This is a genomic window from Diaphorobacter oryzae DSM 22780, from assembly GCF_059568935.1.
The window spans coordinates 57,672-102,078 of the sequence record NZ_JCANUL010000014.1; the positions used below are offsets into that span (position 1 = coordinate 57,672).

General features: G+C 67.9%; 39 protein-coding genes and 1 tRNA gene (1 of these 40 running past the window's edge). 20 read left to right on the plus strand and 20 right to left on the minus strand.

Annotated elements, in window-relative coordinates; genetic code table 11:
- Window positions 1-1,335: the 3' portion of an alkaline phosphatase D family protein gene (locus BP68_RS17310; RefSeq protein WP_496374062.1), read on the plus strand. The gene continues 420 nt to the left of window position 1, outside the view; only the last 1,335 of its 1,755 coding nucleotides appear in the window; the start codon falls outside the window, past its left edge; it ends in the stop codon at window positions 1,333-1,335.
- Window positions 1,336-1,436: 101 nt separating this feature from the next.
- Here BP68_RS17310 and BP68_RS17315 read toward each other — a convergent pair whose 3' ends face one another.
- From BP68_RS17315 to dusB, 6 genes are all read right to left on the minus strand, one after another.
- A complete protein-coding gene (locus BP68_RS17315; protein WP_496374064.1) occupies window positions 1,437-1,883 on the minus strand; it encodes a c-type cytochrome in 447 nt (148 codons plus the stop codon).
- Window positions 1,884-1,909: 26 nt separating this feature from the next.
- Window positions 1,910-3,259, minus strand: a complete 1,350-nt coding sequence (locus tag BP68_RS17320) for a DUF6056 family protein (protein WP_496374066.1) — start codon at window positions 3,257-3,259, stop codon at window positions 1,910-1,912.
- Window positions 3,260-3,286: 27 nt separating this feature from the next.
- Complete coding sequence (locus tag BP68_RS17325; protein ID WP_496374068.1) at window positions 3,287-3,724, minus strand: hypothetical protein; 438 nt, start codon at window positions 3,722-3,724, stop codon at window positions 3,287-3,289.
- Window positions 3,725-3,811: 87 nt separating this feature from the next.
- Window positions 3,812-5,413 carry a bifunctional phosphoribosylaminoimidazolecarboxamide formyltransferase/IMP cyclohydrolase gene (purH, locus tag BP68_RS17330; protein ID WP_496374070.1) on the minus strand — a complete coding sequence of 534 codons (1,602 nt, stop codon included), beginning with the start codon at window positions 5,411-5,413 and terminating at the stop codon, window positions 3,812-3,814.
- An 81-nt stretch (window positions 5,414-5,494) separates the two neighbouring features.
- Entirely contained in the window at window positions 5,495-5,728 is a 234-nt protein-coding gene (locus tag BP68_RS17335) for a Fis family transcriptional regulator (protein WP_496374072.1), read from the minus strand.
- Window positions 5,709-6,764, minus strand: a complete 1,056-nt coding sequence (dusB, locus tag BP68_RS17340; protein WP_496374074.1) for a tRNA dihydrouridine synthase DusB — start codon at window positions 6,762-6,764, stop codon at window positions 5,709-5,711. Before dusB ends, BP68_RS17335 begins: the two co-directional genes overlap by 20 nt.
- A 157-nt stretch (window positions 6,765-6,921) precedes the next feature.
- Between dusB and BP68_RS17345 the strand changes: the two genes are divergently transcribed.
- On the plus strand, window positions 6,922-7,446 hold the full coding sequence (locus BP68_RS17345) for a YqaA family protein (RefSeq protein ID WP_496374141.1): 525 nt from the start codon (window positions 6,922-6,924) through the stop codon (window positions 7,444-7,446).
- A gap of 112 nt (window positions 7,447-7,558) precedes the next feature.
- On the plus strand, window positions 7,559-8,539 hold the full coding sequence (locus BP68_RS17350) for a Bug family tripartite tricarboxylate transporter substrate binding protein (RefSeq protein WP_496374076.1): 981 nt from the start codon (window positions 7,559-7,561) through the stop codon (window positions 8,537-8,539).
- A gap of 77 nt (window positions 8,540-8,616) precedes the next feature.
- Here the strand turns inward: BP68_RS17350 and BP68_RS17355 are convergent, their stop codons facing one another.
- Together BP68_RS17355 and BP68_RS17360 are read right to left on the minus strand one after the other, a co-directional pair.
- A complete protein-coding gene (locus BP68_RS17355; RefSeq protein WP_496374078.1) occupies window positions 8,617-9,846 on the minus strand; it encodes an isochorismate synthase in 1,230 nt (409 codons plus the stop codon).
- A gap of 126 nt (window positions 9,847-9,972) precedes the next feature.
- Complete coding sequence (locus BP68_RS17360) at window positions 9,973-10,947, minus strand: LysR family transcriptional regulator (protein WP_496374080.1); 975 nt, start codon at window positions 10,945-10,947, stop codon at window positions 9,973-9,975.
- A gap of 200 nt (window positions 10,948-11,147) precedes the next feature.
- Between BP68_RS17360 and BP68_RS17365 the strand changes: the two genes are divergently transcribed.
- A complete protein-coding gene (locus BP68_RS17365) occupies window positions 11,148-12,161 on the plus strand; it encodes a tripartite tricarboxylate transporter substrate binding protein BugE (RefSeq protein WP_496374082.1) in 1,014 nt (337 codons plus the stop codon).
- A gap of 25 nt (window positions 12,162-12,186) precedes the next feature.
- Window positions 12,187-13,608 carry a M20 family metallopeptidase gene (locus BP68_RS17370; protein WP_496374084.1) on the plus strand — a complete coding sequence of 474 codons (1,422 nt, stop codon included), beginning with the start codon at window positions 12,187-12,189 and terminating at the stop codon, window positions 13,606-13,608.
- 197 nt (window positions 13,609-13,805) lie between these two features.
- On the opposite strand, the gene BP68_RS17375 is transcribed toward BP68_RS17370, so the two are convergent.
- The 3 genes from BP68_RS17375 to BP68_RS17385 form a co-directional block, all read right to left on the minus strand.
- A complete protein-coding gene (locus BP68_RS17375) occupies window positions 13,806-14,309 on the minus strand; it encodes a GNAT family N-acetyltransferase (RefSeq protein ID WP_496374086.1) in 504 nt (167 codons plus the stop codon).
- Window positions 14,310-14,371: 62 nt separating this feature from the next.
- Window positions 14,372-15,466, minus strand: a complete 1,095-nt coding sequence (gene ychF / locus BP68_RS17380; RefSeq protein WP_496374088.1) for a redox-regulated ATPase YchF — start codon at window positions 15,464-15,466, stop codon at window positions 14,372-14,374.
- 48 nt (window positions 15,467-15,514) lie between these two features.
- Complete coding sequence (locus BP68_RS17385; RefSeq protein WP_496374090.1) at window positions 15,515-16,384, minus strand: MOSC domain-containing protein; 870 nt, start codon at window positions 16,382-16,384, stop codon at window positions 15,515-15,517.
- Window positions 16,385-16,474: 90 nt separating this feature from the next.
- Between BP68_RS17385 and BP68_RS17390 the strand changes: the two genes are divergently transcribed.
- From BP68_RS17390 to miaB, 7 genes are all read left to right on the plus strand, one after another.
- Window positions 16,475-17,614, plus strand: coding sequence for an FAD-dependent monooxygenase (locus BP68_RS17390; protein ID WP_496374092.1), 1,140 nt, complete (start codon window positions 16,475-16,477; stop codon window positions 17,612-17,614).
- Between the two features lie 61 nt (window positions 17,615-17,675).
- Window positions 17,676-18,392, plus strand: a complete 717-nt coding sequence (locus BP68_RS17395) for a DsbC family protein (RefSeq protein ID WP_496374094.1) — start codon at window positions 17,676-17,678, stop codon at window positions 18,390-18,392.
- Between the two features lie 156 nt (window positions 18,393-18,548).
- Complete coding sequence (locus tag BP68_RS17400; protein ID WP_496374096.1) at window positions 18,549-20,330, plus strand: M61 family metallopeptidase; 1,782 nt, start codon at window positions 18,549-18,551, stop codon at window positions 20,328-20,330.
- A 65-nt stretch (window positions 20,331-20,395) separates the two neighbouring features.
- The gene (locus tag BP68_RS17405; RefSeq protein WP_496374098.1) at window positions 20,396-21,175 is read left to right on the plus strand and encodes an enoyl-CoA hydratase; all 780 of its coding nucleotides are present in this window, start codon (window positions 20,396-20,398) and stop codon (window positions 21,173-21,175) included.
- A 25-nt stretch (window positions 21,176-21,200) separates the two neighbouring features.
- Window positions 21,201-21,277: transfer RNA gene (locus BP68_RS17410), tRNA-Met, on the plus strand.
- A 102-nt stretch (window positions 21,278-21,379) separates the two neighbouring features.
- Window positions 21,380-21,829 carry a hypothetical protein gene (locus BP68_RS17415; protein WP_496374100.1) on the plus strand — a complete coding sequence of 150 codons (450 nt, stop codon included), beginning with the start codon at window positions 21,380-21,382 and terminating at the stop codon, window positions 21,827-21,829.
- 115 nt (window positions 21,830-21,944) lie between these two features.
- On the plus strand, window positions 21,945-23,285 hold the full coding sequence (gene miaB / locus BP68_RS17420) for a tRNA (N6-isopentenyl adenosine(37)-C2)-methylthiotransferase MiaB (protein WP_496374102.1): 1,341 nt from the start codon (window positions 21,945-21,947) through the stop codon (window positions 23,283-23,285).
- A 9-nt stretch (window positions 23,286-23,294) separates the two neighbouring features.
- Here miaB and BP68_RS17425 read toward each other — a convergent pair whose 3' ends face one another.
- From BP68_RS17425 to BP68_RS17460, 8 genes are read right to left on the minus strand one after another with little or no spacing between them, the layout of a single operon-like run.
- Window positions 23,295-24,749, minus strand: coding sequence for an N-acyl-D-amino-acid deacylase family protein (locus tag BP68_RS17425; RefSeq protein WP_496374104.1), 1,455 nt, complete (start codon window positions 24,747-24,749; stop codon window positions 23,295-23,297).
- A gap of 1 nt (window position 24,750) precedes the next feature.
- Entirely contained in the window at window positions 24,751-25,680 is a 930-nt protein-coding gene (locus BP68_RS17430) for a MurR/RpiR family transcriptional regulator (protein WP_496374106.1), read from the minus strand.
- 3 nt (window positions 25,681-25,683) lie between these two features.
- Window positions 25,684-26,982: an amino acid deaminase gene (locus BP68_RS17435; protein ID WP_496374108.1), complete on the minus strand. Its 1,299-nt coding sequence runs from the start codon at window positions 26,980-26,982 to the stop codon at window positions 25,684-25,686.
- A gap of 12 nt (window positions 26,983-26,994) precedes the next feature.
- A complete protein-coding gene (locus tag BP68_RS17440) occupies window positions 26,995-27,960 on the minus strand; it encodes an ABC transporter ATP-binding protein (protein WP_496374110.1) in 966 nt (321 codons plus the stop codon).
- On the minus strand, window positions 27,957-28,994 hold the full coding sequence (locus BP68_RS17445) for an ABC transporter ATP-binding protein (protein WP_496374112.1): 1,038 nt from the start codon (window positions 28,992-28,994) through the stop codon (window positions 27,957-27,959). Before BP68_RS17445 ends, BP68_RS17440 begins: the two co-directional genes overlap by 4 nt.
- Window positions 28,991-29,836 (minus strand): ABC transporter permease, encoded by an 846-nt coding sequence (locus BP68_RS17450; protein WP_496374114.1) that lies wholly within the window; start codon window positions 29,834-29,836, stop codon window positions 28,991-28,993. The genes BP68_RS17445 and BP68_RS17450 overlap by 4 nt, the downstream gene beginning before the upstream one ends.
- The gene (locus BP68_RS17455) at window positions 29,833-30,783 is read right to left on the minus strand and encodes an ABC transporter permease (RefSeq protein WP_496374116.1); all 951 of its coding nucleotides are present in this window, start codon (window positions 30,781-30,783) and stop codon (window positions 29,833-29,835) included. The genes BP68_RS17450 and BP68_RS17455 overlap by 4 nt, the downstream gene beginning before the upstream one ends.
- 23 nt (window positions 30,784-30,806) lie before the next feature.
- Window positions 30,807-32,396 (minus strand): ABC transporter substrate-binding protein, encoded by a 1,590-nt coding sequence (locus BP68_RS17460; RefSeq protein ID WP_496374118.1) that lies wholly within the window; start codon window positions 32,394-32,396, stop codon window positions 30,807-30,809.
- 114 nt (window positions 32,397-32,510) lie between these two features.
- On the opposite strand from BP68_RS17460, the gene BP68_RS17465 reads away from it, so the two are divergent.
- Window positions 32,511-32,903 carry a RidA family protein gene (locus BP68_RS17465; RefSeq protein ID WP_496374121.1) on the plus strand — a complete coding sequence of 131 codons (393 nt, stop codon included), beginning with the start codon at window positions 32,511-32,513 and terminating at the stop codon, window positions 32,901-32,903.
- Between the two features lie 260 nt (window positions 32,904-33,163).
- Here BP68_RS17465 and ffh read toward each other — a convergent pair whose 3' ends face one another.
- On the minus strand, window positions 33,164-34,540 hold the full coding sequence (ffh, locus tag BP68_RS17470; RefSeq protein WP_496374123.1) for a signal recognition particle protein: 1,377 nt from the start codon (window positions 34,538-34,540) through the stop codon (window positions 33,164-33,166).
- A 91-nt stretch (window positions 34,541-34,631) separates the two neighbouring features.
- Here ffh and BP68_RS17475 point away from each other — a divergent pair, with 91 nt between their 5' ends.
- The 7 genes from BP68_RS17475 (at window position 34,632) to BP68_RS17505 (ending at window position 44,098) form a co-directional block, all read left to right on the plus strand.
- Complete coding sequence (locus tag BP68_RS17475; protein WP_496374125.1) at window positions 34,632-35,432, plus strand: cytochrome C assembly family protein; 801 nt, start codon at window positions 34,632-34,634, stop codon at window positions 35,430-35,432.
- Window positions 35,429-35,656: a PP0621 family protein gene (locus tag BP68_RS17480; RefSeq protein ID WP_496374127.1), complete on the plus strand. Its 228-nt coding sequence runs from the start codon at window positions 35,429-35,431 to the stop codon at window positions 35,654-35,656. Before BP68_RS17475 ends, BP68_RS17480 begins: the two co-directional genes overlap by 4 nt.
- A 16-nt stretch (window positions 35,657-35,672) precedes the next feature.
- Entirely contained in the window at window positions 35,673-37,376 is a 1,704-nt protein-coding gene (locus BP68_RS17485) for a sensor histidine kinase (RefSeq protein ID WP_496374129.1), read from the plus strand.
- Between the two features lie 17 nt (window positions 37,377-37,393).
- Window positions 37,394-38,899, plus strand: coding sequence for a sigma-54-dependent transcriptional regulator (locus BP68_RS17490; protein WP_496374131.1), 1,506 nt, complete (start codon window positions 37,394-37,396; stop codon window positions 38,897-38,899).
- A complete protein-coding gene (gene ampD / locus BP68_RS17495) occupies window positions 38,883-39,554 on the plus strand; it encodes a 1,6-anhydro-N-acetylmuramyl-L-alanine amidase AmpD (protein ID WP_496374133.1) in 672 nt (223 codons plus the stop codon). Before BP68_RS17490 ends, ampD begins: the two co-directional genes overlap by 17 nt.
- 306 nt (window positions 39,555-39,860) lie before the next feature.
- Window positions 39,861-42,779 carry a ribonucleoside-diphosphate reductase subunit alpha gene (locus BP68_RS17500; protein WP_496374135.1) on the plus strand — a complete coding sequence of 973 codons (2,919 nt, stop codon included), beginning with the start codon at window positions 39,861-39,863 and terminating at the stop codon, window positions 42,777-42,779.
- Between the two features lie 137 nt (window positions 42,780-42,916).
- Window positions 42,917-44,098 carry a ribonucleotide-diphosphate reductase subunit beta gene (locus tag BP68_RS17505; RefSeq protein WP_496374137.1) on the plus strand — a complete coding sequence of 394 codons (1,182 nt, stop codon included), beginning with the start codon at window positions 42,917-42,919 and terminating at the stop codon, window positions 44,096-44,098.
- The last annotated feature ends 309 nt before the right edge of the window (window positions 44,099-44,407 follow it).

Below are 44,407 nucleotides of genomic sequence, written 5' to 3' on the forward strand. Positions count from 1 at the left end.
TTCGAGACCCGCTCGCCCGCGGCGCGCACCCGCACGCTGCCCACGGGCAGCGTGGCCCAGGTGAAGCTGGCCGTGTTCTCGTGCGCCAACTACCCGGCCGGCTACTTCAACGTGTATGCCGATGCCGCCCGCCGCAGCGACCTGGACGCCACCGTGCACCTGGGCGACTACCTCTACGAATACGGCCGCGGCGGCTATGCCTCGGGCAACGCCGAACAGCTCGGCCGCCTGTCGCAGCCGGCGGGCGAGATCCTCACGCTGCAGGACTACCGCACGCGCCACGCCCAGTACCGCGGCGATGCCGACCTGCAGGCCCTGCATGCCGCCGCCCCCATGATCGCCGTGTGGGACGACCACGAGATCGCCAACGATGCCTGGGCCGGTGGCGCCGAGAACCACCAGAGCGCCACCGAGGGCGCCTTCGCCGCGCGCAAGGCCGCCGCGCTGCAGGCCTACCACGAGTGGATGCCCACCCGCAACGCGCAGCCGGACAGCATCTACCGCAGCTTCGCCTTCGGCAACCTGCTGGCCCTGCACATGCTGGACACGCGCGTGGTGGGCCGCGACGAACCGATCGACTACGCCGCCTTCTTCAAGCCCGAGGGCTTCGACGCCGCCGGCTTCACCGCCGCCGTGGGCAGCCCCACGCGCCAGCTGCTGGGCACGGCCCAGACGCAGTGGCTGCAGCAGCAGATGGCCGCCTCCGGCGCCACCTGGCAGGTGCTGGGCCAGCAGGTGCTGATGGGCCGCATGAACATCCCCGCGCCCATCCTCATGGAGACACTGCGCCCCGGCAGCGGCGTGACCGTCTCGCGCTATGCGGCCATCGTCGCCAAGGCACGCACGGCGCCCGCCACGCTCACGCCCGAGGAGCAGGCCATCCTGGCCCAGCCCTCCATCCCCTACAACCTGGACGCCTGGGACGGCTACCAGGCCGCGCGCGAAACCGTGCTGGGCATGGCCCGTGCCCTGCGCAAGAACCTGGTGGTGCTGGCCGGCGACACGCACAACGCCTGGGCCAGCGAGCTGCAGGACATGCACGGCAACGCCGTGGGCGTGGAGTTCGCCACCTCATCGGTCAGCTCGCCCGGCTTCGAGGAGTACCTGCCGGGCGAAGACCCGGCCACACTGTCGGCCGCGCTGCTGCAGCTGGTGGAGCCGCTCAAGTACTGCGACACCTCGCGCCGCGGCTACATGGTGGTGACGGCCACCGCCGCCGAATGCCGTGCGCAGTGGGTGTACGTGAACACCATCGCCAGCCGCCAGTTCACGGCCCGCGCCGACGCCGCGCTGGCCGTCAAGGCCGGCGCGCCAGGGGTGCTGGTGCAGGGCTGATGGCGTTGTCTGGCGCAGCGCCAGGCGTTTCGAGTGTTTTTGGCCTCCAGCGCCCGTCCACAAAGCGCCAGCAGCTATCTTTTATGCAGTGACTGCGGCCATCACTCGGACTGCACGGCCGGCGGTACGGCCAGCAGCCACTGCGCCATCTGCAGCGACTGTGCCTCGGTGATCTGCGGATGGCGCGGCATGATCGTGCGACCCCAGGTACCCACGCTGCCCTCGCGGATCTTGCGCGCCAGGTACTCGGGCGCATCGGCGCGGCCCGCATAGCGCGCCGCGATCTGCGCGAACGGCGGGCCCACGTAATACCGCTCCACCCCGTGGCAGCGCATGCAGTCCGCCCCCTCCACCAGGGCCTTGCCGGCCGCCAATTCCGGGCGGGCCTGCTGCACAGCGTCCAGCGCCACCGTGGCCGCGCCGGGCTGCAGGATGCGCCAGCCCACATTGAGCACGCCCAGCACCACCAGCGCCATGAAGACCACGATGGCCCAGCCGAGCCAGCGGGGGCGCGGCGGGGGCGCGTCGTCGTCCACTCCTGGTTCCATGTCACCACCTCTGCGCATCACGCTTCCTAGTACTTCAGCAAATGCTTGACGGTCGTCCAGACGGCCACCAAGACCAGCCCCCAGACCGCCACCAACAGGCGCCGCCGCATCACTTCGGTAGGCATATCGGCAAACACCAATGCCGTCAGCATGAGCATGAGCATGTCCTGAAAAAAGAACACGCGCGGCCCCGAGGCATACAAGGTGGGAGACATGCCTATCACGGCCCCAGACGCAACCGCCGCAGCGAACACCACGACCACACCGAGCCGGGAACCGTAGCGCGCCCGAACACCCGCGTTGTAGAGGCTGGCCGCCATGCAGAGCGTGCCGCACATCACAAGAAAGAAGTGGACGTAGAACGCGGGGTCCAGTGCCGTTGCAAAGTTCCCCAGGCCATGGGCCGCATACCCGCCGCCGCCCGGGGGCGTTTGATAGCCCCACATCCGTACCAGGAAGTGTTCCTCACCGCTCACGGACTCCGCCAGCGGCACCAGCATCCGTGGCGCAAACTGCACCACCACCGGAACGATCGCCAACGCACGTACCGTCCATGAGGTCGAGCGCCGGAGCACCAGCAATGCCAGCAGCAGCACCAGCAGACAGCCCAGAAGATTCCGTTTGTGGAAGATGTGGCCGAACGCCAAATCCAGGCCGGCGATCACTCGCTCCCCCACGGTCCAATCCGCATATTCGGGGAACCAATAGCGGGTGACCACTTCGTAGCGCGACTGCGTGCCGGGCGCCAGCAGCACCACCAGGAAGGCCAGCAGCACGACAAGCATCAAAAGCCCATGGCCCCAGCGCAATTGGCGATCGCGATACAGCCGATACGCCAGGAGAAACTGAAAGCCCAGCATCAGCAAGCCCATCTGCTCCTGGGAGCCTGCATACAGGGCAGCCGGCACGCACCACACGAAGCTGCGCACCCGCGATGGCGTCTCCAGAAACGGCATCAGCACCACCAGCCCCGCCGCAAAAGGCCACAGGTAGTTGAACGACCCGGTCATCCACCAGACGCTGTCGCGCAGGACTTCACGGTGAACCAGGAACAGCCCGCAACAGATGAAGGCCAGCAGCTGCGGTTGACCCTCGCCACGCACATAGCGCGCCATGAACCGCACCACGACCAGCAGGCATGCCAGCGTCAGCAAGCGCCAGATCCACACCTGCTGGAGCAGAACGAGCGTCACCGCATCAATCAATGTCCTGCCGGACCAGGTCCGATACCGCTCCGAGAGGTAGTCCGCAAGCGACCGGTCCTTCATGGCCTGCAGGTACATGGCGTCATCGCCCCAGGACAGCGGCCCGCGGGTGGCCAGGATTCCCAGCAACGCCAATGCAAAAGCCAGAAGGATGCGATTGGCCGGGGACACTGCGCCCCAGGAGAATGACTGCCGCACCTACGCCCCCGGGAGTGAGGTGTGTGTGTCGATCAGTACACGCTCACCGCCACGCCGCACCGACAGCAGCACGCGCCACGGTCCCGGCGCCACATGGGTCTCTTTCGCCACCGCGTGGAACCCGCTGAATGCCATATTTCGCTCCCCGCCCAGTGCGGCATTGATATCCGGACGCGGCACCATGTTGGCACGCAGCTCCATGAACTGGCCGGGGTCGGCCCCCTGCAGCACGATGCGCGGATGAAGCCAGAAGCTGTCATTCTGCGGCTCTGCAACCCAGCCCGTCACATGGTAGACGCCGCTCTCCAAGCGGGCGGAATCGATGCCCCATTGAAGGCCTTCCACCATATGCACGGGTTCCGGCAGGGGTTTGCGGTGCACCGCTGGCTGCTGCTTGAACGCATACAAGCCCACGCAGGCCAGCGCGGGCAGCAGCACGCAGGCCGTCCATTGCGCGGCCGGAGACAGCCACCACGCAGACCTGTCGCGCTTTGCCCCTGCGATGCTTGTGGATCGCACGACCGATCAATGGCGGAAGTGGCGCACGCCCGTGAACACCATGGCCACGCCGCGCTCGTTGGCCGCGTCGATGACCTCCTGGTCGCGCATGGAGCCGCCGGGCTGGGCCACGCAGGTGGCGCCCGCATCAACCACCACGTCGAGGCCGTCGCGGAAGGGGAAGAAGGCGTCGCTGGCGACCACGGTGTTCTGCAGGCTCAGGCCCGCGGCCTGGGCCTTGATGCTGGCGATGCGCGCCGAGTCCAGGCGGCTCATCTGGCCCGCGCCCACGCCCATGGTCATGCCGCCCTTGCAGAACACAATGGCGTTGCTCTTGACGTACTTGGCGACCTTCCAGGCGAACATCAGGTCCTGCATCTCTTCCTGGGTGGGCTGCTTGACGGTGACCACCTTCACGTCGGGCAGCTGCAGCTCATGGTTGTCGGCGGTCTGCAGCAGCAGGCCCGAGCCCACGCGCTTGGCGTCCATCAGGTTGCGGCCCTGGGCCCAGGCGGTGGTGCCGCCGGCGACCGGCAGGGCGATCTTCATCAGGCGCACGTTGGCCTTGGCCTTGAACACCTCTAGCGCCTCGGGCGTGAAGTCGGGGGCCATCAGCACCTCGACGAACTGCTTGCTGACCTGCTGGGCGGCCGCGCCGTCCACCGGGCGGTTGAAGGCGATGATGCCGCCGAAGGCGCTGGTCGGGTCGGTCTGGAAGGCCTTGCTGTAGGCCTCCAGCGCGCTCGTGCCCACGGCCACGCCGCAGGGGTTGGCGTGCTTGACGATCACGCAGGCCGGCAGTTTGAAGCTCTTGACGCATTCCCAGGCGGCGTCGGCGTCGGCGATGTTGTTGTACGAAAGCTCCTTGCCCTGCAGCTGCACGCCGGTGACGATGGAGCCGGGCGCGGGTTGCAGGTCGCGGTACAGCGCGGCCTGCTGGTGGCTGTTCTCGCCGTAGCGCAGGTCCTGGATCTTGGTGAAGATGCCGTTGCTCTGGCCCGGGAACAGGTTGCGCTCGGGCACGTACTCCTCGGAGAGCTTCTCGGCCTCGAACTGCACGGAAGACAGGTAGTCGCTGATGGCGCCGTCGTACTGCGCGATGCGGTTGAACGCCGCCACCGACAGCGCAAAGCGCAGCTTGTCGCTCAGTTGGCCGGCGGCCTTCAGCTCGCCCAGCACGGCCTCGTACTGGTCGGCGGACGTGACCACGCCCACGTCCTTCCAGTTCTTGGCGGCGCTGCGCACCATGGCCGGGCCGCCGATGTCGATGTTCTCGATGGCGTCGGCCAGCGTGCAGCCGGCCTTGGCCACCGTGGCTTCGAACGGGTACAGGTTCACCACCAGCAGGTCGATGGTGTCGATGCCGTGCTCCTTCAGGGCCGCCATGTGGGCGGGCAGGTCGCGGCGCGCCAGCAGGCCGCCGTGCACCTTGGGGTGCAGGGTCTTCACGCGGCCGTCGAGCATCTCGGGGAACTGCGTGACCTCGGCCACCTCGGTGACGGGCAGGCCGCTATCGGCCAGCAGCTTGGCGGTGCCGCCGGTGGACAGCAGGCGGATGCCCAGGGCGTGCAGCGCGCGGGCGAATTCGACGATGCCGGTCTTGTCGGAGACGGAGAGGAGTGCGTTCATGGCGGTTGTGATGGTTTGAATTGAAATTCGGCCCTGGCGCTTATGTATCAAGCGCCAAATACTATGTTTTTAGGAGCATCGTCAGAGCAGCTTGTGCTCCACGAGCTTCTTGCGCAGCGTGTTGCGGTTCAGTCCCAGCCATTCGGCCGCGCGGGACTGGTTGTTGTCGGCGTGGCTCATCACCACTTCCAGCAGCGGCTTTTCCACCAGGCGCACGACCATGTCGTACACGCCATCCGGGGTCTCGCCGTCCAGGTCGCGAAAGTAGCCCTGCAGGCTCTCGCGCACGCTCTGTTCAATACTGTTCCTGCTCATGCATCGGTTCCCTCGATTCCGGGCCTGCGTCGTCGCACGCGGGCGCCAGCCGGTCCATTCGCGCACCCAGGGCGTCGAAATAGTCGGCCACGGCCTGCCATTGCACCGCGCAGTCCTCCATGGTGTTGATATGTTGTCTCAGCGCCTCGCCGCCCGGCAGCGCGCGCACGTACCAGGCGATGTGCTTGCGCGCGCTGCGCACGCCGCTGGCCTCGCCATACAGGCCGTAGTGGTCCTGCAGGTGGTCCAGCAGCAGGCGCCGCACCTCGGCCACCAGCGGCGGCGCCAGGTGCTCGCCCGTGGCGAGGTAGTGGCCGATCTCGCGGAAGATCCACGGCCGGCCCTGCGCCGCGCGGCCGATCATGATCGCGTCGGCCCCCGTGTGCGCGAACACCTCCCGCGCCTTCTCGGGCGAGGTGATGTCGCCATTGGCCACCACGGGCACGCGCACCGCGGCCTTCACGGCCGCAATGGTGTCGTACTCGGCCTGGCCCTTGTACCCCTGCTCGCGCGTGCGGCCATGCACCGTGAGCATCTGGATGCCCACGCCCTCGAACGCACGCGCCAGCTGCACGGCGTTCCGGTGCTGCTGGCACCAGCCCGTGCGCATCTTGAGCGTGACCGGCACGCCCCGCGGCGCGCAGGCGGCCACCACGGCCTCGGCGATCTCCACGGCCAGCGCCTCGTTCTGCATCAGGGCGGAGCCGGCCCATTTGTTGCAGACCTTCTTGGCCGGGCAGCCCATGTTGATGTCGATGATCTCGGCGCCGCGGTCGATGTTGTAGACCGCGGCCTCGGCCATCATGGCCGCATCGGTGCCGGCGATCTGCACCGCGATCGGGCCGGGCTCCCCCTCATGGTTGGCGCGGCGCGAGGTCTTGAGGCTGTTCCACAGGTCCTTGCGCGACGTCACCATCTCGCTCACCGCGTAGCCCGCGCCCAGCTGCTTGCACAGCTGGCGGAAGGGGCGGTCCGTCACGCCCGCCATGGGGGCGACGAACAGGCGATTCGCCAATGGAATATGGCCGATCTGCATGGACGGTACTGGTGCGCGAGGGGGGAGGGGCGAAGGGGCGGATTCTACCTGCCCAAAATTTCAGCAAATGAAAAGACTGCACTGCGACTGCGCATGTTCACCGCCGGCAAGCCGGGCAACACACGCCCTACACTCCTAGCCCGCTATGGAAATCTGGATTCAACAGCTGCTGGATCTGCTGGCCTTGCCGCAGTTCGGCCTCAGCACGGTGTTCGTCGTGGCCTTCGTCTCGGCCACGCTGCTGCCGCTGGGCTCCGAACCGGCCGTGTTCGGCCTGGTCAAGCTCAACCCCGAACTGTTCTGGCCCGCCGTGCTCGTGGCCACGGCAGGCAACACGCTGGGCGGCGCCGTCAGCTGGTGGATGGGCCTGGGCGCGCACCAGGCCTGGGACGCCGCCCGCAGGCGCCGCCGCGCGGGCCAGGCGGTGGAGGCCGCCGGCAAGCCCCCACGCGAACTCACCCGCATCGAGCGCCGCGTGCGCGTGTGGCTGCGCCGCTGGGGCGCCAAGACCTGTTTGCTGAGCTGGCTGCCCGTCGTCGGCGACCCACTGTGCGCCGTGGCCGGCTGGCTGCGGCTGCCCTTCTGGCCCTGCCTGCTGTACATGGCCATCGGCAAGCTCTTTCGCTACACCACCATGACCGGCGGCCTGCTGTATCTGGTGCCGGGCGACTGGAAGCCCTGACCCCGCGAGACCCCCTCACCCAGCGCCCCGCCGGCCATGGATGCACGGCAAAGGCTGTTGATACACTCGATCGGCCCCTCTTTTCTTTGAACTTTGAGAGAGATCCTTGGAGATGAAAAAAATAGTCCAGACCAGCCTGGCTGCCATGTTGTCGGTGGGCCTGCTGGCCAGCGTCCATGCCCAGGGCAGCGATTGGCCCGCCAAGCAACCCCTGACGCTGATCGTGCCGTTTGGCCCAGGCTCCAGCCCCGACACCATGGCCCGCGCCGTGGCCGAGGAGGCCGGCAAGACCCTCAAGCAGAGCATCGTGGTGCAGAACAAGCCCGGCGCCAGCGGTAACCTGGGGACCGATTACATCGCGAAGTCCAAGCCCGACGGCTACACCTTTGGCGTCTCCATCACCGGCCCCCTGGTGAACAACACGGTCATCTACAAGAGCCTGCCCTACAACCCGGTGACGGACCTCACGCCGCTCACGCTGGGCGTGCACCAGTACAACGTGCTGGTGGTTCCCGCCCATTCGTCCGTCCGATCGCTCGCCGACCTGGTGGCGGAGATGAAGAAGCCCGGCGCCAAGCTGAACTTCCCCAGCACCGGCGCCGGCACCGTGTCCCACCTGGCCGTGGAACTGCTGCTGGACCGCGTGGGCGGCAAGGCCCTTCATGTGCCCTACAAGTCCTCGCCCGACGCCGTGACCTCCCTGCTGGGCGGCGACACGCAGTTTGCCGCGCTGCCCCCCGTGGCCGTGATGCCCATGGTGCAGGACGGCCGCCTGCGCGCCATCGCGGCCGTGGCCGCCAAGCGCCTGAGCTTCCTGCCCGACACGCCCACCGTGGCCGAGCTGGGCTACCCCGGCGTGGAAGGCTCGGGCTGGATCGGCTTCGTGGCGCCGGCGGGCATTCCCGCCGAGGTCAAGACCAAGCTGAACGCGGCGCTGACCAAGGCCCTGGCATCGCCCGAGGTCACCCAGCGCCTGAAGACCATGCACATGGAGGCCGCGCCCATGTCCGCCGAGGCCTTCGGCCAGTACATGGCCGAAGAGCTGCAGCGCTGGTCGCCCCTCATCAAGCGCCTGAAACTGAACGAGAACTGAGCGCTCGGCGCACAAGACAAAGGCCTGCCCGGCGACTGCCGGCAGGCCTTTTTTCTATAGTGAATCCCTGTCCGTGCTTACGCGATGGCGCGCATGAAGGTTTCCATCTTGGTGGCGGTCTCGCGGATCTCGCTGTCCGGATCGGAGCCGGCCACGGTGCCCGCCCCCGCATACAGGCGCAGGCGGCGGTCGCCATCGTATTGGGCGCAGCGCAGCGTCAGCGCCCATTCGCCGTCGCCATCCTCGCGCTGCCAGCCCACCAGGCCGGCAAAGTACTCGCGGTCAAAAGGCTCCAACGCCTGGATATGCCCGAAGGCCGTCGCCGTGGGGAAGCCGCAGATGGCCGGCGTGGGGTGCAGGGCGCAGGCCAGCTCCAGCGCCGTCATCGCAGTGTTCTTGAGGCGGCCGGTGATGAAGGTGGACAGGTGCCACAGCGCATCCGTGCCGATGACCGAAGGGCCCTCGGGGACCTCCAGGTCGTCGCAATGCTCGCGCAGGATGCGCACGATGTCGCTGACCACGTAGCCGTGTTCGCGCAGGTCTTTTTCGGACACCGCCAGCCCTTCGCGGCGGGCCTTGTCGATCTCCGGATCCGCATGGCGCGGAATGGACCCCGCCAACGGATTGATGAACACCTTGTCGCCCTCGCGCCGCACCAGCAGCTCGGGGCTGGCGCCCAGCATGATGGCCGCGGGCGCGTCCGTGGCGCCCTCCGTCCAGGCCGGCACAGCGAAGGTGTAGCCGTGGGCGTTGCGGCGCAGCAGGTCGCGCAGCACCTGGGCGTAGTCGATGGGCGCGTCGAGTTCCACGTCCATCGCGCGCGACAGCACGATCTTGCTCACGCCGCCCTCGGCATACAGCCCCAGCGCCTTGCGCACCATGTCGCCATAGACCTCGGGGGCCGGCACGGGCTGGCGCGCCACCACCGCCGGCCTCTCGCCCGCCACAGGTGCGGATGACGCAGCCGCGTCACGCGCGGGCACGGGCGCAGCGCGCAGCTGCGCGGGGATGGTGAAACTGGCCTTGCGCGCCGTATCGAAAGGCACCAGGCCGAACATCACCGGTGCGGCAATCCCGGCCTCGCCGGCCCGCGCAAACAGCCGCCGAATGCCCTCGGCGCTCACGGCCTCATGGCTGCACACGGCGCCCTGCAATCCATAGGAACGCTGCTGCAGCGCGGGCGAGGCAAAGAAGATCTCGCCGTTGCGCATGTCCTCGAGCATCCAGTCCTGCGTCGTGCCGTCCGGGGTGGGGGAGGCCTGGGCCTCCGAGGAGCGCGCCGGTGCGCCCTGTTGTTGCGTTGTCATCCCTGTAACTTTCATCTGCGCGCGTTGCGCTCACCAACAATCGAAGGCAGAGAAAATAGCAGAAGCACGGTGCCAGCGAACGGCATCCCGCGAGAGCCCCCGCAGCCGCCGCGGCACCCACAACGGCTACGGCAACGCCGAGCCATGATCGCGCCACAGCCTCAGCATTTCCAGCAGCAGCGCAGGCGCGGCCTCGCGGCGGTACACGGCGCCGAGATCGGCCAGCGCATAGGCCGCCCGGTCGACCCGCACATCCAGAACACAGACGCCGCTGGCCGGACGCGCATGGCTCAGACCGGGCACGATGCTGCGCGGCACCAGGGCCACGGCATGGGGATGGCTGAGCAGCCCCTCCAGCACCGGCAGCGACACTGTGGACACGGGAAACCATTGCGCCTGCGGCAGCTGTGCCAGTACCTCGCGCTCAAAAAGGTCGCGCACGGCGATGCTGGACGTGGGAAGCACCCAGCGGGCATCGCTCAGCGCGGCCAGAGGCACCTGGCGGTCCCCTGCCAAGGGATGGGTGCCGGCCGCAATGAACACCGCCTCGTCGGACAGCAGCGGCTCGAAGACAAAGCCCTCGGACAGCAGCGCGGGCCGGCGGCAGAACACGGCGTCCAGACCGCCGCTGATCAGCAGCGACAGCAGCCGGTCGCCCACCCCCTCCTGCACATCCACATGCACCTGCGGCCGCTGCGCGTAGAACTGCGCCAGCAGCGGCGCAAGAATCGAATGCGCGGCCGCCGGAATGGCGCCCAGCCGCAGCGCGGCGGAGGCACCCATCCGGATCGCGGCCAGCGTCTCCGACACGTCCTCCAGCTCGCGCATCACGCTGCGCACCACATCGATGAGCGCCTGGCCCGCCTGGGTGGGGCGAATGCCGCGGGAATGGCGTTCGAACAGCCGCATGTCCAGCACGCGCTCCAGTTCCGCCAGCGCCTGCGTGGCCGCGGACTGGCTCATGTCCAGGTGGGCGGCCGCCTTGCCGATGGAGCAGCCCTGCTGCAGCGCCAGGAGCAGCTGCAGCTGGCGCAGGCGCACATGCTTGGTCAGCCGCGAGAACAGGACCCGGCCTTCCGGGAAGCTAGTGAATTCACGCATGGGGCACTCACGGTACATCGTTCATTGTCGACTGGACGGGGGCAGTCATCGGATCTGCTTATATCTCGCCCCAAAAACGGCGCCCCCGGCATTGGCATTGTTTCTATAGTCGCCGCACATGCAATGCGTGCATGAGATGCACCGCCTCACGCATACCCCACCGCTTCGCGCTTCGGCGCTTGAACCCAAGGATGCCCACCATGCGCACCACCCGCCCCATCGCCCGACGCCTGAGCCTCAAGGCCCTGGCCATTGCCACCCTGACCGCAGGCGCCGCCCTGGCGCTGCCCCATGGTGCGCAGGCCGCCGACGCCTACCCCAACAAGCCCATCAAGCTGGTCGTGCCCTTTGCGGCCGGCGGATCCACCGACATCGTGGCCCGCGTGGTGGCCGAAGGCATGCGCAAGACGCTGGGCCAGTCCATCGTGGTGGACAACAAGGCCGGCGCGGGCGGGCTGATCGGCACCGAAGCCGTGGCCCAGGCCGCACCGGACGGCTACACCATCGGCATGGCCACGGTCAGCACCATGACCATCAACCCGTCGCTCTTCACCCGCGCCGAAGGCCTGGTCGCCAAGCTCACCCCCGTGGCCAATCTGGTCACCATGCCCTCGGTGTACCTGGTGCACCCCAGCCTGGGCGTGAACAGCTTCGACGCCTTCCTGGCAAAGCTCAAGGCGCAGCCCAAGCAGATCAGCGGCGCCGTGCCCGGCCTGGGCACGCTGGGCCATCTGATGCTGGCGTCGTTCAACGAGACCCTGAAGACCGACATCCAGATCGTGCCCTACCGCGGCAACGGCCCCGCCCTCAACGACGCACTGGCCGGCATGGTGCAGGTCATGCCCGACCAACTGCCCTCGTCCCTGGCGCACATCAAGAGCGGCAAGCTCATTCCCGTGGTGCTGGCCGCCGACAGCCGCTCTCCTGAACTGCCCGACGTCCCCACCTTCAAGGAGCTGGGCTACAACGACCTCAACCAGTTGGGCATCAGCTGGTTCGGCATCGTCGCGCCCAAGAACACGCCCGCCCCCATCGTCCAGCAATTGCAGGCGGCGGCGGTGAAGGCGGTGCATCTGCCCGAGGTGCAAAAGCGCCTCAAGGCCCTGGGTGCGGCCCCCTCCGACATGGACCCAAGCCAGTTCGCGGCCCAGATCACGGCCCAGACGCAGCGCCACAAGGTCCTGCTGGACAAGGCCGGCGTGAAGCCCGAGTAAGCCAAGCCACTTCCAAGCATTGCCGATGAACAGCATCCTGCAAGACTTCTTCACGCGCGAGACACCGCGCATGACCGCGCTGGCCGACCGGATCTGGTCGCTGGCCGAACTGCGCTATGCGGAAACCGCCTCGGCCCAGCTGCACATGGATGCGCTGGCCAGCGCCGGCTTTCGCATCACGCGCGATGTGGCCGGCATCCCCACGGCCTTCCTGGCCGAGTGGGGCGACGAGGGCCCCGTGATCGCCTTCCTGGGCGAGTACGACGCGCTCTCAGGCCTCAACCAGCAAAGCGGCGCCCTGGTCTGCACGCCCTCGGTGGACAGCCCCGGCCTGGCCGGCCATGGCTGCGGCCACCACCTGCTGGGCACCTCGGCCCACTTCGCGGCCATTGCGCTGCAGGCCCACCTGCAAGGCACGGGCGAGAAGGCCCGCGTGCGCTACTACGGCTGTCCGGCCGAGGAGGGCGGCTCGGGCAAGACCTTCATGGCGCGGGCGGGCGTGTTCGACGACGTGGACGCCGCGCTCACCTGGCACCCGGCCAGCTTCACGGGCGTGTTCAGCCAGAGCACGCTGGCCAACGTCCAGGCCAAGTTCATCTTCCACGGCAAGGCCTCGCACGCCGCGCACTCGCCCCACCTGGGGCGCAGCGCGCTCGACGCGGTGGAACTCATGAACGTGGGCGTGAACTACCTGCGCGAGCACATGCCGTCGGACGCCCGCGTGCACTACGCGGTGACCGACTCGGGCGGGCTCTCGCCCAACGTGGTGCAGGCCCGCGCCGAGGTGCTCTACCTGATCCGCGCCGCGCAGAACCACGAGGCCGCCGAGCTGTACGAGCGCGTGCAGAACGTGGCCCACGGCGCCGCGCTGATGACCGACTGCCGGGTCGAGATCGTCTTCGACAAGGCCTGCTCCAACCTGCTGCAGAACACCACGCTCAACCAGGTGCTGTACGCCAAACTGCAGGCCGAGGGCGCGCTGGCGGTGGACGCCGGCGTGCAGGGCAAGGCCGCGGGCTTCCAGGCCACGCTCAGCCCGAACGACATTGACGCGGTCAGCCGCCCGCTGGCCAGCGTGCTGCGCGGCAAGGTCCCCGCGGTGTTCGAGGGCGTCGCCCCCTACGATCCCGCGGCCAGCGAGACCATGTTCGGCTCGACCGACGTGGCCGACGTGAGCTGGATCACCCCCACGGTCCAGGCCTGGGTGGCCTGCTACGCCTTCGGCACACCGCTGCATTCGTGGCAGATGGTGTCCCAGGGTCAGTCGGCCCTGGCCCACGCCGGCATGGTGCGCGCCGCACGGGTGCTCACGGCGACGGCCATCGAGCTGGTGCGGCAACCCGGGCTGATCGCCCAGGCCAAGGCGGAGCTGCTGGAGCGCCGGCAGGGCCAGCCCTACACCTGCCCGATCCCGGCCGAGGTGCCGCTGCCCTTTCTGCGCCCATAGGCACACGGCGTCCACCATGACGCCGTGCGAAATCACTTCAAATTTGATAGCTGCTAGCGCTTATACACAGGGCGCCAGAGCCGCTTTTGGCTTGAATCCTCAAGCCGCAGGCTGGTGACGCGGTCGCCAGGCGCCTCCCAGCGGGTACCGTCGCCGGCACCCCACTTGCGCCAGGCCGGTTCCTGCTTTCGCGCGCCCTATGCCGGAGCCGTACCGCACCCGGCCAAGGCCCCGGCGCGTTGCCAGCAGTAGGTCCAGAGGCCGTCCTCGATGCCCAGCGCCTCCAGCCGCCGCCAGCCCTGCGCCTCGAAAAAGGCCTGCGCCTGCGGGTTGTCGTCGGCCACGTAGGCACGCCAGTGCGGGCGTGCTTTCAGGGCAGGCAGCGCGCACAGCGCCTGCCAGGCGCGCCGCCCCCAGCCCTGGCCGCGGCGCCGGGGATCGACGGCGAAATCGGTGATCACCCAGCAACCCACCTCCGGGTCGGGCGTGAGCCCGACGACGGCCAGCAGCACGCCATCGGCCAGTACCGCCCATTCCTCGCCATTGGTGTCGGCCAGCACATCCGCCAGCCACTCGTCATCCATGGGGCCCAGATGCCGGTCCAGCAGCGGGTCCGCGTACCAGCGCCGGTAGGCGGCAAAGTCCCCTGCCTGAAAGCGCCGCACCTCCATCACGGCGTGCGGCGACGGCTTTACCCCCATGTCTGGACTCCTGTCTGCAATTCGATGCGGCTGCCGGCAGGCTGCGGAACCAGCCCCGGTGGTCAGACGTTGAACAGGAAGTTCATCACATCGCCATCCTTGACGATGTATTCCTTGCCTTCCGCGCGCATCTTGCCCGCGTCCTTGGCGCCCTGCTCGCCCTTGTACTGGATGAAGTCGTCGAAGGCGATGGTCTGCGCACGGATGAAGCCGCGCTCGAAGTCGCCGTGGATCACGCCGGCCGCCTGCGGCGCGGTGTCGCCCACATGGATGGTCCAGGCGCGCACCTCCTTCACACCCGCGGTGAAATAGGTCTGCAGGCCCAGCAGCTTGAAGCCCGCGCGGATCAGGCGGTTCAGGCCGGGTTCGCTCTGGCCCATCTCGGCGAGGAACATGTCGCGGTCTTCGTCGCTCATCTCGGCCATTTCGGCTTCCATCTTGGCGCAGATGGCGACCACGGGCGCATTCTGGGCTGCGGCGTATTCCTTCAGGCGGTCGAGCAGCGGGTTGTTCTCGAAGCCATCCTCGCTCACATTGCCCACGAACATGGCCGGCTTGGCCGTGATCAGGCAGAAGGGCTTGAGCAGCGGCGCGTCTTCCTTGCTCACCGGCACGGTGCGCGCGGGCTTGCCCTCGTTCAGCGCCGCCTGGATGGGCGTGAGCAGCTGCACGAGCTTGGCGGCTTCCTTGTCGTTGCCCGACTTGGCGGCCTTGCTGTAGCGGTTGAGCGCCTTCTCGACGGTGCCGAGGTCGGCCAGGCACAGCTCGGTCTGGATGACCTCGATGTCCGAGATCGGATCGACCCGGCCCGCCACGTGGATCACGTTCGGGTCCTCGAAGCAGCGCACCACGTTGACGATGGCGTCGGTCTCGCGGATATGGGCCAGGAACTGGTTGCCCAGGCCCTCGCCCTTGGAGGCGCCCGCCACCAGGCCCGCGATGTCCACGAACTCGACGATGGCCGGCACGATGCGCTCGGGGTTGATGATGCCGGCCAGCTCATTCAGGCGCGGATCGGGCACCTCCACCACGCCCGTGTTGGGCTCGATGGTGCAAAAGGGGTAGTTTTCGGCGGCGATGCCGGCCTTGGTGAGGGCGTTGAAGAGGGTGGACTTGCCCACGTTGGGCAGGCCCACGATGCCGCATTTCAGGCTCATGGCAGGGCTCTCGTAAGTTCGGAAGACAAACCCGCCATTCTACGAGGCTCAGTCGAACCGCAGGTTGGCGGCCACGGGCTGGCCCACGCGCAGCAGCAGCCCCGCCCCCTCGCGCACGATGGCGTTCATGCCGAACGTGATGGCGCCGCCCATGCGCGCGTCCTGGCGGTAGCGGCGCAGCGCGTCGCCCACGGCCGGATGGCTTTCGGCGGTGGCGGGGTCGATGTCGGGAATGGGGCAGCGCGTGCAGGGCTTTACGTGCTGCAGCCGCACCTCGCCACTGGCGGTGTGGATAAAGAGGTCGTCGATGCGGTCCTCGTCATGCGCCTCCACGCCGGCGATCACCAGGTTGGGCCGGAAGCGCTCCATGCCCACGGCCGCATCGCCCGCGGCCAGCAGGCGCTCGTTGAGCCCGTCGAGCGAGGCCTGGCTGGCCACGAGAATGGGAAAGCCGTCGGCGAACTGTGTGGGCGCCTCGACGCCGCCGGTCCACTTCAGGCTGGACAGGCGCCGGTGGTCGGGGTCAAAGCGCACCAGGCGACAGGGCCGCCCCAGGAAGTCCGAGAACCACTGCGCCGCCAGCGCCCCCATGTCCCAGGCGGGCACGGTGTCGCTCCACACCTGCACCGTGGCCGGCTGCTCGACGCGGTCCAGCGCCACATGCAGCGCCAGCATGCCCGGCGCGCACAGCACCATGTCGTCGCCGCGCAGCTGGGGGCGGATCAGCGCCATGCGGGGCAGCTCGCGCTGCGACAGAAAGACGCCCTGCGCGTCCACGACCATCCAGGCGCGGTCGAGATCCAGGCCGGTCTCGGTCAGCAGCGCCTGCTGCACCTCGATGCCGGCGCACGACTTGACGGGATGGATGAACAGCCGGGCCACGGTGCCGGCCAGATCGTGGTCTGGGCGAAAGCTCACGCAAAACTCCAAAATTGCAGGGGAATGGGCCCGGCGATTGTGCCGCCAGCCCGGGCCGGCGCCCCGCACCGCGCCTCCTACAATCCCCGCATGGCGCAGACTTTTGACGTATGTATCCGCGGTGCGGGCGTGGTGGGACGCACCTTGGCTCTCTTGCTGGCCCGCGAACGGCTGCGCGTGGCGCTGGTCCAGCCGCCGCCCGGCGCCGCCGCGGCGGCCGATGTGCGCGCCTATGCGCTCAACACCGCCAGCCGCGCGCTGCTGGAGTCCGTGCGCGGCTGGCCCGACGCGCAGCACGCCACGGCGGTGCAGCAGATGCAGGTGCATGCCGACCAGGACGGCATGGTGCATTTCGACGCCGCCCAGCAGGGCCGCGATGCACTGGCCTGGATCGTGGACGTACCCGCGCTGGAGGCCCGCCTGGCGGACGCCGTGCGCTTTCAGCCGCTGGTGGAACAGGTCGCGCAGCCCGTGGCCGCGCCGCTCACCGTGGTCTGCGAGGGCCGCGCCAGCCGCACGCGCGAGGAGTTCGGCGCGGAATTCGACATCACCCCCTACGCCCAGCACGCCATCGCCACGCGCCTGGTCTGCGAGCGGCCGCACGGCCAGGTGGCGCGCCAGTGGTTTCTGGCCGACGGCGGCATCCTGGCTTTTTTGCCGCTGGACGGCGCGCAGGGGAACTCCGTGGCCGTTGTCTGGTCTGTTCCGCAGGAGCAGGCAGCGCAATGGCTGCAGGCCGACGAGGCAGACTTCACGCAGCGCCTGCAGGAAGCCAGCCGCCACGCCCTCGGCACCCTGAGCCTCAGCGGCCCGCGGGCCAGCTGGCCGCTGCAGCAGGCACGGGCGCACCACTGGTGCGGCGCCCTGCCGGGGCAGTCCGCGCAGTCGGCGGCCCGCAGCTGGGTGCTGGCCGGCGACGCGGCGCACAACGTGCATCCGCTGGCGGGCCAGGGCCTGAACCTGGGGCTGGGCGATGCGCGCGCGCTGGCGCGCGTGCTGCACGAGCGCCCCGCCTGGCGCGGCGTTGCCGACCTGCGCCTGCTGCGCCGCTACGAGCGCGAGCGCAAGGCGGCGCTGCTGCCCATGGGCCTGGCCATGGACGGCCTGCAACAGCTTTTCACGCGGCGCGAGAGCGCGCTGCAGGCCCTGCGCAACTGGGGGCTGAAGGGGTTTGAACGCAGCGGGCCACTCAAAGCATGGGTGGCTCGCCAGGCCATGGGGGCCGAGTGATGCCGCGCACCTGCGGCGCACGCCACGAACGCATATTTTGATGAAGGAACGGAAGACCGCAATGAAACTCCTCCCCACCCTGCTGGCTGCAGCCACCCTGTGCCTGGGCATGAATGCATCGGCGCAGGACGCCACGATCCGCAAGGCCCTGGCCGAGCGCATCCCGCAGCTGCAGCAGATCGACGAGGTGCGCCCCACGCCGATGAAGGGTCTGTACGAGGTGCGCATCGGCACCGACCTGTTCTACACCGACGCCCAGGGCAACTACCTGATCCAGGGCGAGCTGATCGACACCAAGGCGCGGCGCAACCTGACCGAGGACCGCATCAACAAGCTGACGGCCGTGGACTACCAGTCCCTGCCGCTGCAGGATGCGTTCACCACCGTGCGCGGCAAGGGCGAGCGCAAGCTGGTCGTGTTCGCGGACCCGAACTGCGGCTACTGCAAGCGCTTCGAGAAGGACCTGCAGAACGTGGACAACGTGACGGTGTACACCTTCCTCTACCCCATCCTGAGCCCCGACTCGGCCGAGAAGTCGCGCAACATCTGGTGCGCCAAGGACCGTTCCGCCACCTGGGACGACCTCATGCTGCGCGACAAGACGCCGGCCGCGGCCAGCTGCGACACGGCCGCGCTGCAGCGCAACCTGGCGTTCGGGCGCAAGCACAAGATCACCGGCACGCCCACGCTGATCTTCTCGGACGGCTCGCGCGTGCCCGGCGCCATCGGCGCGCAGGACGTGGAAAAGCGCCTCGCCGAGATCGCTAGCAGCAAGTAAGCGCCGCATGCGGCCGCCTGCCGACGGCATGGCGGCCGCTTCCAATACAGGAGCTGCTCACGCTTGACGACTCTCGGTTTTGGGCACTTTTCATGTCATAACCTATAGGTAGCAAGCGCAAGCAGCTCTCAAATTGATACCGCTATTTCTGCCCCCATGCCCTCTGCCCCCGCCGCCACGCCCCCCGTCCACTACCGCATCGACCCCGCGCAGGCCCACGCCCATCTCTACCGCGTGACGCTCACCGTGGCCGCGCCCGCGGCGCTGCAGGAGCTGTCGCTGCCCGTGTGGATTCCGGGCAGCTACCTGGTGCGCGAGTTTTCCAAGAACCTGCAGTCGCTGCAGGCCCGCCAGGACGGCGCCGAGGTGCCGCTGGAGCAGCTGGACAAGCACCGCTGGCGCGCGCAGTGCCGCGCCGGCCTGCCGCTGGTGCTGAGCTACGCGGTAGCGGCCTACGACACGTCGGTGCGCACGGCCTGGCTGGACGCCACGCGGGGCTTCTTCAACGGCACCAGCCTGTGCCTGCGCGTGCACGGCCAGGAGGCCACGGCCCACGGCCTGGAGATCGTGCAGCCGCCGGCCATGGCCGGCTGGTCGCTGGCCACGGGGCTGGAGCCCGCGGCGGTGGATGCCACGGGCTTCGGCACCTACCGCGCGCGCAACTACGACGAGCTGGTGGACTGCCCCGTGGAGATAGGCCCGTTCTGGAGCACCGAGTTCACCGCCGGCGGCGTGCCGCACCGGCTGGTGGTGGCGGGCGCCGCGCCCTCGTTCGACGGCGAGCGCCTGGCGCGCGACACGCAGCGCATCTGCGAGGAAATCATCCGCTTCTGGCATGGCGACGGCGCGCCGCCCATGGCCCGCTACGTGTTCATGCTCAACGCGGTGCACGAGGGCTACGGCGGGCTGGAGCATCGCAACTCCACGGCCCTGATCTGCAGCCGCCGCGACCTGCCGCGCCTGGGCCAAAGCGCCAAGGAGATCCAGGCCTGCGAGGGCTACACCACGCTGCTCGGCCTGGTGAGCCATGAGTACTTCCACACCTGGAACGTCAAGCGCCTGCGCCCGGCCGACTTCACGCGCTACGACTACGCGCAGGAGAACTACACACAGCTGCTGTGGTTCTTCGAGGGCTTCACCAGCTACTACGATGACCTGCTGCTGCGCCGCGCGGGCCTGATCGACCACGCGACCTACCTGCGGTTGCTGACCAAGACCACCAACCAGGTGCTGCAGACCCCGGGGCGCCATGTGCAATCGGTGGCGCAGGCCAGCTTCGACGCCTGGGTCAAGTACTACCGCCAGGACGAGAACACCCCCAACAGCACGGTGAGCTACTACACCAAGGGCGCGCTCGTCGCCCTGTGCCTGGACCTGGCGCTGCGCCGCGAAGGCCGAACCACGCTGGACGAGACCATGCGCGCACTGTGGCAGCGCACCGGCGGCGGCCCCATGGCCGAGGCCGACGTGCTCGCGGTGCTGCAGCAGCTGTCGGGCCGCGACTGGTCCGGCGAGATCGCGCAATGGGTGCACGGCACGCACGACCTGCCGCTGGCCGAACTGCTGGCCGCCCACGGCATCACCGTGCAGGCCGACCCCGCACCGATCGCCCAGCGCCTGGGCCTGCGCGTGAACGAGAACCACGGCGTGCAGATCAAGACCGTGCTGCGCGGCGGAGCGGCCGAGGCGGCCGGCTTCATGGCCGGCGACGAATGGCTGGCCCTGGAAACCCCGGGCCAGGCCTGGCGCCTGCACAGGCTCGACGACGTGCCGCTGTACGCCGCCGCCGCCACCGAAATCACCGCCCTGGTGGCCCGCGATCGGCGCCTGCTGCGCCTGGCGCTCACGCTACCGGACGCTGGCGCGGCGGCGGACACGGTGCGCCTGGACGTGCAGGACGCAGCCATCGCGCAGCGCTGGCTCGGCGCCGCCGGCTAGCGGCGCGCCTGCCCGGGCCTTGGGTATAGTCACATGATTCGATTCACTACATACCGGAGATAACCTTGGCCTACGAATGCATCGAAGTCCGCACCGAAGCGGACAAGGTCGGCATCATCACGCTGAACCGCCCCAAGCAACTCAACGCGCTGAACGACCAGCTCATGAACGAGCTAGGCGCTGCCCTGCAGGCCTTCGATTCCGACGAGAAGATCGGCTGCGTCATCCTCACCGGCAGCGAGCGTGCCTTTGCTGCGGGCGCCGACATCGGCGCCATGGCCAAGTACAGCTTCGCCGACGCCTACAAGGGCGACTACATCACGCGCAACTGGGAGCAGATCCGCTCCATCCGCAAGCCCGTGATCGCCGCCGTGAGCGGCTTCGCCCTGGGCGGCGGCTGCGAGCTGGCCATGATGTGCGACTTCATCATCGCCGCCGACAACGCCCGCTTCGGCCAGCCCGAAATCAAGCTGGGCGTGATCCCCGGCGCGGGCGGCACCCAGCGCCTGCCGCGCGCCGTGGGCAAGTCCAAGGCCATGGACATGGCCCTGACCGGCCGCATGATGGACGCCACCGAAGCCGAACGCGCGGGCCTGGTGAGCCGTGTCGTGCCCTTCGAGAAACTCATGGACGAGGCCCTGGGCGCCGCGCTCATCATCAGCGGCTTCTCGCAGATCGCCGTGATGGCTGCCAAGGAGTCGGTGAACCGCGCCTTCGAGGGCACGCTGGCCGACGGCGTGATGTTCGAGCGCCGCCTGTTCCACGCCCTGTTCGCCACGCAGGACCAGAAGGAAGGCATGGACGCCTTCGTGAACAAGCGCACGCCGAATTTCACCCACCTCTAAAAAATAGCTATAATCGCGTTCTCTTGGTCGTATAGCTCAGTTGGTTAGAGCGCAGCATTCATAATGCTGATGTCGAAGGTTCAAGTCCCTCTACGACCACCAGACACAACCCGCAGCGCCCCAGGTGCTGCGGGTTTTTTCTTGGGCAGCTTGGCGGCAACCGCCAGCCACTAGAATTTTCGTTTCAGCCCCTGGATGTACACCATGAACCGCTGCAACACCATTTCCCCCTCCTCCCTGCCACGACGCGGCGGCTGGCTGGCCTCCGTCGCCTGCGCCGCGCTGCTGGGTGCCGCTCTGGTGCCGGCCATCGCCCAGGTGCCCGGCGGCATGGGCCAGAACCGCAACTTTCCGCAGGCCGCACTGCGCGGCACGCTGACCGTCCAGGACGGCGCCATGGCCACGCTGAACGGCCAGCCCATCCGCATGGCACCGGGCATGCGCCTGTTCAGCCCACAGAACGCGCTCGTCATGCGGCACACCGTGCAGGGACAGCCGCTCAAGGTGAACTACGTCATCGAGACCAGCACGGGCATGCTGCTCACGGCCTGGATCCTGACGCAGGCCGAGGCCGACCGCCCCCGCCAGGGCAGCGACACCACGACCTCCAACATCCGCACCGAAGTGGAAACCAAGCCAGCCCTGCTGCGCTGAGGGCCGTGCGCGCCAGCGCGCGGATGCGCCCGGCGCCCGCACGCCGGCCCAGCCATCGAATTGACTCCCCGCACCGCGCTGGCCGCGGTGCCTTGCCATTTGCGAGACACAAGCCATGTCCAAGAAAGTTTTCATCAAGACCTTCGGCTGCCAGATGAACGAGTACGACTCGGACAAGATGGCCGACGTGCTGGGCGCCGCCCAGGGCTACGAGCCGACCGACGACCCCGAGGCCGCCGACCTGATCCTGTTCAACACCTGCTCGGTGCGCGAGAAGGCGCAGGAGAAGGTGTTCTCCGACCTGGGCCGCATCAAGCACCTCAAGAAGAAGGGCGTACTCATCGGCGTGGGGGGTTGCGTGGCCAGCCAGGAGGGCGCGGAAATCATCAAGCGCGCGCCCTATGTGGACGTGGTCTTCGGCCCGCAGACGCTGCACCGCCTGCCCGAGCTGCTGAGCGCCCGCGCGGCCAAGGACAAGCCCCAGGTGGACATCAGCTTTCCCGAGATCGAGAAGTTCGACCACCTGCCGCCCGCGCGCGTGGAGGGCGCCAGCGCCTTCGTGTCCATCATGGAAGGCTGCAGCAAGTACTGCAGCTACTGCGTGGTTCCCTACACGCGCGGCGAGGAAGTCAGCCGCCCGTTCGAGGACGTGCTGGTGGAAGCCGCGGGCCTGGCCGACCAGGGCGTGCGTGAGGTAACGCTGCTGGGCCAGAACGTGAACGCCTACCTGGGTGCCATGGGCGACACGGCGGAGAAGGCCGACTTTGCCCTGCTGCTGGAATACGTGGCCGAGATCCCCGGCATCGAGCGCATCCGCTTCACCACCAGCCACCCCAACGAGTTCACGCCGCGCCTGATCGAGGCCTACGCCAAGCTCCCGCAACTGGTCAGCCACCTGCATCTGCCGGTGCAGCACGGCAGCGACAAAATCCTGATGGCCATGAAGCGCGGCTACACGGCCATGGAATACAAGAGCACGGTGCGCAAGCTGCGCGCCATCCGCCCCGACATGGCCATGAGCAGCGACTTCATCGTGGGCTTCCCCGGCGAAACCGAGGACGACTTCCAGAAGATGATGAAGCTGATCCACGATGTGCGCTTCGACAACAGCTTCAGCTTCATCTTCAGCCCGCGCCCCGGCACGCCGGCAGCCAACCTGCACGACGACACGCCGCACGAGGTGAAGCTGCGCCGCCTGCAGGAGCTGCAGGCCGTGATCAACCAGAACATTCTGGACATCAGCCAGGAGCGCGTAGGCACCGTGCAGCGCCTGCTGGTGGAGGGCGTGTCCAAACGCGACGGCAGCGAACTCATGGGCCGCACCGAGTGCAACCGCGTGGTCAACTTCCCCGGCCAGGAGCGGCTGATCGGCCAGATGATCGACGTACGGATCACCGAAGCCCGCACCTACACGCTGCGCGGCGAGGTACTCACGCGCGAGGCCGCAGGCATCTGACCGCCTGCGCTACGCCGCGCGGCGCACGAAGCGGCCTGCGCGTGCGCCCGTACCCCGGCCTTCGGCCGTGTAGCTCAGCACCCCGTTGACCCACACGCGTTCGATCCCTTCGCTGAACTGCGCCGGGCTTTCATAGCTCGCCCGGTCGCGCACACGCACGGGGTCGAACACCACCACGTCGGCATGGTGGCCCGCGCACAGCACGCCGCGCCCGGCAATGCGAAAGCGCGCCGCAGACAGCCCCGTCATCTTGTGCACGGCCTCTTCCAGGCGCAGCACCCCCTTCTCGCGCCAGTAGCAGGCCAGCACGCGCGGGAACGCCCCCCACAGGCGCGGGTGCGGCCGCTCGTCGTGCGGCAGGCCGTCCGAGCCGATCATGGCCTGCGGGTGCGCGATGACGCGCTCCACATCCTCCTCGCACATCTGGAAGTAACAGGCACCGCCAGGCTGCAGGCGGTCGCATGCCTCGCGCTCGCCCACGTCCCACTCCTTCGCGATGTCCTTGAGGTAGCGCCCCACCATCTCGGGGTGCGGCTGGCTGCCGGTGATGAGGATGTCGATCACGCCGTCCACAAGATCGGTGCGCAGCACCGTGGACCCCGCGGTGTAGGGATACACGTCCAGGCTGATCGGCTGCCCGCGGCCCAGCGCGTCGATCAGCGGCAGCGTCTCGCGCGTACGGCCCCAGTTGGCCGCGCCCGCGCACTTGTGGTGCGAGAGCACGAGCGGCAGACCGGCCTGGCGTGCGGTCCGGGCAGCCTCCTGCAGCGCGGGCAGGATGCCCGCAAGCTCATCGCGGATGTGCGTGGCGTACACCCCGCCATGCCGCGCCGCAGCCGTGGCCAGCGCCACCAGTTCGTCGAGGTCGGCCGCGTAGGCCTCCTTGTAGAACACGCCCGAGGACAGCCCCAGCGCGCCGGCCTCCATGGCCTCGCGCACGCTGTCCGCCATGGCCTCGCGTTCGGCGGGCGTGGCGGCGCGGTCCAGCCGCTCCATGTGGCGCATGCGCAGCGCCGTGTGGCCCACGAGCGCGGCCACGTTCACGCCAGGGCATGCAGCGTCCACGGCGCGGGCATAGGCAGCCACGTCAGCGTGCCGGAACTGACGCCGCCCGAGCAGCGACAGCGGCGCCTGCGGCGCATCGGTCACCACGGGGGCGAGCGAGATGCCGCAATTGCCGACGATCACGGTGGTCACGCCCTGCGACAGTTTGGGCAGCATGTCCGGCGCCTCGATCACCGCCGCATCGTCGTGCGTGTGCACGTCGATGAAGCCCGGCGCCACCACCTTGCCCGTGCAGTCAACCTCCTCGATGCCGCCACTGCGCCAGGGCGCGAGCTGCTCCGCACCAAGGGCTGGGGCGATCGCGGCAATGCGCCCCTCGGCTAGCAACACCTCGCCAGCCCAGGCGGGCTGGTCCGTACCGTCCACGATGCGCCCACCGCGCAACCAAGTCGCCGCCATGTCAGCCTCTCCGCGCCGAAGGTGGCGCACTGCGGTCCATCACGCCCTCGTACTCGGCGCTGTCGAAGCCATGCTTGTGGAGCAGCTGCTTGAACTGCTGCAGCCCGCGCGTGGCCACGGGGCCCAGCTTCTGTGCGAGGCGCACGGTCAAAATCTCGATGACCACGAGATGGGCCAGATACGCCTCGGTGCCCACGCGCATCACGGCGTCCTGCGGCACCGAGACGGCCAGGAGCAGGTCGGCCGTCTCGGCCAGCGGCGTATCGGGCTGCGTGAGGGCCACCACGGTAGCGCCCTGCGAGCGCGCAAAGCGCGCCGCCTCGATGGTGTAGGGCATGCGGCCCACGTGCGAGATCACGAAGGCCACGCCGTCGGGTCCCAGCGTGCTCGCCGAAACGAGCTGCTGGTGTGCGTCAAAGATGGCGTTGGCCGGGCGCCCCAAGCGAAACAGCCGGCTCTGCAGTTCGCTGGCCATGAAGGTTGAGGCCGCACCCACAGAGTAGCAGTCGATGCGGTGCGCCTGCGCAAGGCACGTGGCCACGCGGTCGATCATGTCCACGTCGATGCGTCGGCCCAGGTCGGCCAGCGAGGAAACGGCCGCATGCACGATCTTGCTCGCCACGTCCTGCACCGAATCCTCGGCCAGCACGCTGCGGTGGATGTAGGAGCCCGAGACGGCCAGGTCCTGCGCGAGCGCGAGCATGAACTCGCGCACCGAGTCATGGCCAAAGCTGCGGCAGGTGCGCACGACAGTCGGCATCGAAACGCCAGCCTGCTGCGCAAGCTGTTCCACCGTGGCGGCCACGGCCGCGCGCGGATCCTCCAGCACACAGCGCACCACACGGCGCTGCGCCTCGGGCAATTGGTCCAGGCGCTCGCGCATCTGCTGCAGCAAGCCCGGCGCGGAAGAAGACATCGCAAGTTCCGCCATGGCTCAGAAGTGTGTGTGGATGGCACCCGTGACGGTGCCATCGTCCTCGACCACGGGCATCCAGCGCCACTTGTCGAACGTGGTGCAGGGGTGCGATATGCCCAGCTCCACGCGGTCGCCGACGCGCGGCTGCGTGTCTTCGGAGGCCGCGGCATCGAAGCGCAGGTAGGCGTGGTGGTCGTTGAGCGCGCTGATGCTCCAGCCCAAGGGGGCACTCTGCGCCTGGCGCGCGCCGCGCCGCGCCAGGGCCACGGGCGTGGGCATCTCAAGGTCGTAGGAAATGTCGCGCCGGCCGCAGGTCAGCAAGGCCAGGCCGGGCTCGGGCACCGACTGCACCATGGCCCACACGGTCAGCGCGGGGCGCAGCGAGGCGTCGAGCCCCTCGCGCCGCTCCACCAGCTTGAGAAAGCGCATGTAGTTGCCGTGGTCGTGCGTGACATAGCAGCCCGAGCGCAGCACGCCGCGCACGGGGCGCGACAGGCCCTGCGTCTGCAGCAGCGGCACCACCAGATCGAACACTGCCGAGCCGCCGGCCGTGAGCAAAATGTCCTCGTCTCCCGGATCCCACAGGCCCTCGACGTCACAGGCGCGGGCAGCCTCGGTCACGCGGCGCACCAGCGCCGTGACCTCGCGCGCGTCGTGCTCGCTGTCACAGCGCGCAACCCCGCCCTCGTAGCATTCGATGCCGCCCAATTGCACGGCGCGCGACGCGGCAATGGCGCGGGCCAGCTCCAGCGCCTCCTCCAGGCGGCGGCAGCCCGTGCGCTGGCCAGGAATCCCCATCTCCAACAGCACATCGAACACCCGCGCGCTTGCGCGCCGCGCCGTCCAGTCCTCAATGAGTGCGAGCTGCGCGCGCGAATCGACCAGGAACCACAGCCGCAGATCGGCGTGCCGCGCCAGCAGTGCGTCGAGCGCGTCGAGGTCGCTGTCACAGACCACCTGGTTGGCGATGATGACGCGCCGCGCCCCGGCACCCACGCCCATACTGGCCTGGAAGGTCGTGGCGAACGTAAGCCCCCAGGCCCCGTGGGCGAGCTGCTGCGCGAACAGCTCGGGCGCCAGAGTGGTCTTGCCGTGCGGCGCCAGCAGAACGCCCTTGCGCCGCGCGAAGTCCTGCATCCAGGCCAGGTTGTGCGCCAGTGCCGAGCGGCGCAGCACGGCCAGAGGCAGCGGCAGGTCGTCGGCCAGCACGTTCCAGCCGCGCTGGGCGATCTCACTCGCGCGGCATGGCGTAGCCATGAGGGGAAAGCCCTTGCAGGAGGCGTCGAGCAAGGGGTCGGAAAGACTGTGGGTTGTCATGGTGTGGAGATATCAGTCATCACGCCAGCAGGCGGTTAGACGGCCGGGAGCGACCTCGCGCAGCGCCATGTCGGTGCTTGCGCAGGCGGCCTCCGCCCGGGGGCAGCGGGTGCGGAACACGCAGCCCGACGGCGGATGCGCCGGGCTGGGCAGATCGCCCTGCAGCAGCGGAATGCTACGCCGCCGGGCGGGATCGGGAATGGGCGCGGCATCCAGCAGCGCGCACGTGTAGGGGTGCAAGGGCCTGGCGTAGAGCGCCTCGGTGGGGGCGATCTCCATCACGCGGCCCAGGTAGAGCACCACCACGCGGTCGCACAGGTATTCCACCACGTCGAGGTCATGCGAGATGAACAGCAGCGTGAGGCCGAGCTGTTCCTTGAGTTCGCCCAGCAGGTTCACCACCTGGGCCTGGATGGACACGTCGAGCGCCGACAGCGGCTCGTCGGCCACGATGAAGCGTGGCTGCACGGCCAGGGCCCGCGCGATGCCGATGCGCTGGCGCTGACCGCCCGAGAACTCGTGCGGGAAGCGTTCGGCGTGCTCGGGCCGCAGCCCCACCTGCGCCAGCAGTTCATGGATGCGCGGCAGCCGCGCCGCGCCGCGCGCGAGGCCGTGGGTGTCCAGCGCCTCGCCGATCACGTCGCGGATGCGCATGCGCGGATTCAGGCTTGCATAGGGGTCCTGGAAGATGATCTGGATCTGCGAGCGCAGCGGCCGCAGACGCGCGGACGACAGCGTCGCCAGGTCTTGCACGCCCTGCGCGCCGTGGTAGAGCATCCGGCCCTCGGTCGGCTCGACAAGGCGCGTGAGCAGCCGGCCGATGGTGCTCTTGCCCGAGCCGGATTCGCCGACCAGGCCCAGGGTCTCGCCCATGCGCACGGAAAAGCTCACGCCGTCCACCGCGCGCACGGGGTGCGGCCCATGGCCGAAATGCTTGCGCAGTCCTTGCACCTCCAGCAGGTTCTCGATCGCGCTCATGCCCAGGCCTCCTCGCCAACATGGATGCAGCGCGCCTGGCGCTGCGCGCCAGTGTCGGCCAGCGCCGGCATGCGCTCGTCACAGGCAGGGGTGTGGCGGTCGCAGCGCGGCCCGAAGGCACAGCCCGGCGGCGGCGCGAGCGGGCTCGCCACCTGCCCAGGAATGGCGGCCAACCTCAGCCTGGTGCCCGGGCCAGCCCAGCGCCGCGCGATGCCCGGCAGGCAGGCCAGCAGGCCGCGTGTATAGGGATGCTGCGGATTCGCGAACAGTGCGTGCACGGGCGCGGACTCGACGATGCGGCCCGCATACATCACGGCCACGGCGTCGGCGTACTGCGCCACCACGCCGAGGTTGTGCGTGACGAACAGCAGGCTCATGCCCGTCTCCTTCTGCAGGCGCCCCATGAGCGCGAGGATCTGCGCCTGGATGGTCACGTCCAGCGCCGTCGTGGGTTCGTCGGCGATCAGCAGCGTGGGGCTGCAGGCCATGGCCAGCGCGATCATCACACGCTGGCGCATGCCGCCCGAGAGCTGGTGCGGATACTCATCCACGCGCTGCGCGGCAGCCGGAATCTCGACGAGCTCTAACATGCGCCGCGCATGGGCGCGCGCCGCCGCGCGGTCCAGCCCCAGGTGCAGGCGCGCGCTCTCGGCGATCTGCTCGCCCACGGTGAGCACGGGGTTCAGGCTGGTCATGGGCTCCTGGAACACCATGGCGATCTCGTTGCCGCGCAACGCGCGCTTGGCCGGCTCGGGCAGGGCCAGCAGGTCCACGCGCCCGCCATCGCGCCGCACGAACCAGGCCTGGCCGCCCACCTGCGCCTGCGAGGTGCGCGCATGCAGGCCCATGAGCGACAGGCTGGTGACCGATTTGCCAGAGCCCGACTCGCCCACGAGTGCCAGCGTCTCGCCGGGCCGGATCGCGAAGGACACGTCGGCCACGCTCTGGATGCGCCCCGCGTCGGTGGCAAACGAAGTGGACAGCCCCTGCACCTGCAGCCGGGGCGCGGTGGATTGCGATGGAATGCTCGTCATGCGGCCTTCTTGAGCTTGGGGTCGAGCAGATCGCGCACGCCGTCGCCCAGCATCTGCAGCGACAGGGCCGTGAACACGATGGCAAGCCCGGGATAGAGGATGGTCCAGAACGCCCGGTCGGACGACTCGAGGCTGCCCGCGATCATGGTGCCCCAGGTAGGAATGTCGGGCGGCACGCCTACGCCCAGGAAGGACAGCCCCGCCTCGGCCAGGATGGCATAGGCGAAGATGAACGTGACCTGCACCAGCACGGGCGACACCAGGTTGGGCAGGATATGGCGCCACAGAATGCGCGGCGTGCCCACGCCGAGCGCACGCGCAGCGTCCACGAACAGCAGTTCGCGCAGCACCAGCGTGGCCGCGCGCACCACGCGGGCCACGCGCGGCGTGTAGACGATCACGAGCGCGAGCGTCACGTTCCACAGCGAGGCGCCGAGAATGGACACGAGTGCAATGCCGAGCAGGATGTCGGGAAAGGACATCATCGCGTCCACGCAGCGCATGACGGGCGCGTCGAGCCGACGGAAGAACCCCGCGAGCATGCCCAGCAGCGTGCCCAGCAGCACCGCCCCGGCGGCCGTGCACAAGCCGATCAGCAACGAATAGCGCGCGCCGTGCACGATGCGCAGCATCACGTCGCGGCCCAGCTCGTCGGTACCCGCCCAGTGCGTGGGCGAAGGGGCGCGCAGTCGCTCGCTCACCGAGATCGCATTGGGGTCGGTATCCGACACCCAAGGGAACACCAGGGCCACGAGCACCACGCCCGCCAGCACCAGCGCCGCCGCCAGCACCACCTTGCGCGCGAACAGCCGCGCGGCCACATTGCGCCAGCGCGCCATCATTTCGCCTCCAGACGGATGCGCGGGTCGACCACGGTGTAGAGCAGGTCGATCGCGAGGTTGATGAACACATACACGGCCGCTATCACCAGCAGCGTGCCCTGGATCACGGGGTAGTCGCGCCGCAGCACGGCACGCACCACGAGGTTGCCCACGCCGGGCAGGTTGAACACGGTTTCGGTCACGACGGTGCCACCAATCATGAGCGCCAGCGTGAGCCCCAGCACCGTGACGATGGGCACGAGCGCGTTGCGCAGCACATGCTTGACCATGACCGTGCCCTCGGCCAGCCCCTTGGCCCGTGCCGTGCGCACGTAGTCCTCGCCCAGGATGTCGAGCATGGACGCGCGCGTGAAGCGGATGATGAGCGCCGAGTTGAGCACGCCCAGCACAAGCGCGGGCAGCAGCAGGTGCGTGAGCCGCTCGCCGAACGGCGAATCGGGATTGCCATAGCCCGATGCGGGGAACCAGCCCAGCTTGACGGCGAAGACCTGGATCAGGATGAGCCCGAACCAGAAGCTCGGCACGCTCGCGCCCAGCATGGCCACGCTGGACAGCGCCTGGTCGCCCGGGCTGCCGCGCCAGATGGCGGCCGCCATGCCGCAGGGCACGCCGATCAGCGCGGCGATGCCCACGGCGAACAGCGCAAGCATCAGCGTGGGCTCGGCGCGCTCGAGCAGCGCCTGGGCCACGGGCCGCTGCAGGAAGATCGACTGCCCCAGGTTGCCCTGCAGCAGTTCGCCCACCCAGAGCGCGAACTGCGTGGGTAACGGTTTGTCGAGGCCGTACTGCACGCGCGCCTGGGCAATGTCCTCGGCCATGGCCTGGTCGCCCAGCAGCAGCGCCACCGGGTCACCCGAGGCCAGCCGCGTGAGCGCAAACACGAGCACCGCGACGATGGCGAGCACGACCAGGGCGCCGCCCAGGCGGCCCGCAAGGAATCTCAGCATGGAATACCCCTAGCGCCGATGAATCACTTGGCCAGGCCGGTGTTCCAGAAGAACGGCCAGATCGACGGCGTGTAGCCCTGCAGCTTGGCGGAGCGCGCCGAGAGGCTGTTGAACTTGCCCACCTCGATGAAGGGCACCTCGTCGTACACGAGCTGCTGCACGCGGCCCCACAGCGGCCCGCGCTTGGCCAGGTTGGTCTCCTGGTTGAAGGCCGTGAGCGCGGCCTTCTTGGCGGGCGTGTCCCACCAGCCAGGTGCGCCGTCGCCCAGCTGCGGCGGCGACAGCATGGGCTCAGGGAACAGGCCCGAGTGCGTGAAATACAGGTCCCAGAGCTTGGGGTCGTTGCGGCGCTGCACCAGCGTGGCCCAGTCCACCACCTGCAGCTCGGTCTTGAAGCCGGCCTTCTTGAGCTGCTCGGCCGTCACCAGCGCCATGTTGTAGTGGAACTCGTACTGGCGGCTGGCCATGATGCGCACGGGCTGGCCGTTGTAGCCCGCCTTGGCAGCCTGGTCCTTGGCCGCCTGGGGGTTGCGCTCGTTGTACTGCTTGGCGCCCGCGTCGGCGTAGTACGGCGTGCCCTTGGGGAAGAAGTTGGGCTCCACGGCGAAGAAGCGGTTGTCGCCGAAGCCCGCCGCCATCAGCTCGCCCTGGCCCACGGCCGTCTGCAGCGCGCGGCGCAGCGCGGGGTTGGCCAGCACGCCCTCCTTGGTATTGAGCACGATGTAGGGGAAGCCGAAGTTCTGGGTCACGATCGGCACCACGGCCGGCGCGCCCTTCTCCACGCGGCCCGCGGCCTCGACGGGTAGCAGGTCGGCGTAGTGGAACTGGCCCGACAGCGCGCCCTCGACGCGCGTGTTGGCATTGGGCACGGGCACGAAGCGCAGCTCGTCGAGCAGCGCCTCGCGCTTGCCCGCGTAGCCGCTCGCGGGCTCCTTGCGCGCGCTGTAGCCGTCGTGGCGCACGAGCACGGTGAACTGGTCGGGGCGGCGCTCCTTGAGCTTGTAGGGGCCGGTGCCGATGAATTCCTTGAGCTGCGGCGCCAGGCTTTCCTTGGCCATGATGGCCGCCATGCCCGTGGGCAGCGCCAACTGTGCCAGCAGCGGCGCGTAGGGGGCCTTGAGCTTGATCTCCACGGCCAGCGGCCCGCGCGCCGCGAGCGCCTCCACCTCCTTGGCGACCGACTTGCCGCGCGGCGACAGGTCCATCCAGCGGCGCAGCGAGGCCACCACGTCCTCGGCATCGAGGTCGCGGCCGTTGTGCAGCTTCACGCCCTTGCGCAGCGCGATGGTGTAGACCAGGCCGTCCTTGGACACCGTGGGCAGCGCTTCCGCCAGCATTGGCGCGAGGGCCCACTGCGCGTCGAAAGTGTAGAGCGGCTCGTACACATGCTGCATGATCGTGCCGACGAGATCGGCCGTGGACACCATGGGGTCCAGCCCCTGCGGCTCCCCGATCATCGCGAGATTGGCCGCACCGCCAGCGGGCGCGGCCTGTGCCGCCCCCAGGCCCCACACCAGGGCCACCGATGCCGTCGCCAGCCCCAGCACCCCGCGGCGGGCCATGCGGGCCGCCCCTGACCGCAGCAGCGATGGACGATTGGATTGTGATTGCATCGTAGCCCCTGTGAGTAATAAAATTACATTTCAGATCGTATTTCAAGCAGAAAAGCGGTAATTACGGGGTTTACCCTGCCTTATTGAGTAAAAACATTACACAAGGAGCACGCCATGTCGCTGGTAGAAATGCTGGGCCAACCCCCTCTGGCCTCGGACCGCCAGGCCCGTCCCCTGTCCCCCGCCACCCGCGCCGGGGACTTCGTCTTCGTTTCGGGCCAGGTGCCGACCAACGACCAGGGCGAGGTCATCGTTGGCGGCATTGAGGCGCAGACGCGCCAGGTCTTCCAGCGCCTCGAAGCCGCGCTCGCGCTGGCCGACTGCACGTTGCAGGACGTGGCCAAGGTCAGCGTCTGGCTGGCCGACGCGCGCGACTTCGGCAGCTTCAACCGCGTCTACATGGAGTGCTTTGGCACGCACCGCCCCGCGCGCTCGACGGTGCAGTCACTACTCATGGTGGACGCCAAGGTCGAGATCGACGTCACGGCCTACAAGCCGCGCGGCTGAGCAGGTCCGCCCTGAGCGGCGGCAAAGCCTGGGCCCCAACCACGCCGGGCGAGGCCCGGGTCAAGCGCAACCAGCCCCGCCCCGGCGAGCCGCAGAACCTGCAGAGCTTCGGCGGTGGCGCCCTGCTCGCGCCGTGGCAGCTTGAAGACGGGGACATGCGACGCGCCCGGGGCACGGTCGTGGCGCTTGTCCAGTCACGAATTAGCTATTATTTTTGTAGCTACTTGCGCTTGCCAGCAAAGCGCCAGCGGCCTATTTGATTAAAAAGGCAGCTTGGGCATGCCGCCGCCCATGCCCTTCATGCCGCCCATCTTCTTCATGAGCTTCATGAGGCCGCCGCCCTTCATCTTCTTCATCATGCCCTGCATCTGCTCGAACTCGTTGAGCAGGCGGTTCACCTCCTGCACCTGCACGCCAGCGCCCTGGGCGATGCGCTTCTTGCGCGTGGCCTTGATGAGTTCGGGCTTGCGGCGCTCCAGCGCCGTCATGCTGCAGATGATGCCTTCCTTGCGACGGATGTCGCGCTCGGCCTTGTCCATGTCCACCTGACCGGCCTTGGCCGTGAGCTGCGCGGGCAGCTTGTCCATGAGGCTGGACAGGCCGCCCATCTGCTTCATCTGCTGCAGTTGCCCCAGGAAGTCGTTGAGGTCGAAGCCGTCACCGCTCTTGACCTTGGCGGCGAGCTTTTGCGCTGCCTCCATGTCCACGCCGGCCGTGACCTGTTCGACCAGGGCCACGATATCGCCCATGCCCAGAATGCGGCCAGCATGGCGCTCGGCGTCGAACACCTCCAGGCCGTCGATTTTCTCGGACACGCCGGCGAACTTGATGGGCGCCCCCGTAACCTGCCGCACCGACAGCGCCGCGCCGCCGCGCGAGTCGCCGTCCAGTTTGGTCAGCACGATGCCCGTGAGCGGCAGCGCCTCCTTGAAGGCCTTGGCCGTGTTCACGGCGTCCTGGCCCTGCATGGCGTCGACGACGAACAGGGTTTCGACGGGGTTCAGCACCGCGTGCAGGTCCTTGATTTCCTGCATCAGCACTTCATCGATGGCCAGGCGGCCGGCCGTGTCCACCAGCAGCACGTCGAAGAAATGCTTGCGGGCGTAGTCCAGCGCCGCCAGGGCGATGTCGCGCGGCTTCTGGTCGGGCGTGCTCGGGAACCACTCGGCGCCCGCCTGCTTGGTGACGGTCTTGAGCTGCTCGATGGCGGCGGGGCGGTACACGTCGCCCGACACGGTCAGCACCTTCTTCTTGCGCTTTTCTATCAGGTGCTTGGCCAGCTTGGCCGTGGTGGTGGTCTTGCCCGCGCCCTGCAGGCCGGCCATCAGGATGATGGCCGGCGGCTGGGCGTTCAGGTTGATGTCCACCACACCCTCGCCCATGGTGGCGGCCAGTTCCCTGTTGACGATGGACACCAGCGTCTGCCCGGGCTTGAGCGAGCCCAGCACCTCCTGGCCCAGGGCCTTGTCCTTGACGCGGGCGATAAAGTCGCGCACGACGGGCAGGGCCACGTCGGCCTCCAGCAGGGCCATGCGCACCTCGCGCAGCATGTCCTGCACGTTGGATTCGGTGATGCGGGCCTGGCCGCGCATCTCCTTGACGAGACGGGTGAGTTTTTCTGTGAGTGCGGAGGCCATTGCCAAGTGCTCCTGATGCGTCGGCGCAGGCATGCCGCCGGCCGATGATCCTGCCCCGGCGACCGGGGGCGAAAGGCTAAACTGCCAACCCATGATTTTACCCAGTGCTTCCCCGCTAGGCTGGCTGTTGGCCCTGGCAACCGCCGCCGCCTATGCGCTTGCCGCGGCCGTGGCATCCCGCGGCAAGGCCGCGGACCGCAGCCACCTGGCCATGGCCCCCGCCTGGGCACTGCACGCCTGCGCCCTGGCCTGGGGCCTGATTGGAAGCGCCCCCCACTTCGGCTTTGCCGCCGCCCTGTCGATGACAGCCTGGCTGGTGCTCACCACCTACGCCGTGGAGCGCCAGCTGTTTCCCCAGATGCGCGCACGCTGGGTGCTGTGCGCGCTCGGGGGCGTGGCCGTGCTCGTGGCGGCACTGTTTCCCGGCCGCCCGCTGCATGTGTCGGCCTCGCCGTGGCTGCCGCTGCACCTCACCCTGGGCATCGCATGCTACGGCCTGTTTGCCGCCGCCGTGGTCCACGCCTGGCTCATGAACCGCGCAGAGCGGCAGATCCGCCAGGCGGCCGATTCGCACAGCGGCATGCCGCTGTTGACGCTGGAGCGCCTCACGTTCCGCTTCGTCACTGCCGGCTTCGTGCTGCTGTCGGCCACGCTGGTCGCCGGCTGGCTGTTTGGCGAGCAGCTCTACGGCCTCGCCTGGCGCTGGGACCACAAGGCCGTGTTCTCCCTGCTGGCCTGGGTCACGTTTGCCGTGCTACTGCTAGGCCGGTCGCGCTTTGGCTGGCGCGGCCGCAATGCCGTGCGCGTGCTGTATGCCGGCACCGGCCTGCTGCTGCTGGCCTATGTCGGTTCGCGCTTCGTGATGGAAGTCGTCCTGGGGCGCGCGGCATGAAATACCTGGTCCTGCTGCTGGTGATCGCCATCGTCTACGCCGCATGGCGCGGCCAGCGCCGCCCGCCGCCCCGCCAGGGCCCCACCAAGAACACCCGCATCGCACCGCCGCAGGACATGGTGGGCTGCGCACATTGCGGCGTGCACCTGCCGCGCAGCGAAGCCCTGTGGGATGGCGGGCGCAGCTACTGCAGCCGCGCGCACCAGGAGCGGGGCCCTGCCTGACCGCATGGCGCACCCAATGCCCACGCAGCCCGCCGCCCCCCCCCCCGGCCACCCACCTTTCCTGCGGCTGTGGAACGCCTTCCTCACGGCGCGCGTCATGGTGGCGCTGGCGCTGCTGCTGCTGCAGTTGCTGGGCCTAGCGCTCAACCAGGCCAGCGAGCCCGCGCTGCTGGGCGCCTGCTTCGCCTATCTGATCGCCTCCCTGCTGCTGCGGGTGTTCGGGCACCACGCACCGCCCGATCCCCGGCCGGGCCTCCACTGGCTGCCCTCGATCGGCGTGGACATCTTGTTCATCAGCACGCTGCAGGTACTGCAGCAGTCCGGCAGCATGCACTTCACCCCGCTGTTCGGCCTGCCCATCCTGATGGCCGGCGTGCTGGGCACGCTGACGCTGGCCCTGGGCACCACCGCGGGCGCGACCCTGCTGCTGCTGGCCTGGGCCTGGTGGACGGGCGAGCAGAGCGGCACCGACGGCGCGCAGCGCTATTTGCAGACGGCGGTGACGGGCACGGGCTACTTCATCGTCGCCTATCTGGTGCATCTGCTGGCAGCCAAGCTCACCAGCGAGCAGCAGACCGCGCGGCGCAGCCAGATGGATGCGCGCACGCAGAAAGCCGTCAGCGCCCTCGTCATGCAGCACGTGGCCGACGGCGTGCTGGTGCTGGACCGCCAGGGCCAGGTACGGCTGGCCAATCCCGCGGCGCTGCTGTTGTTGAGCCCTGACGCCAAGGCATCCACCCTGCCCCTGGCACTGGCACATGCCTCCGCCTGGAGGCCCCTGCTGGACCTGGCGCAGGACACGTTCCGCCTGGAGCAGCCGCGGCATGCCGACGTGAACATCCTCCACGAGGGACAAAGCCCCATGGGCCTGCGCATCCGCACCTGGCTCACCCATACGCCGGGAGCCGCGGGCGCCCTGGATGCGGAGCAGCTGTGCGTGATGTTCCTGCATGACCTGCGGGAGATGGAGGCCCGGCTGCGCACCGAGAAGCTGGCGGCCATGGGCCGCATGTCGGCCGCGGTGGCGCACGAGATCCGCAACCCGCTGGCGGCCATCGTCCAGGCCAACGAGCTGCTGGACGAAGACCTGGACGACCCGGGCCACAAGCGCCTGACCCACATGGTCCGGCAAAACGCCGACCGGCTGGTGCGCATCACGGAGGACGTGCTGGACATCGCCCGGGTGCAGCACCAGATTGGCCATGCATCCTCGTCCACTCTGGCGCTGGACTCCACGGTACTCCAGATCTGGAACGACTGGCAGGCACACGACCCCGCCCGCCGCCGGGGCAAGCTGGTGCTGGATGCGGGCGCGGCGCAGGTGGAGTTCGACGCCGAGCACCTGCGGCGGGTGCTGGTGAACCTTCTGGACAACGCCTTGCGCTACATGGGGCCTGAGCCCGATTCGCTGTATCTCACCACGCGCGCCACGCCCGGCGGCAAGGTCGGCCTGCAGGTCTGGAGCGATGGCGCTCCGCTGGACAAGTCCGTGGAACGCCACCTGTTCGAGCCCTTCTTTTCCTCGGAAAGCCGCTCCAGCGGCCTGGGGCTCTACATCTGTCGCGAGCTGTGCCAGCGCCATGGCGCGGCCATCGGCTACCAGCGCACCAACCGAAGCCTCGCACGGGGCGATGTCGCAGGAAATGCCTTCACCGTCACATTCCGCAGCCTCCTGCGGCCCGCCGACACGGCATCACTGTTTGACACAATCGTGGTGTGACACGAACGGACAGACCTATGAACGCCCCCGCAGCCTCCATTCTCGTCGTCGATGATGAGCCCGACCTGCGCACGCTCTACGAGCTGACGCTGCTGCGCGAGGGTTATCGCGTAGAAACCGCGGCCAGCGTCGACGAAGCACGGCAGCAGTTGAAAACCCAGAAGTTCGATGCGGTGATCACCGATATGCGGCTGCCCGATGGCTTCGGCATGGACCTGCTGCACGACCTGCGCGACCAGCAGCGACGGGAGCGCTGCGTGGTCATGACGGCCTACGGCTCCGCTGAGAATGCCGTGGAGGCACTGCGCTCGGGCGCCTTCGACTACCTGACCAAGCCCATGGACCTGAAGCAGTTCCGGTCGGTCGTGGCCTCGGCCGTGCAGGGAGTGGGCGGCGTGCTGCCCGCCGCCAGGGCACCGCGGCCCAGCAGCCGCACCGTCACGGGGTGGGCCGACGCGCAGGATCCGGTGCTGGAGCGGCTGATCGGCGACTCCGAAGCCATGCGCAACGTGAAGCAGCGCATCGCCAAGGTGGCCCGTAGCATGGCGCCCGTACTGATCCGCGGCGAATCCGGCACCGGCAAGGAACTGGTGGCGCGCGCGCTGCATGGCAGCAGCCAGCGCGCCGACGGCCCGCTGGTCGCCGTGAACTGCGGCGCCATCCCCGAGAACCTGCTCGAGGCCGAATTCTTCGGCGCGCGCAAGGGCTCCTACACCGGCTCCACCCACGACCGCGAAGGCTACTTCCAGGCCGCCCGTGGCGGCACGCTGTTCCTGGACGAAATTGGCGACCTGCCGCTGGCCATGCAGTCCAAACTGCTGCGCGCCATTCAGGAGCGCAGCATCCGTCCCCTGGGCTCCACCCAGGAGGAGTCCGTGGACGTGCGCATCGTCAGCGCCACGCACCGCGACCTGGCTGCAGACGTACAGGCCGGACGCTTCCGTCAGGACCTGTACTACCGCCTGAACGTGATCGAACTACTGATCCCGCCATTGCGGGAGCGGCGCGAGGACCTGCCCGCGTTGTGCGACGCATTGCTCGCACGGATCGAACAGGAATCGGGCGTCACCGTGCCCCGTCTGACCGCAGAGGCACTGCGCCGTATCGCTCAGCACCCGCTCACCGGCAATGTCCGCGAACTGGAGAATCTGCTGCACCGCGCGGTCGCCCTAAGCGACGGACATGAACTGCATGTGGAATGCCCCCCACCCGCAGCGGGCGACGACGCCGAGTCCCCCGCCGTCCAGCAACGCACGCCACACACCAGCAGCGCGCGAGCGGAGGAGGCCCCCTCCCCACCGTTGGCGGCCGCCACCGCCGACATGGCACTGCCCAGCGACCTGCAAGCCTGGCTGGACGAGCAGGAGCGCGAAATCCTCGTGCGCGCCCTGCATGAAGCGGGCTTTAACCGCACGGCCACCGCCGCCCGCCTGGGGATCAGCCTGCGGCAAATTCGCTACCGCATCGCACGGCTGAACATCGCTGCTCCGCAGGATGGCGACAACCATGGCGACACAGAGTAAGCCGCGGCAACACCGGCGGCCACTCTGGCAAGGCGGCTGGTACACACCGGCACGGCCCATGGTTTCGCCCAACCATGGAACTCGGCCAGCCGGCGCTGTCGTCGACCTGATCGTCGTGCATTCGATCAGCCTGCCCCCCGGCCAATATGGCGGCACAGAGGTGCACCGGTTGTTCACCAACCGGCTCGACTGGGATGCGCACCCCTACTTCCAGACGATTCGGGGAATGGAAGTTTCCGCCCATTTCTTCATCAGCCGCAGTGGCGCACTCTGGCAATTCGTGGATACGGACCTGCGTGCCTGGCATGCCGGCAGGTCCCGTTACCGCGGACGTGACGCCTGCAACGATGACTCCATCGGCGTGGAGCTGGAAGGCCTGGAGGGCCTGGACTTCGAGGACGCGCAGTACGCCACGCTAACCGCCCTGTGCGCCGCACTGTCGCACCGCTACCCCGTCCGCTACATCGCCGGGCACGAACATATTGCGCCCCACCGCAAGGGCGACCCCGGGCCAGGATTTCACTGGGAAAGGCTGCGGTCGGCCTTTGCCGGCTCAGGCATCCTGTTTCCACCGATGCCATCCCAACCATTCGCCGGCAAGGTTTTTCAAAATATGCGATTTCGCAACAGCGAAGATCACGGTGCCACAGCCTGACCGCTAGACATGGCGGACGCTATCGAAGGAAAAGCGCCGCAATCCCGCGCCACCATTGAAAACAGCCGCGCACGCCCCCTCGCAGCACGGGGCCACACGGCCCCGGCCCCACCCACCGACAGTGATCGGCTCCGCAGTTTCTCTGCTCAGCCTCTTTCCGGGGATACACTACCTGTAGTGTCTTGAACCCCAAAGACACCCCAGATATAGTGTGCTGCGGCCCAAACATCGCCGTCAGCCACCCAGTGCTGACGGCGACTTTACCGCCCGCTTGGCCACCTTCCGACACCACCCAGAGAGGAATACATGCAAGCTGCGCCCCTTTCCCCCGCCATTGACACCACCCCGTCCTCGCAGGCCCTTGCCGCAGACACCCCTCCACCGGCGGCCGCAGCCGGCACGCTCACCCACTACCAGATCATCCGCCGCAATGGCGCGGTCGTGCCCTTCGAGCCACAGAAGATCGCCGTGGCCATGATGAAGGCCTTTCTTGCCGTACACGGCACCCAGGGCGCCGCCTCGGCCAGCGTGCGCGAGACGGTGGACCAGCTCACGCAGACGGTGGTGCGCGCCCTGATGCGTTCACGCCCGAACGGCGGCACCTTCCACATCGAGGATGTGCAGGACCAGGTGGAACTGGGCCTGATGCGCGACAGTCACCATGAGGTGGCGCGTGCCTACGTGCTGTACCGCGAGCGCCGTGCCCAGGAGCGTGCGCAGAAGAAAGAACAACTGCTGCCCCAGATGCCGGCGCTGTATGTGCAGGAAGGCGGCCAACGCGTCGAACTCGACGTCCTGCGCCTGCAGGCGCTGATCGAGTCCGCCTGTGCCAACCTGGGCGCCGACGTCCAGGCAGCGCCGATTGCAGCGGAGACCATGCGCAACCTGTACGACGGCGTGCCCATGGACGAGGTGTACAAGGCCTCCATCCTGGCGGCGCGCACCCTGATCGAGAAGGACCCCGGCTACACCTATGCCACTGCGCGCCTGCTGCTGCACACCATCGTGCGCGAGGTTCTGGGCCGCGATGTGCCCCCCGCCGATATGGCTGTGGCCTATGCCGCCAACTTTCCGCTGTTCATCCAAAAGGGGGTAGACAACGAGCTGCTGGACCCGCGCCTGCTGGACTTTGACCTGCAGCGTCTGGGTCACGCCCTGAAAGCCGAACGCGATCAGCAGTTCGACTACCTGGGCCTGCAGACGCTCTACGACCGTTACTTCCTGCACGTGCGCAAGACCCGCATCGAGCTGCCCCAAGCGTTCTTCATGCGCGTGGCCATGGGCCTGGCACTGCAGGAAGACGACCGCAATGCCCGCGCCATCGAGTTCTACGAGCTGCTCAGTTCCTTCGACTTCATGAGCAGCACACCCACACTGTTCAACAGCGGCACGCTGCGCTCGCAGCTGTCGTCCTGCTACCTGACCACGGTGCCCGACAACCTCGACGGCATCTACGAATCCATCAAGGAGAACGCACTGCTGTCCAAGTTCGCGGGCGGCCTGGGCAATGACTGGACTCGCGTGCGCGCACTGGGCGCGCGCATCAAGGGGACCAACGGCGAGTCGCAGGGCGTGGTGCCCTTCCTGAAAGTGGTCAACGACACGGCAGTGGCCGTGAATCAGGGCGGCAAGCGTAAGGGTGCCGTCTGCACCTACCTGGAGTCCTGGCATCTCGACATCGAGGAGTTTCTCGAGCTGCGCAAGAACACCGGCGACGACCGCCGCCGCACGCACGACATGAACACGGCCAACTGGATTCCCGATCTGTTCATGAAGCGCGTAATGGAAAAGGGCCCTTGGACGCTGTTCTCACCGTCCGATGTGCCGGACCTCCACGACTTGTACGGCCAGGCCTTCGAGAAGGCCTATACCGCCTACGAGGCGATGGCCGATAGCGGCGATCTCCAACTGTTCAAGCGCGTGCCGGCCGTGGACCTGTGGCGCAAGATGCTCTCGATGCTTTTCGAGACCGGCCACCCCTGGATCACATTCAAGGACCCGTGCAACATTCGCTCGCCCCAGCAGCACGCCGGCGTGGTGCACTCGTCCAATCTGTGCACCGAGATCACGCTCAACACCAGCGACACCGAAACCGCCGTCTGCAACCTGGGTTCGGTGAACCTGGTGCGCCACATCAAGGACGGCGCCATCGACCACGACAAGCTGCGTAAAACCGTGAGCACGGCGATGCGCATGCTGGACAACGTGATCGACATCAACTACTACGCCGTGCAAAAAGCCCAGGACTCCAACCTGCGCCACCGCCCGGTAGGCCTGGGCCTGATGGGCTTCCAGGATGCGCTGTATGAAATGCGCACCCCCTACGCCAGCGACGCCGCCCTGGAGTTTGCCGATGCGTCGATGGAAGCCATTTGCTACTACGCCTACTGGGCCTCGACCGAACTGGCCCAGGAACGCGGCACCTACTCCAGCTACCAGGGCTCGCTGTGGTCCCAGGGCATCCTGCCGCTGGACTCGCTGGACCTTCTGCAGCAGGCGCGCGGCGGCTATGTCGACGTGGACCGCACCACACGCCTGGACTGGGATGCACTGCGCACAAAGATCGCCCAGAACGGCATGCGCAATTCCAACTGCGTGGCCATTGCGCCTACCGCCACCATCTCCAACATCGTGGGAGTGGACGCATCCATCGAGCCCTCGTTCGGCAACCTGTCGGTCAAATCCAACCTGTCGGGCGAATTCACCGTCATCAACCAGTACCTGGTCCGCGACCTCAAGGAACTGGGCCTGTGGGACGACGTGATGCTCATGGATCTCAAGCACTTCAAGGGCTCTCTGCATCCCATCGACCGCGTGCCGCAGGACGTCAAGGCCCTGTACTCCACGGCCTTTGAGGTTCCGCCCACCTGGCTGGTGGAGGCCGCCGCCCGCCGCCAGAAGTGGATCGACCAGGCACAGAGCCTGAACATCTATATGGCCGGCGCATCGGGCAAAAAGCTGGATGAGACCTACAAGCTCGCCTGGGTGCGTGGCCTGAAGACCACGTACTACCTGCGCACGCAAAGCGCCACGCACGTGGAAATGAGCACGGTGAACACGCGCCAGCTCAACGCCGTCTCGGCGGGCACCGACGGCAGCGCCTCCACCTCCCCCAGCGCCTTGGACGCCGCAGCAGCCTCGGCACAAGCCCAGGCCACAGCCCTGCCCGCCACCGACGTGAAGTTCTGCGCCATCGACGATCCGACCTGCGAAGCCTGCCAGTAAGCCCGCATACCTGCGAGTGCCCGCCAAGCCCGCCACCGCACTCGCAGGTGTTGTGAAGCAACAGATCACAGCCTGGCAACGCTTCAGTGCTTTTCATTTTGAAGCACTGCTTCCATAATCCGACCACTGGAAAACCTATGCTCACCTGGGACGACGAAGTCAAGCCCTCATCGCAAAAACTCTTGGACGGCGGCCTCTCCAACGACCGCCTGGCGAGCCATCCGCCAACGGCTATCCAAGCACCTGCACAGCAGCCTGCCACAGGCCCTGCGACGCACGCCACGCCCTCTGCCCCGCAGCACCGCCGCGTGGCGGCAGCCGACAAGCGCATCATCAACGGCCAGACTGATGTCAACCAGTTGGTGCCATTCAAGTACAAGTGGGCCTGGGAAAAATATTTGGCCACCTGCGCCAACCATTGGATGCCGCAGGAGGTAAACATGACGCGTGACATTGCGTTGTGGAAGGACCCCAACGGCCTGACCGAGGACGAGCGTCGCATCGTCAAGCGCAACCTCGGCTTCTTCGTGACCGCCGACTCGCTGGCTGCCAACAACATCGTGCTGGGCACCTATCGCCACATCACGGCGCCAGAGTGCCGCCAGTTCCTGCTGCGCCAGGCCTTCGAGGAAGCCATCCATACCCACGCCTACCAGTACATCGTGGAGTCGCTGGGCCTCGATGAAGGCGAAATTTTCAACGCCTACAACGAAGTCAAATCCATTCGCGACAAGGACGAGTTCCTGATCCCCTTCATCGAAGCGATCATGGACCCCGACTTCAAGACTGGCACGCCCGAGACCGACCAGACCCTGCTCAAGTCGCTGATCGTTTTTGCCTGCCTGATGGAAGGCCTGTTCTTCTACGTGGGCTTCACGCAGATCCTCGCACTAGGCCGCCAGAACAAGATGACCGGCGCCGCCGAGCAATACCAGTACATCCTGCGCGACGAGTCCATGCACTGCAACTTCGGGATCGACCTGATCAACCAGCTCAAGCTCGAAAATCCGCACCTGTGGACCACCGCCTTCAAGGAAGAGATCAAGGACCTGTTCCTCAAGGCCGTGGAACTTGAGTACCGCTACGCGGAAGACACCATGCCCCGCGGCGTGCTTGGCATGAATGCATCCATGTTCAAGGGCTATTTGCGCTACATCGCCAACCGCCGCGCGACACAGATCGGCCTTGAGGCCTTGTTCCCGAATGAGGAGAACCCCTTTCCCTGGATGAGCGAGATGATCGACCTGAAGAAGGAACGCAACTTCTTCGAAACGCGAGTCATTGAGTACCAGTCCGGTGGGGCACTTTCCTGGGACTGATCATTCCTGTCCAAGCCATGATTTTTCAACCACGCTCCTCGCGCACAGCGCCTACCAGCGCTGCGACCTCGGGGCGTTTCCGCATTCGTGGTGACGAGCATTGCATCGTTGCCATGGATCGCTCCATGCCCAATGCAGGCGTGGAGTGCTCTTTGCAAATCGACCCAAGGAGAAAATGATGGCAACTGCGAAGAAACCCGCTGCGAAAAAGGCAGCACCCGCCAAGAAGGCTGCGCCGGCAAAGAAGGCCGCTGCACCCGCCAAGAAGGCTGCGCCGGCAAAGAAGGCCGCTGCACCCGCCAAGAAGGC

What these genes read in the sequence shown, in the direction of transcription:
- BP68_RS17315 (WP_496374064.1), bottom strand. Translation starts at nt 1,883, where the DNA reads ATGGAACCAGGAGTGGACGACGACGCGCCCCCGCCGCGCCCCCGCTGG.
- purH (WP_496374070.1), bottom strand. Translation starts at nt 5,413, where the DNA reads ATGAACGCACTCCTCTCCGTCTCCGACAAGACCGGCATCGTCGAATTC.
- BP68_RS17335 (WP_496374072.1), bottom strand. Translation starts at nt 5,728, where the DNA reads ATGAGCAGGAACAGTATTGAACAGAGCGTGCGCGAGAGCCTGCAGGGC.
- dusB (WP_496374074.1), bottom strand. Translation starts at nt 6,764, where the DNA reads ATGCAGATCGGCCATATTCCATTGGCGAATCGCCTGTTCGTCGCCCCC.
- BP68_RS17350 (WP_496374076.1), top strand. Translation starts at nt 7,559, where the DNA reads ATGAAAAAAATAGTCCAGACCAGCCTGGCTGCCATGTTGTCGGTGGGC.
- BP68_RS17355 (WP_496374078.1), bottom strand. Translation starts at nt 9,846, where the DNA reads ATGACAACGCAACAACAGGGCGCACCGGCGCGCTCCTCGGAGGCCCAG.
- BP68_RS17360 (WP_496374080.1), bottom strand. Translation starts at nt 10,947, where the DNA reads ATGCGTGAATTCACTAGCTTCCCGGAAGGCCGGGTCCTGTTCTCGCGG.
- BP68_RS17365 (WP_496374082.1), top strand. Translation starts at nt 11,148, where the DNA reads ATGCGCACCACCCGCCCCATCGCCCGACGCCTGAGCCTCAAGGCCCTG.
- BP68_RS17370 (WP_496374084.1), top strand. Translation starts at nt 12,187, where the DNA reads ATGAACAGCATCCTGCAAGACTTCTTCACGCGCGAGACACCGCGCATG.
- BP68_RS17375 (WP_496374086.1), bottom strand. Translation starts at nt 14,309, where the DNA reads ATGGGGGTAAAGCCGTCGCCGCACGCCGTGATGGAGGTGCGGCGCTTT.
- ychF (WP_496374088.1), bottom strand. Translation starts at nt 15,466, where the DNA reads ATGAGCCTGAAATGCGGCATCGTGGGCCTGCCCAACGTGGGCAAGTCC.
- BP68_RS17390 (WP_496374092.1), top strand. Translation starts at nt 16,475, where the DNA reads ATGGCGCAGACTTTTGACGTATGTATCCGCGGTGCGGGCGTGGTGGGA.
- BP68_RS17395 (WP_496374094.1), top strand. Translation starts at nt 17,676, where the DNA reads ATGAAACTCCTCCCCACCCTGCTGGCTGCAGCCACCCTGTGCCTGGGC.
- BP68_RS17400 (WP_496374096.1), top strand. Translation starts at nt 18,549, where the DNA reads ATGCCCTCTGCCCCCGCCGCCACGCCCCCCGTCCACTACCGCATCGAC.
- BP68_RS17415 (WP_496374100.1), top strand. Translation starts at nt 21,380, where the DNA reads ATGAACCGCTGCAACACCATTTCCCCCTCCTCCCTGCCACGACGCGGC.
- miaB (WP_496374102.1), top strand. Translation starts at nt 21,945, where the DNA reads ATGTCCAAGAAAGTTTTCATCAAGACCTTCGGCTGCCAGATGAACGAG.
- BP68_RS17425 (WP_496374104.1), bottom strand. Translation starts at nt 24,749, where the DNA reads ATGGCGGCGACTTGGTTGCGCGGTGGGCGCATCGTGGACGGTACGGAC.
- BP68_RS17430 (WP_496374106.1), bottom strand. Translation starts at nt 25,680, where the DNA reads ATGGCGGAACTTGCGATGTCTTCTTCCGCGCCGGGCTTGCTGCAGCAG.
- BP68_RS17435 (WP_496374108.1), bottom strand. Translation starts at nt 26,982, where the DNA reads ATGACAACCCACAGTCTTTCCGACCCCTTGCTCGACGCCTCCTGCAAG.
- BP68_RS17440 (WP_496374110.1), bottom strand. Translation starts at nt 27,960, where the DNA reads ATGAGCGCGATCGAGAACCTGCTGGAGGTGCAAGGACTGCGCAAGCAT.
- BP68_RS17445 (WP_496374112.1), bottom strand. Translation starts at nt 28,994, where the DNA reads ATGACGAGCATTCCATCGCAATCCACCGCGCCCCGGCTGCAGGTGCAG.
- BP68_RS17450 (WP_496374114.1), bottom strand. Translation starts at nt 29,836, where the DNA reads ATGATGGCGCGCTGGCGCAATGTGGCCGCGCGGCTGTTCGCGCGCAAG.
- BP68_RS17455 (WP_496374116.1), bottom strand. Translation starts at nt 30,783, where the DNA reads ATGCTGAGATTCCTTGCGGGCCGCCTGGGCGGCGCCCTGGTCGTGCTC.
- BP68_RS17460 (WP_496374118.1), bottom strand. Translation starts at nt 32,396, where the DNA reads ATGCAATCACAATCCAATCGTCCATCGCTGCTGCGGTCAGGGGCGGCC.
- BP68_RS17465 (WP_496374121.1), top strand. Translation starts at nt 32,511, where the DNA reads ATGTCGCTGGTAGAAATGCTGGGCCAACCCCCTCTGGCCTCGGACCGC.
- ffh (WP_496374123.1), bottom strand. Translation starts at nt 34,540, where the DNA reads ATGGCCTCCGCACTCACAGAAAAACTCACCCGTCTCGTCAAGGAGATG.
- BP68_RS17475 (WP_496374125.1), top strand. Translation starts at nt 34,632, where the DNA reads ATGATTTTACCCAGTGCTTCCCCGCTAGGCTGGCTGTTGGCCCTGGCA.
- BP68_RS17480 (WP_496374127.1), top strand. Translation starts at nt 35,429, where the DNA reads ATGAAATACCTGGTCCTGCTGCTGGTGATCGCCATCGTCTACGCCGCA.
- BP68_RS17485 (WP_496374129.1), top strand. Translation starts at nt 35,673, where the DNA reads ATGCCCACGCAGCCCGCCGCCCCCCCCCCCGGCCACCCACCTTTCCTG.
- BP68_RS17490 (WP_496374131.1), top strand. Translation starts at nt 37,394, where the DNA reads ATGAACGCCCCCGCAGCCTCCATTCTCGTCGTCGATGATGAGCCCGAC.
- ampD (WP_496374133.1), top strand. Translation starts at nt 38,883, where the DNA reads ATGGCGACACAGAGTAAGCCGCGGCAACACCGGCGGCCACTCTGGCAA.
- BP68_RS17500 (WP_496374135.1), top strand. Translation starts at nt 39,861, where the DNA reads ATGCAAGCTGCGCCCCTTTCCCCCGCCATTGACACCACCCCGTCCTCG.
- BP68_RS17505 (WP_496374137.1), top strand. Translation starts at nt 42,917, where the DNA reads ATGCTCACCTGGGACGACGAAGTCAAGCCCTCATCGCAAAAACTCTTG.